The sequence below is a fragment of the Kribbella sp. NPDC026611 genome (genome assembly GCF_040638345.1).
Lineage (GTDB): Bacteria > Actinomycetota > Actinomycetes > Propionibacteriales > Kribbellaceae > Kribbella.
In genome coordinates this window covers 1-55,844 of the sequence record NZ_JBEZYC010000001.1, presented here as the reverse complement: position 1 = coordinate 55,844, position 55,844 = coordinate 1, and the positions used below count along the sequence as shown (strand labels likewise).

Below are 55,844 nucleotides of genomic sequence, written 5' to 3'. Positions count from 1 at the left end.
CCGCAGGTACTGAAGGCCGCCCAACGTCAACACCTCAGCTGCAAGGAGCTGCAGGTGCACGGGGTGTTCGACTGCGTCGGGACGCGCGGCACCGAGGTCTACTCGATGATGGCGAACAGCACCTGCGGAACGGCCAACGAGAACAAGGCATTCTGCGCGGGTGTCGGTGCGAACGCGCTCTGGGTGTGGGGGTACGTCGCCTTCGGCAAGACGGTCACGCGCGACGTGTACAACCGGATCAAGGCCCATCTCGTCCTGGTCGCCGACCTCGCCTACGGCAAGCCGGACCCGGAGGTCGACGACTGGATCGGGACGAATCTGGACGGCAAACGCCACACCGCCGACGTCAGCGGTCTGCAGATCTCCATCCAGCCCGGCGAGAGCGGCGGCATCGCCCACATCGGCGAGAACCCGAACGTCGTCGCCATCACGATCCAGGGCATCACGCCGTACTGACCCCTACTGAGCCGGGTCAGGGCTCGAAACGGTAGCCCATGCCTGGTTCGGTCAGCAGGTGTTTCGGGCGGGCCGGGTCCTGCTCCAGTTTGCGGCGGAGCTGGCCCATGTAGAAGCGCAGGTTTCCGCTGGCGGACTCGTAGCCCGGACCCCAGACCTCGGTCAGGAGCTGGCGTTGGGACATGAGTTTCCCGGGGTGGCGGACCAGGACTTCGAGCAGGTGCCACTCGGTGGGGGTGAGGCGGATGTCCTCGCCGGTTTCGAGCGTGACGCGCTTCGCGGCCAGGTCGACGGTCGCGCCGCCGACGGTGACGACCGGTTCGTCGGGGGCGACGCTGCTGCGGCGCAGTACGGCGCGCATCCGCGCCAGCAGCTCGTCGATCCCGAACGGCTTGGTCACGTAGTCGTCCGCGCCGGCGTCCAGCGCCTCGACCTTGTCGGTCTGGTCGGTCCGCCCGGACAGCACCAGAATCGGCGCCTCGGTCCACCCGCGCAGCCCGCGGATCACCTCGACCCCGTCGAAGTCCGGCAGCCCGAGGTCGAGAATGACCAGGTCAGGTGGGTACTGCGCAGCCACCCGGAGCGCCGATGCACCGGTGCCGGCGAGATGTACTTCGTACCCGCGCGCCTTCAGGTTGATCTGCAACGCCCGTACGAGCTGCGGCTCGTCGTCGATCACCAAAACCCTGGTCACGAACCCTCCAGCTCAGAACGTTCGCGTGCTCCCGGTACCGGGGTGTCGGTCGGGCGCAGGCTGGCGGTGGGGATCGAGACCACCATGGTCAGACCGCCACCGGGAGTGTCCTCCGGCAGCAACGTACCGTGCATCGCCTCGGCGAGACCGCGGGCGAGGGCCAGCCCGAGCCCGACCCCGACCGTGTTGTCGGTGTCACCGAGTCGCTGGAACGGCGCGAACACGCGGTCCCGGTCCTCGCGCGGGATCCCCGGCCCGCGGTCGATCACGCGGATCTCGACGGTGTCGCCCAAAGCGCTCCCGGTGATCAGCGGTGGCCGGTCCGGCGGCGAGTAGCGGACCGCGTTCGCCAGCAGGTTCGCCACTACTCGCTCCAGCAGCGCCGGGTCGGCCTCGACGAGCGGCAGCGTGTGCGGGATGTCCACGGTCACCTTGTCCGCGTCGTCGCCTACCTCCGCCAGCACGCTCGGCACGACCTCGTCCAGCGCCATCGGCCGGGTGAACACCGGCAGTACGCCGGCCTGCAGCCGGCTCAGGTCCAGCAGGTTGTCCACCAAGCGCGACAACCGGTCCAGCGACTCGTCCGCCGTCTCCAGCAGCTCGGCGCGCTCGTCCTCGGTCCAGTCGACGTCGTCGCTGCGCAGGCTCGTCACGGAGGCCTTCGCCGACGCCAACGGCGACCGCAGATCATGCCCGACGGCCCGGAGCAACGCCGTACGGAGCTTGTCCGCCTCGGCCAACGGCTTCGCCTCCGCGGCCGCCTCGCTCAACCGGCCGCGGTCCACCAGCGCGGCGGCGTGCGCGGCAAACGCGCCCACGAGCCGACGCTCGTCCGCCTCCAACTGGTGACCCTGCAACACCAGCACGAGGTCCTCGCGCGCCGGGATCTCCGCGTCGGCTTCCTCCGGGCGAGTACACGTAAGCGAGCCGGCCGAGGCCAGCGGTCGCCATACCTCGGTCAGCTCGTCGTCGTCCACGCGTTCCATCAGGCACGCGCCCGTCATCCCGAACGCCTCCCGCACGCGCTCCAGCAGAGCGGGCAACGCCGTCTCACCCCGCAGTACCGAACCAGCCAGCGTCGCCAGCGTCTCGGACTCGGCCGCCGCACGCGCGGCCTGTCTGGTACGGCGGGCCGCCCGGTCGACGACCGAGCTGACCATCGCCGCGACCATGACGAAGATCGCCAGCGCGAGGGCGTTGTTCACGTCCGCGATCGTGAAGGTCCGCTTCGGCGGCGTGAAGAACCAGTTGAGCACCAGCGTCCCGCCGACCGCGGTGACCATCGCCGGCCACCAGCCACCGACCAGCGACACCACGACCACAGCTAGGAGGAAGGCCAGCACGTTGCTGGTCAGGTTGAGCGTGTCGCCACCCAGCCCGAGGACCAGCGCCAGCACCGGCGGCAGAGCGATCGACAGGACGAAGCCCTGGACCTTCCGGCGCCGCGACAGACTCCCGCGCAGCCGCGGCAGCCGGCCGCGACCCATCTGTGAGTGGGTGACCAGGTGGACGTCAATATCGCCCGAGTCCCGGATCGTCGACGACCCGATCCCCGGCCCGCTGAACAGGGAGCTCAGCCGGGACCTCCGGCTGCCGCCAAGGACCAGCTGCGTCGCGTTCTCCGCCCGGGCGAACGTGAGCAGCGCGGTCGGTACGTCGTCACCGACGACCTGGTGGTACGTGCCGCCCAGCTTCTCCACCAGATTGCGCTGCTCCGCCAACCGGGTCGGGTTCGCGCCGGTCAACCCGTCCGACCGGGCCACGTGCACGGCGAGCAGATCCCCGCCCGACGACCGGGCCGCGATCCGGGCCGCACGCCTGATCAGCGTCTCGCCCTCGCGACCCCCGGTCAGCGCGACCACGACCCGCTCGCGAGCCTCCCAGGTCGAGTCGATGTCGTGCTGAGCGCGGTACTGCTGCAGGCCCGCATCCACCCGGTCCGCCAGCCAGAGCAGAGCGAGCTCGCGGAGCGCGGACAGGTTGCCGACCCGGAAATAGTTGCCCAGGGCAGCATCGATCTTGTCCGCGGCGTACACGTTGCCGTGGGCCATCCGCCGCCGCAGCGCCTCCGGCGTCATGTCCACCAGCTCGATCTGGTCCGCCGCCCGGACCACCCGGTCCGGGACCGTCTCCTGCTGCGGTACGCCGGTGATCTTCTCGACCACGTCGTTGATCGACTCCAGGTGCTGGATGTTGACCGCCGAGATCACGTCGATCCCCGCGGCCAGCAGCTCCTCGATGTCCTGCCAGCGCTTCTCGTTCCGGCTGCCCGGCACGTTCGTGTGCGCGAGCTCGTCGACCAGCGCCACCTCCGGCCGCCGGGCCAGCACCGCGTCGATGTCCATCTCGGTGAAGCTCGCGCCGCGGTAGTCGAGGATCCGCCGCGGGACCACCTCGAGCGGCTCGAGCATCTCGGCCGTGTGCTGTCGCCCGTGGGTCTCCACGAAACCGACCACCACGTCAGTGCCCCGGGCCAGCCGCCGCTGCCCCTCGCCCAGCATCTTGTACGTCTTCCCGACACCGGGCGCGGCACCGAGGTAGACCCGGAGGTACCCGCGCTTCATACCGTCATGCTCTCAGGTGCCGGCCGGCCTCTCACACCCGCCGGTCGAGCTCTCACGGCTCTCTCACATACTTACGCTGGCTTACGCTGGCACCTGCCGTCGACAGACAAGGGAAGTACAAGCACGTGACTGAACTGGACACCACCGCCCCCGCCGAGCAGTTCTTCTCCGCGGAGTCCCGGGCCGCGCTCGCCGAGGCCAGCCGGCTGCTGGCCGAGCGGCTGGCCGCCCACACCGAGGCGCTGCTGGCGATGACCGGCGACGAGGACGCCGCCACCCTGTACGAACACAACGCGGCGCTCGAAGGGCTGGTCGAGGACTGGAACGACGCGGTCTTCGAACACACCGGTACGTCGCCGCTGCTGCTGGACGACGCGGTCGACGACGAGGACGAGGACGAGACCGAGCCGGAGCACCTGATCAGTGTGGTCTCCCGGTTCGACCTGAAGGTGGTCGACCTGAACGCGCTGCTGGAGGCGGGCCGCGCGGCGCAGGAGCGGCACCCGGCCGAGCTGGACGAGAGCGAGCAGGAGCCGGTCGAGACGGCCGAGCAGGCGATCTACGAGATCAGCCGCGAGGTCGGCGAGGCGTGGTTCGAGCTGCCCGGCATCGAGATGGTGGCCGGCGCGCGGGCGTACGTCGTACCCGAGCCGCCGTTCGAGTCGCTGGACGCCGACGCCGAGGACGTCGTCACCGAACTGATCGCCCCGAACGGCGTGGCGACCCACGCGGAGACCTGGGCCTAGACGAGCAGTTCTCCGTCTAGCGTCGTGATCGCCTGACCCTTCAGGTGGACGCGGTCGCCGGCCGAGCTGACCCGCACGACGCCGCCTCGGGCGGACGCCTGGTAACCGACCAGTTCGTCCCGCCCGAGGCGTTCGGCCCAGTACGGCGCGAGCGCGGTGTGGGCGCTGCCGGTCACCGGATCCTCCGGAATGCCGCTGGCCGGGGCGAAGAAGCGGGACACGAAGTCGTACGGCGTACTCGCGTCGGCGACCGCGGTGACGATCGTGCCGCGACGGTCGATCGTCTTCAGCCGGCCGAGATCGGGTGTCAGCGCACGGACCGCGGCCTCGTCGGCCAGCACGACGAAGAGATCGTTGAGTCCGCCCGCCTCGAGGACCTCGGCATCACCCACGCCCAACGCGTCCGTCAGACCGTCCGGCGTGGTGGTTGGAGCCGGCCGGTTCGCCGGGAAGTCGAGCGTGATCCAGTGGTCGTCGAGCGTCGCCGTGAGTACGCCGCTCCGGGTCTCGAAGGTTGCCTTGCCGGTGACGAGTCCGTCGGACCGCAGTACGTGCGCGGTCGCCAAGGTGGCGTGACCGCAGAGGTCGACCTCGAGCACGGGCGTGAACCACCGCAACGCCCACTCCGCGCCGGCGCCCGGCTTCACGAACGCGGTCTCGGCATGCTGCATCTCCGCCGCGACGGACTGCATCCACGCATCCTCGGGCCAGACCGCGTCCGGCAGCACACAGACTCCGGCCGGATTCCCCGCAAACGGACGATCGGCGAACGCGTCCACCACCCGGATCCTCATGCTGGTGACTCTAGGTCGCCGCAGGACGCCGTTCCATAGCCATTTCCCGGTGATTGGACCGCTGTTGAACCGGTCCTGCGAATCGGTCGTATCGGGAGGTGTTCAGCTTCCGACCGACAGGAAAGTGACATGTCGCTTCGCTCGAAGAGCCGCCCGCTCGCGGTCGCGACCGCACTCGTCAGCGGCCTCGCACTCGTCACGCCGACGACAGCCGGCGCGCACGGCTACCGCCACGGCTCGTCGCACGACCTCGCCGTACAGCAGGTGAACCTGGTGTCCGACCAGGCCGGAAAGGCTCCGCTGCAGGACCCGGACCTCGTCAACGCGTGGGGGTTGTCGCTCGGCGCGACCACGCCGCTGTGGGTGTCCGACACCAACATGTCGGCGTCCACGCTGTACTCCGCCGCTCCCGGCGCGACGGCCGCGACCAAGTCGTCGATGGTCCGCGTGGACGTGCCGCTGCCGACCGGGCAGGTCAACAACCCGGGCACCAACTTCGTCCTCAGCAACGGTACGGCGAGCGCGCCGGCCCGCTTCATCTTCGCCACGCTGACCGGGCAGATCGCCGCCTGGGGTCCGCCGGTCACGCCGCTGATCGGTGCGGCCCAGATCAAGGCGACCACGCCGGGTGCGGCGTACACCGGTCTGGCCATCTCGCCGATGGCCGACCGCTTGTTCGCGGCGAACTTCGCGCAGGGGCGGATCGATGTCTTCGACAGCATGTTCGCGCCGGTGAAGCTGCCGCGGTGGGCGTTCCGGGACTTCACGCTGCCGCGTGGGTATGCGCCGTTCAACGTGCAGACGCTGGGCGGCCGGATCTTCGTGACGTACGCCAAGCCGGACCCGAAGACCGGCCGTAGCCTCGCCGGCCGCGGCCTTGGCTTCGTCGACGAGTACACCGTCGACGGCAAGCTCGTCACCCGCGTCGCTTCCCACGGCCCGCTCAACGCACCCTGGGGCCTGGCACTCGCCCCGACCGCGTGGGGCCAGCCCGCCGGCACCCTCCTCGTCGGCAACTTCGGCGACGGCCACATCAACATCCTCGAGCCCAGGCCCCACGGCCGCTTCAAGCTCACCGGCCAGGTCCACACCCCCGACGGCAAGACCCTGACCATCGACGGCCTCTGGGCCCTCCTCCAAGGCACCCCCACCACCGGCGGCACCGACGCCCTCTGGTTCTCAGCCGGCCCCGACCAAGAAACCCACGGCCTACTAGGCCTCCTCCGCAAGTAGCTGAACCCGCCCGGCGGACCGTGTCAGGTGGCACGGCCCGCCGGACCCCCAACCCCGCCGTACGCCCAACCCGCCGTGCGCAACACGAGGGGATAACCGCTCGAAGTGAGCCTTCTCCCCTCGCATACCAAGGGCGAACCCTCAACTCCAACGGATAACCCCTCGAACGCACGGGGCTGCTGCGTTGGCGGCCGGTGCGGCTGGGGTCAGTCCAGGGGGCGGAGTTCGTCGGCGTAGGAGACTGAGACTCGTTTGAGGACGCCGTTCTTGACTGAGTACTGGCCCATGCGCCACAGGGGTGGGCTGTAGGCGTGGACGGTGACGCTGCCTTTGTCGAGGCCGGTGAGGCGGTGGATGTGGTCGGGGCCGAAGCCGTAGACGTCGCCGGCGGTGACCTCGGTTTCGATGGACTCGGTGCCGATGGCGAGGTTGTGCTCGACGAGCTTGCCGCGGGCGACCGCGACCGCGCCGGAGGAGACGTCGTGGTCGTGCCAGCCGGTGTCGTTGACCGGGGTCCAGCAGATCAGCCAGACGTCGACGTTCGCATCGCGGTGCAGCGACGCAAACACCCGCTCCTCGTCGCTGTAGGCGACCTGGTCCTCCCACAAGTGCGGCTGAGCTGCCACCGACGCGGCGAGCTCGGACAGCTCCTCCGGCGTCAGGTCCCGGCCGGGAAGGTTGTCCAGCGACAGACAGGTGTTGAGCTCCACGAGCCGGCTGGCCGCGCGCGCCGGTACGACAGGGTCGATGATTGGCTGGGCAGTCACTGCACTCCCCTCTCAGGAGTCCTACCGGCGCCGTACAGCAGCCGGTACGGGTTGTCGTGGCGGATCACCGCGGTCGCGGCGTCGCCCTGGCGGAGGTCGGTGATCCCGGCGTACGGCCGGTCGGTGCCGTGCACGACCTGGTCGATGCCGAGGACCCGCGCGACCGCGTCGATTCCCTGCGGGCCGTAGCTCGAGGTGTCGACGTACAGGTTGGGGTCGATGGTCCCGAGCCGGCCCCCGCGAGCGGCCAGTCGCTCGTGGTGCACCGGCGCGAGCCCGGCGGCGGCCGCGAAGCACAGCCGCAGGGTTGGATAGGTACGCCGTCCGCCGAAGCAGTGCCACGCCCACCAAGCCGCCTGCAGCTGACTGGTGTAGTCGACCACCGGCGCCCACCACCCCGCAGTCTCGCCGGCGGCCGTGGCAACGCCGGGGTGAACGAGGATCGGCTTGTTGGCGCGCTCGACGATCGCGAGCAGCTCACCGAGGCGCTCCCACCCGGCCGGAGTGCCGAGCACATGCGCCGGAAGCTGCACACCCACAAAACCCTTGTCCAGAAGGGATTCCAGCTCAGCTTCGGGAGTCCGCAGATCGACGGAAGCCCACGCCTTGAAGGGCTCGGGCAGCGTCGCCGCACCCGAGTGCCAGGCGTCGAGGAGCGCACCGTCCCCGAGCTCCTCGATCCCCAGCGGGCTCGACAGCGACACCAGCGCGAGCGACGTACCGGCATCGCGTTCCAGAGCGGCGCGTTTGTCCGCCTCGTGCGCCGCCGGATCAACGGCGTACGGCGCCTCGCAGGCGGTGTGCAACGTCCAGCCGTCGAGGTACGGCGGCTCGCGGCGCGCCCGCAGCCGGTCGACGAACTCCTCCGGCCAGAGGTGCTGGTGGACGTCGATCATCGCCCTCTCCCCTCGCCGATTTGATCAGATTGAAGCGCTTCAGTAGTTATAGAGTGAAGCGCTTCAAAGAGCCCTTTGTCAAGTTTCTGTCCATGGATCCGGCTAGGGTCGGGCACATGTCCGGAACTAGCCGGAGGCCGACCCTCAAGGACATCGCCGCCGAGACGGGTCTCTCGATGGCCGCGGTGTCGTACGCGTTGCGCGGCCTGCACGGGACGCCCGAGACCCGCCAACGCGTCCAGGACGCCGCCGACCGGCTCGGCTACCAGGCCGATCCGGTCGCCCGCGCGCTCGCCTCGGGCCGCAGCGGCTCGATCGGCGTGCTCTGCGCGTCCCTCGAGGACCTCTGGCAGCAACGCCTCGCCGCCGCGCTCGGCCGGGAGTTGCTCGCCCCGGACCGCAACGCCTGGATCATCGACTCCGCCGGCGACGCCGACCGCCAGCTCGAGCTCGCCCAGCACCTGGTCGACCACCGCGCCGACGCGATCGTCGTGATCCCGATCGACCCGGCCGCGAAGGCCTGGGCCGAGATCGCCAAGCAGGCGCCGGTGATCGCGATCGGCGACGCGCTGCCCGGCGCGAAGGCGAAGTCCGAGGTGGTGTTCGACAACGAGACCGGCGTGAGTACGGCGCTGCACCGGCTCGCGGACGCCGGCCACCGGCAGGTCGCCGTGCTCAGCCCGACCCGTCGCTTCGAGGTCGAGCGCCCCGCCGAGGAGATCGCCCAGCGGATCGGCGTCAGCCTCAAGCTGAAGATCCGCCTGCTGCAGTGCCCGCACGACCTGCCCGGCGCCACCGAGGTCGCGCGCAACTTGCTCTCCGGCAGCAACCGCCCGACCGGCATCCTCGCGCTCGCCGACTCGATGGCCTTCGGTGTGTACGCCGCCAGCCGCGAGCTCGGCCTCCGCGTACCGGACGACCTCTCCCTGCTCGGCTACGACGACCAGCCGATGTCCCAGCTGCTCACGCCACCACTGTCGACGTTCCACTGGCCGCTCGACGACGTGGTCAACGACGTCGTCACCCGCGTCACGTCCGCGGTCGACACCAACCGCCGCGTCCGCCGTACGACGATCACGCCGACCCTGATCGAACGCGCCTCGGTAGCCGCCCCACCCATCCGCTGAGTGGGACGACGGCGTTCGATCCGCAGCATCCACACCCGCGAAACTAGACTAATTCACTGCACTTACTGTCCGTTGTCCAGCATGCGGTCACGGCTTCAAACTGCTGAGACCGAGGACGTTGCTGAGCACGCGGTCGCGGAGGCCGGCCGGGAGGCGGATCAGTACCGCGCCCAGCGTGCGCGCGTCGCCGACGGTGTAGCGGCGCTTCGGACGGGACGCCTCCACCGCTCGAACGATGACTTCGGCAACTTTCTCCACCGGTCCGGGCTTGAACCGCGCGCTCGCCTTGGCGTACGCATCGAGGTGACCGCGGTACAGCTCGAGGCGGTCGGCGTCGATGCGCCCGTGCGCGGCCTGTTCCGCCTCGCCGGCCTTGGTGAAGATCGCGGTCTGTGTCGAGCCCGGCTCGACCACGACGACCGGGATCTTCCACACCGCGAGCTCGAGCCGGAGTGCGTTCGAGAGCGACTCGAGCCCGGCCTTGCTGGCCGAGAGGGCGCCGAGCAACGGCAACGCGATCCACCCGGTCGACGCGCTCACATTGACGATCCGCCCGCGCCCGGCGCGGATCAGCGGCAGAAACTCGCGGACGACCGAAGCCGGCCCGAGGGTGTTGACGTCGAGCTGCCGCCGCCACTCCTCGGCCGGCACCAACTCCAACGGACCCTGCACGATCACGCCGGCGTTGTTGATCACCGCCCAGAGTCCCTCGACCTCGGTCCCCACCTGCTTGGCCGCGGCGGCGACACTCTCCGGATCCGCGACGTCGAGCGGTACGACCCGCACCTCCGGCCCGAAGCCGGCCGGCCCGCGCGCTCCGGCGTACACGGTGAACCCGCGCCGTCGCAGCAGCTCGACCGCCGCGGCCCCGATCCCACCCGTCGCACCGGTGATGAACACTGCTCGATTCATATTCGCACTCCTCAGATGGCCTCTAGGACATGTCCCAAGGGACATAACAGAGCGTGCACCTGTCCCGAGGGACATGTCAAGATGGGTGCCGACAGAAGGAGACGGCATGTCACTCCGGCACGGCCTGCTGGGCATCCTGGCCGAAGGCCCGGCCAGCGGCTACGACCTCGCGCGACGCTTCACCGAGGTCCTGGGCTCGATCTGGCCCGCCCAGCACCCCAAGATCTACGCCGAACTCGGCAAACTCGCGGGCGAAGGCCTGGTCGAGGTCGAGAGCGAGGGCCCGCGCCGCCGGAAGGCCTACCGGATCACGGACGCCGGCGTGGCGGAGGTGAAACGCTGGCTCACCGACGTCGAGGTCGACCACACCATGCGGCTGCAGCCGATGCTGCGATCCCTCTTCTTCTGGCTGATGGAGACCGACGAACTCCGACGTCATCTGGAAGCCGAAGCCAGGTACTACCGCGAGCTCGCGGACCGGTACCGCGACTACGCGGCCCGCAAGGACCGCGGTGAGTTCGGCTACAGCGTCCAGACCCAGTCGATGCGCGTGACGATCGAGGCCGCCGTCCGGCTGTACACCTCGCTCGCGGACTGGGCCGACTGGGCCCAGACCGTTCCGCCCGCCCAACCGGCGCCGGAGCAGTGACCGGCAGAACCAGAGCGGCCGCTCTCAATTCCGTCAGCAGGTGACGAAATTGCATCAACCTGCAGGCCGATCCGTCCTTTTACGCCTTGTGGGCGTCTGACCACCGTACGTACCTTCACCCTGGCCGCCCGCATCGGTGGTCCGGATTGGGCTCCGCCCGCCCAACAAGTGAGGGGAAACAGATGCGCAATTCCAGAAATCGCCTACTGGCAGGGGGCCTCGGCGTGATGCTGCTGGGAGCCGTTGGCGTGCCACCGGCGACGGCTCACGTAGCCGCCGAACCGGCCGGGCAACCGGCCGCCGTCGCGAAGTCCGACCAGGACCAGCTGCTCGCGCTCGCCAAGACCTACCTCCAGTCCCGCACCGCCGCGCTACTCTCCGACAGCCAGGGCCGACCGTTGTCCAAGGCATCGATCGCCGCAGTCCCGCTGTCGGCCCCGCAGCAACGCGTTGCCCAGGCCGTGGACCTGTTCCTGGCCAAGGATCGGCAGAACCTCGAGGCCCACAAGCAGCGCTGGACGTCCGCCGAGACCACCGTTGTACCCACAACCATCCAGCGCCAGCCGGACGGATCGGTGCAGGCCACTGTCACCGAGAAGACCCGGCTGCTCTTCGACCGCAAGCTCGATCCGGAGGCGCCGGTCGACACCGCCCAGTCGGTGGACCGGGTCTTCACCTTCGTCCAGCAGAACGGGACCTGGACGATCGCCTCGATGCGCGCGGCGAGCGCGGACCAGACCGTCGCCCTGAACGACGCTCCCCGCGCCGTGGTCGACGCCGCCGCCTTCGGCGCGAGCCCGATGATCGACGTGCCGGAGTACAACTACGGCATCCCCGGCCCGCTGTCGGCCGGCGACCAGGCCGAGGACCAGCAGCCGGAGCCCGATCCCGACCTCCCACTGGCCGACGCCCCGGAGGACGGGACGCCGACCGCCGGCGACAAGGACGACGGCGCCGCGGCAGCCCGGCTGATGTCCGGCTACTGCTACAGCTGCATGGTCAGCTACGCGAACACCTACTGGGACATCTACAACACGAGCTACCGCGCGTTCTCCAACGACTGCACGAACTTCATCTCGCAGGCGCTGAAGTACGGCGGCTGGGCGTACGACTACGGTTGGTACCGGAGCGGCTCGAACTGGTGGTACAACCGGCTCAACCAGACCTACACGTGGTCCGGAGCGGAGAACTGGTCGCACTTCGCACCGAAGCGGACCTCCTGGCTGTCGAGCGTCTGGTATCTGCTCAGGGCCGACGTGCTGCTGGCCGACTGGGACCACAACGGCGCGATCAACCACGCGATGATCGTGACTCAGAAAACCTCGAGCATGGTCTACTTGTCGTACCACACCAACGACTCCCACAACACGCCGTTGTCGATCATCATCTCGCACAACCCGGGGACGACTTACTATGCGGCACGTACCTAGTCAGCAGGTGGACGGCGAGCCTTCGACGCGGCCCGCGCGCAGGTGGTGGATCGGTGCGGGGCTCGTGCTGGCGGCCGCCGCGACGACTGGCGTGATCCTGGTGCAGCAGCACCAGAGCAGCGGCGGTGCGCCTACGGCCGACGCGGTCGCGCACGACGCGCTCAACGCGTTGGCCAAGAAGGACCAGGACGCGTTGGTGCAAACGTCCAACGCGCAGCTGTCCGGTCGTGAGGCGGCCGCGCAGCAGCTCGTCGATCGTTGCCGTACGTCGGACTTCGCGGCGGCGAGCGTCGCCGTCCGCGGTGGCTTCGGTGACGACGTCGCCTGGGCCGACGTGACGGTACCGAAGGGTGCGGGCAACTGCAGGTCGCTCACGCTCACGCTGAGCCGAGTGGACGGCGGCTGGTACGTCGCGCTGGGAGCGGCGAACGTGCCCAGCACCCGGCCGACGGCGTCCACCGAGCGCTGATTCTCCGCAGTACCGACAAAGAACCGCGGTGACCGACGAGCGTCGGTCACCGCGGTTCCGTTGTTCAGCAGGTTACTTCGCGCCGAAGACCTGGATCTCCGACATGTCGGTGAACTGGCAGCCGCCGTATCCACCGTTGGGGCAGTTGTTGGCGAAGTCCGGCACCTGCGGGCTCAGCATCCAGAAGCGGACGTAGCGCACGCCGGTGGTGTTGCCGGACGGGGTGAGCGGGTTGTACTTGCCGCGGTTGGCCGCGGTGAACTCGCCCTCCTGAGCGGTCGCCCAGGTGGTGCCGTCGGCCGACGTCTCGATCCGGTACTTGCCGGTCGAGGAGCTGCCCGGGTCGCCACAGGTGTTCGACGGGTCGACGTTGAAGCCGTTCACGGTGATGGCCGCCGGCAGCTTGATGTCCACGTGCTTGGCGATCATCGTGTTGGTCGGCGTGCCGTTGTCGTCGCCGGTGGTGCTGCCCCAGCCGGTGCCCTGGGCGTTGTCGATCGCGCGCGCCGGGCCACAGTTGAAGGAGCTCAGGTCCGGCCCGTTGAAGCCGGACACCGCACCGCCGCCGGACGAGGCCGCCCAGTCCCGGCGCGGGGCGAAGTTCGCCGTCGTACCGCCGGCCTTGACTGTCTGCGCGGTGCTCAGGAGCTCGTAGCCGGTGCCGGCCACGACGAACTTGCCGTACGTGCCCGGGGCGACGCCGGTGATCTTGTACTTGCCGGCCGCGTCGGTCACGGCGGAGTAGTCACCCGCGTAGCCGGAGGCGTGCCCACCGATGTAGACCAGGGCGCCGGGCAGCGGGGCGCCGGTGTCCTTGTCCGTCACGGTGCCGGAGATGGTCGTGGTCGCACCCGTCGGCGGCTTGTGGAAGTCCTCGACCGGGCGCGAGTCGCCGCCGTCCAGGACACCGGCGAACCAGCCCATGCCACGGTTGGCGAACACGGTCCAGATGATGCCGGCGTTCTTGCCGCCGCTGGCGACCAGGTCGGCCTGGACGATCGCGTTGCGCATGTCGAGCATCGTCGGGTCGGCCGGCGACAGCTCCATGGCGCGGGTGATGATGCTCATCGCGTATGCGCGTCCGAACCGCTCGCGCAGGTCCCACAGCGTCTGCGCCCAGACCTCACCGGAGGAGTGCACCTCCGGCGAGCCGCCGATGGTCGGGAAGTCGCCGTACGTGTAGCCGCCCTTGCTGCCGTCGATGCCGACGCAGTACGGGCTGATGGACTTCACCCGGCAGTCGATGGCCTCGGTGCGGATGGTGCCGCCGTCGGTCAGGTACTTGCCTTCGCGGATCTCGCCCGGAGCGGTGGTGTCCTTCTCCAGGCCGTGCGAGACCAGGTAGTCGAGCGCGTAGAAGTCGCTCCACGCCTCACCCATCGAGCCGGCCTGGATGCTGTTCAGCGTCGAGTTGCCGGTGGCGTCGACGACCAGGCGGTTGGACAGGCCGTGGGTGTACTCGTGGTAGAGCACGTCCGCCGCGTTGCCACCGCTGGAGGGGACGTAGCCGCTCTGCGCGTCGGTCTCGCCCGGCGCGTGGAACAGGTACATCTGCATCGTCGGCGGCGTACCGTCCGGCGGGGTGTTCATGTTCGCGTTGTCGATGTGGTTGGCGTCCGGACCACCGTTGGCGGCGGTAGCGGCGCCGTCCAGCGCGTTCAGCAGGACCGGGTCGCCGCCGGAGGTGTCGAACGATCCGGCCGCCTTGGTGAAGCTGATCGGCGGCTTGGCCAGCCAGTCGTGGAAGTTGCTGGCCAGGTAGAAGGCGTTGGTCACGTCCTGGTTCATGTTCGTCTTCCAGGAGTCCGGCTTCGCCGGGTCCCAGAGGCAGACGAACGTGGCCGAGCAGAAGCTGCTCGACTGGAACGGGACGATCTTGTACTCGCCGCCGGTCTTGGTGCCCGGCACCTTGACGGTCTCACCGGCGTTCGGCTGGTTGTCGTCGTTGACGTCCGCCCAGGCCGCCACCGACGTACCGTCGAGCAGCGTCTTCGCGTTCTTCGGCAGCCACTTGTTGTAGATCAGGTTCTCGACCCGCTGGGTGCCGCCGGCCGGGGCGCCCGGGTAGTTGTCCTGCACGAGGGCGTCGCCGACCCCGCTGCTGGACAGGTCCCGCCGGTACAGCAGATCGCCGGTCTGCGCGTCGATGACGTGCGAGTAGACCTTGGTGCCGCCGGCGTTGACGTAGGTCTGCCAGCCCTTGCGGAGACCGTCGGCGGTGTGAAACCAGACCTGCTTCGCGGTGTCGCCGTTGCTGAACTTGGTGCTGACACCGGTGGTCTTCGCGGTCACGGACTTCGCCGTCCCGCCGATGTCCCCGATCGCAGTACTGCGGGCCGCGGCCGCGGACACCTTCGGCGCCGCCTCGGCCGAGCGCGCCTGGGCCTGGGAGGTGAGACCGGCCACCGGAGCACCCATCAGCGAGATCAGCTCGCCGTGCTTGGTGACGTTGGCCTTCAGGCCGTTGCTGAACACCTCGACGCCGTCGACCTGCTGGACCCACGAGATGTGGTGGGTGCCGAGGTCGTCGACGTAGTCCTGGCGCAGCTTCAGCGTGCCCAGGTCGGCGGCGGTCAGGTGGAAGACCTCCGGGTGCGCCTTGACGTAGCCGAGCGCGACGTCGGTCGCCTTCTTGGCGCTCTTGCCGGTCAGGAAGCCGTTCAGCTTGGTGACCTGCGCCGGCGTACCGGTGTTGGGGTCGACCTCGACAACACCCTGGGTGCCGAGCGACTGGCGGAACTTCTCCGAGGCCGCGGTCTCCTTGCGCTCGACCTTGGCCGCGCGCTCATAAGTGGTCTTTGCGTTCGGCGTCCGGGCGTCGTAGTTGCCCTTCCGCTCCTTGCTCGCGATGCCCTTGCCGGTCGCCTTCGCCGCCTTGCCCTCACCGGGTCCGGCGGACTGTGCGGCCGTGGCGGCGCCGCCGGCGGTCATCGCCAGCACCGTCGCGGCCGCGGAGACGGCGGAGACTGCGAGGAGCCCCCGCCCTCTGCGTGATGTTGTCACAGCAAATCTCCATCGAGTTCGTGTCTGCGGATCGCCCTCCACGACCCGTCCCGGGGGCTGACACTAAGCCTGTGCGGGCGCCCGCGGAAGACATTTCCCGGAATGCCGTGGAGTCGAGGGTTGTCCTTCGTGCTCGGAACAGTACTAGCTGCGACCGGACGGTGGTTGCAGGCAGCCACCGTCCGGTCGCAGGGTGTCGCTCAGAAGGCTCCGGCGCCGTTCGGCGTACCGAGGCCGGTCGGGCCGTCCCAGCCGGTGCGGGCGTTGCACCACTGGGTGGTCGGGCACGATCCGTTGCTGCCGCTGGTCACGTCGAACAGCGAACCCGGGTTGGCGTAGGGCAACGCGTTCGCGTACCCGGAGGTGTTGCCGGACAGCGCGTAGACCGCGGCGATGATCGGCGCCGCCTCGCTGGTGCCACCGAACTGCGCCCAGGTCGAGGCGGATTTGCTGGTCGGGTAATAGATCGCCATCCCGCCCTTGGCCGGGTCGGACGCGGCGGAGACGTCCGCCATCGCGCGCTTCGAGCACCCGGTGCCGAAGGACGCGGCCGCACTCAGCGCCGTGTTGTACGTCGAGCAGCCGGATCCCGCGCCGCTCCACACGGTCTCGCTCCAGCCGCGCGAGTTGCTCGCGGCAACCAGCGACGTACCACCGACGGCCGTGGTGTACGACGACGACGCCGGGTAGCTGCCGCCCTGGTAGCCGTTGTCACCGGTGGACGCGGTCACGGCGATACCCGGGTGGTTGTAGTAGCTGCCGTACGTCGCGTCGGAAGCGTCGCCGCCGCCGTAGCTGTTCGAGATCGCGACCACGCCGGGCTGCTTCGACGCCGTGACCACGGCCGTGCCGAGGTCCGCGAAGCTCGCCGAGTTCGCCTGGACGACGACGATCTTGGCGTCCGGTGCCGCGGCCGAGACCGCGTCGACGTCGAGCGCCTGCTCGCCCGCCCAGCCGGCGTTGAACCGCGGCAGCGACGTCCCGCCGCTCTGGTTGATCACCCGCAGGCAGCCGTTGGCCGTCGTACACGCGGACAGGCCGAACTGGGAGCGGTAGACGCCGAGGTCGCGCTCGAGGTTCGGGTAGCCGTAGGCATCGACGATCGCGACCGTCCGGCCGTTCGCGGCCAGGCCATTCAGCTTGTACGCGTCCCGCAGACCAGCCGGCGTCAGCCCGGTGGACGGCGGCGTGGTGGCGGCCGGGACGACGCCCTTGTCGTTCACCAGCTTGATCGCGTTGCAGGCTGCGGTGTGCGCGGCCGTGGTCGCCGAGCACACCCTGGTGGCGTGCTTTCCGGCGGTGTAGGGGGTCGGGGCTGCAGCAGCCCCTTGGGCGGTCAGTCCGACGACGGCAAGAGCGCCGGCGCCCAGGGCGGACACGAGAATCCGTTGCCTCAACTGGACTCCTCGAGTTGGGCAGGCCTCCGCTCACCGTCCCGTACGGCCGGGGCGGAGGCCGGCGTTGAGTTGGGGGTGCCCGAAATCGTCCGTCCACCGGGCGCCCCTCAGCCAGCGATCCGACCCACGACAAATGTCATGGGTTTGAACCCGCCCCCACTCACTTTTCCCCGCCCTGACGCCGATTCGCCCCTCCGACTCCCCTCGAAGGATTCCCCCTGCGTTTCCCACCCCACCCTCGACACGGGACTACCGCTACCGTCGACAGCATGACCCTCGTCGAGCAAGCCAAGGCGTTGCAGACCGAGGCCCGACACCTCTTCTCCCACCTGGACTTCCCCGCGGCGTTCCCGTGGCAGCCGGTGCTGATCGGCAGCGCGCTCTCCGGTCTGATGGTCGACCGCGACCTCGACGTCATGTTCGACGCCCCCGACGCGAACACCCCGACGATCCTCCACGGCCTGACGACCCTGTCACGCCAGGTCGACCTACGCACCGCCGACTTCCGAGACGAGCGAGCCGACAGACGTCCAACCCCGGCAATAACAGACGAGCGCTTCTACGTCGTCCTACACACGCCCACCTGGAAAATCGACCTCACCTTCTGGCTCCACATCACCGACCGCCCACACGTGCCAGACGCCTTGAGACTGCGCAACGCCAGCGATGAGCAACGCCTACGGATCCTGCAACTGAAGACGAACACAGCAGACCGCGACAGCTCCGCGATCTACCGCGACGTGCTCGGCGATCGGTAACCAGGCGGCCGCTCGCCGCTAGTGTCGGGGAATGAGCCACGTCGACGCAGAGGGACCTGATTCGAACGATGGGGTACGGCGCGGACTGCTGACGCACACCATCTACAAGGTCCTGGCGTCGAGCTCCGGCCCGATGCGCGCCCCGGACATCCTCTCGCGAGTCGCCGAGCTGATCGACCTCAACGAGCGCGAAATGAGTACCAACGCGGGTGGACAGGTCCGCTGGCGTACCGCCGCCACGGTGGCGATGTCCCGATCCACCTTTGCCGGCTGGCTGACACGGGACGAAAGCCAAGCCTATGCGCTGACGGACAGCGGAGCGGAAGCGTTCGACGAGTTGTCACCCGACGAACTGTGGCTCGAGGCCACCCGCCGGTACCGCGCGTCGAAACGCGAAGGTGAGGCCCAGGGCGTCGGCTGGGAACCGTTTCTCCGGTGGGCCCGTGAGCTCACCGAGCACATCGATCTCGACAAAGAAGAGCGCCACTACAAACTGAAGGCGGCGGAGAAGTGGGCCGCCGCCGGCGCAGCCTGTGAGACCGGCAGCGCCGACTGGGCGGAGCGGCTCCGACAGGCGGTCGGCGCAGGGAATCTGATCGACCAGTTCTCCGGGACCTGGCTGCGCAACCGGATCCAGGATCATCCCGATCAGGTCCGGGCCGCGTTCGGACAGCTGCATGCCTCAGCGGGAGTCGAAGGTATCGACGCCTTCGCCGAGCAGCTCGGCAGCTGGGGTGAGTACGTCAGCCCAGGCGACCGAACGGTCTTCGCGTCGTGTCTTCTCCTCGGTGTCGATGCCGCCTCGTTCCCGCCGTACCGCCCGGCGCTTGGAAAGGGCTGGGCAGTCCGGGTCGGCGAGCGTCCCGGCGACACCCCACGCGAGCGCTACGAGGCCCTACTGTCGCTCTGCGACGACCTGCGCGAGAGGTGGGGCGACGAGACTCCGGTGCTCCGGGACCGACTGGATGCCCAAGGCCTCAGCTGGCTTGTCCTGAAGTGGGACGCGCCCGATACCTGGCCGCCGATCAAAAGTGCCGAGCTGCAGCACTGGCGCGACGGACGCACCGACGAGGTCCAGGTCGATCGCGGCGCGGGCGTCTGCCCCACCATGGAGCGCGCGGCGTGGCAAGTGCTGAGCGCCGGCCTACGCGGTGAAACCTCGGCGCTCGTCAGCGGAGTCCGGAGCTGGTCGGTCGAGGCCGCACGCGAGCTGTCCGACCGCTTGACGACGGGCCAAGGTGGCCAGCGATTCGCCGACCGGCTTGCACAGCAGCTCCAGGGCGCGCCGGACGAGGTCCTCTGCCTCGCCGCCGAGTTTCTCTACCTCAGGGACGCGCCGCTGCACGACATGAAGGCCTCGACGAAGATCGAGCGCATCGGCGGCATCCTCGGCTCGATGGCGGGCAAACCCGTCCTGCCGGATGCACAGCTGGCTGGACTGGACGACGGTCACGCGTTCGCAGGTGGGCAGGGTTACCACGTCAAGGCGCCCGAGCACCTGCAGTGGCTCTGCCGGTTCGTGCTCCACTGGCTCGAGCAACCACCGGAGGTCGTCGACGAGGCACTGCGGGACCCGTTCGCCTTCCGCGAGGTAACGGCCGGCGTGCCTGACGACTCACCATCGATTCGGTACGTCGTCGAGTACCTCGCCTGGCCCGGCCTGTTCCCGTCGATCGTCAGCGTCGCCCAGCGCCGGCAGATCCGCAACGGCTTGATCGCTGACATCGGGAAGCCGAGCGGTGACCACGACGACGAGGTCACGCGCGACCTCGTCGCCCTCCACACCTTCTACCGTCGCAAGAACAAGACCATCGAATCGTGGTACAAGCCACCGTATGAAGGCCGATGGCGTCGTACCTCGCAGGGTGGGCGGCGGGCTTGGCTGGTCCGCGCGGATTCGACTGACGACGTGTTCCGGTGGGTCGAGGACGGCTGTGTCGATCTCCGTGACGAGGCGCGGCTGGCGCTGACACCCGACATGGACGCCAAGTCAGTCTCGAATCTCGTGAACGAGGGCTATGCACACTTGCCACCGTCCCAGCGGGAAGAGCTCGCCGTAGCATTCCATTCGTTCCTCGAAGGCGTGCTGCCCGAGGACCTGGTCGTCACGCTGACTGACGAGCGGCTCTTGATTGGCACCGTCGACGATGTCCCGCCGGAGAACGCGCCGTCCCTGCTGACACGGCCGGTCGTCTGGTCTGAGTCGCGGACACCACTGGGGAAGCTTCCGGCCAAACTCAGCGCGGCGCTGGACCAAGAAGGCCACGTCGTCGATCTCACGGCGGTACGCGATCTCCTGTCCGCCCTGCTGGAGGTCGAGACGATCGCGCCGACCGAGCCGGGTGGCCCGAAGCCGCTCGAGCGGGTCGTGCTTCCGGCCGTCACGCAGGACCTGGCCGACTCCCTGTACATGCCGGTCGCACCGCTCCAGGAGCTGGTCGAGCTGCTGAACCGGCGTCGCCAGCTCGTCGTCTACGGACCTCCTGGCACCGGTAAGACCTACGTCGCCAAGAAGCTTGCGGAACGGTTGGCGGGGTCACAGGACCCCAGCAGGGTTCGGCTTGTGCAGTTTCACCCTTCCTATGCCTACGAGGACTTCTTCGAAGGATTCCGGCCTGTCGAGAAGAACGGTCAGGCGCACTTCGCGCTGCAGGACGGTCCGCTCAAGCTGATGGCCGCGGAGGCGGCCAAGGCGGAGAACAGGGACAAGGCCTACGTGCTCATCATCGACGAGCTCAACCGCGCGAACCTGGCCAAGGTCTTCGGCGAGCTGTACTTCCTGCTCGAGTACCGGGAGGAGACCGTCCGGCTCCAGTACCGGCCGGACAAGCCGTTCAGCCTGCCCGACAACATGTTCATCATCGGCACGATGAACACGGCCGACCGCTCGATCGCGCTTGTCGACGCGGCCATCCGGCGTCGGTTTCCGTTCTACGAGATGCACCCGCGGCGGGAGCCGGTGAGTGGAGTGCTCGCCGAGTTCGCGAGACGTCAGCAGCTGACCGACGACCGCGTCGAACTCCTCGAGGAGCTCAACCGGACGATGGGCCAACGCGGTCATGACCTGCACATCGGACCGTCGTACCTGATGCGGGACGGGCTGGACGCACCCGGCGCACTGGACCTGGTCTGGCGCTACGACATCCTGCCGCTGCTCCACGAGCACTTCTACGGCAGCAAATCCCCCGAGCTGATCGACGAGGAGTTCGGACTGGCTGCGCTGCGGAGGCGTATCGAGCAGCGCACCAAGGCAGACGTGCCACCGGACGCCTGATGAGTTTCAGGTACGAGTCGCTCGACGAGCTCGATCCCGTCGGCATCGAGGTCCAGCTGACCGCCATCCAGGCGTCGCTGCTCGAGCAGTCAGCGCTCGTCGACGTACGGCGACTGGACGCCGGGAGTTACCGGCTACTGCCGAACGGCCGAGTCGGGGCCGTGCGCTTCGACGACCTCCAGATCGAGGTGACCCCGAAGCAGAAGCTGGGAGTGGCGCACCTGCTGTTCCTCCTCGGTTACGCCAAGGACCGAGTCTTCCGGCCGGAGACGGTCATGGGTGAAACGTACGACGATCTGTGGCCGGCCATGGCGCAGTCCCTGGTGGCATCGGTCGAGCGAGCGCTGACGACGGGTTTGCTGCAGGGCTATCGCACCGAGCAGGAGGCGCTGCTGACGGTTCGCGGCCGGATCGCGTTCGAGGACCAGCTTCGGCGCCGACCGGGATCCGTCGTACCGATCGAGGTGAGGTACGACGAGTTCAGTCCGGACATCGCCGAGAACCAGATCCTGCTCGCCGCAATCCACCTGATGCTCGGCGTACCGCGCATCCCGTCGGAGACCCGGCGACAGCTGCTCCATCTCGCCGCGCGGTTTGCGGGCGTGACGCGGCTGCTGCCAGGGACGCCGGCGCCGCGCTGGCAGCCCACGCGCCTCAACGATCGCTATCACTCAGCTCTGAGCCTGGCGGAGATCCTGCTCCGCCACAGTTCCACGCGCGTATCGGCACGAGGCGTCGAGATGTCGGCGTTCGTCGTCGTCATGTGGAAGGTGTTCGAAGACTTCGTCACGGTCGCCCTCGCGGACGCCCTCTCGGGCTGCCCTGGGCGGCTCGAGGCGCAACTGCCTGCCTATCTGACCGGAGACGGAGACTGGTCCGCCGGCCGAACTGGAGCTGCCGACGACCCCCATGGCGACATCTCCATGAATGTGGACGTCGTGCATCGTGATGAGGCCGGTGTGCCGGATGTCATCTTCGACGCGAAGTACAAGCTCGCCTCGAGCACCGGCAGTAACGCGAACGCCGACCACTACCAGATGCTCGCCTACTGCACGGCCCTCCAGGTCCGGGTCGCCTGGCTGATCTACGCCGGCGGCGGGAGCGACATCCGCCGCCGGATCAAGAACACGGACGTAGAGATCGTCGCCGCCCCGATCAACCTGCGCCGACCACCGCGGGAGGTCTTGGCGCGGATCAGCCAGATCGCTCTTGCCGCCGTACACAAGAGTGCCGGCCGTCCGGCAACGCCGTCGGACGGTCGGCACTCGCTTAGGGGAGGCCTAGGGTTGCGGTCTCCTGGTCGGTGAAGAGGCGGGAGCGGATCAGGAAGCGGACGCCTTCGGGGGCTTCTACGGAGAAGCCGCTGCCTCGGCCTTTGACGACGTCGACGGTGAGTTGGGTGTGCTTCCAGTACTCGTACTGGTTGGCGGACATCCAGAAGGCGATCGGCTGGTCCAGGCCGTCGACCTTCAGGTCGCCGAGATGCACGTCCGCCGACCCCGTGGTGAATTCCCCGTCCGGGTAGCACATCGGCGAGCTGCCGTCGCAGCAGCCACCGGACTGGTGGAACATCAGCGGGCCGTGCATCTCGGTCAGGCGGCGGAGCCAGTCCGCCGCCAACTCCGTCAGCAACACCTTCTCCACCATCAGAAGAAGCCGAGTTTGTGCGGGCTGTAGGAGACCAGCAGATTCTTCGTCTGCTGGTAGTGCTCGAGCATCATCTTGTGGTTCTCGCGGCCGATGCCGGAGTTCTTGTAGCCGCCGAACGCCGCGTGCGCGGGGTACGCGTGGTAGTTGTTCGTCCACACCCGCCCGGCCTGGATCTCGCGGCCCGCGCGGTACGCCGTGTTGATGTCCCGCGACCACACGCCCGCGCCCAGCCCGTAGAGCGTGTCGTTGGCGATCTTCATCGCGTCGGCGTAGTCGTCGAACCTGGTCACCGAGACGACCGGCCCGAAGATCTCCTCCTGGAAGATCCGCATCTTGTTGTCGCCCTCGAAGATCGTCGGCTGGATGTAGTACCCGCCGGCCAGGTCCCCGTCGAGCTCGGCCGGAGCGCCGCCGGTGACCACCCGGGCACCCTCGGCGCGACCGATCTCGAGGTAGGCCAGGATCTTCTCGTACTGGTCGTTGCTCGCCTGGGCGCCCATCATCGTCTCGGTGTCGAGCGGGTTGCCCATCCTGATCGCCTGCGTGCGCCCGACCGCGTCACCGAGGAACTGGTCGTAGATCGACGACTGGATCAGCGCCCGGGACGGGCAGGTGCAGACCTCGCCCTGGTTCAGCGCGAACAGCGTGAACCCCTCGAGCGCCTTGTCGTAGAAGTCGTCCCGGGCGGCCGCGACGTCGGCGAAGAACACGTTCGGGCTCTTGCCGCCGAGCTCGAGCGTGACCGGGATGATGTTCTCGGACGCGTACTGCATGATCAGCCGGCCGGTCGTGGTCTCACCAGTGAACGCGACCTTGGCCACTCTGTTGCTAGAGGCAAGCGGTTTGCCGGCCTCGACGCCGAACCCGTTGACGATGTTCAGCACGCCCGGCGGGATCAGGTCGGCGATCAGCTCCATCAGCACGTGGATGGAGGCCGGGGTCTGCTCGGCGGGCTTCAGGACGACGGCGTTGCCGGCCGCCAGCGCGGGCGCCAGCTTCCAGGTCGCCATCAGGATCGGGAAGTTCCACGGGATGATCTGGGCGACCACGCCGAGCGGTTCGTGGAAGTGGTACGCGATCGTGTCGTCGTCGATCACCGACACCGAGCCCTCCTGAGCCCGCAGCGCGCCGGCGAAGTACCGGAAGTGGTCGACGGCCAGCGGCAGGTCGGCGGCGAGCGTCTCGCGGACGGCCTTGCCGTTGTCCCAGCTCTCGGCGACCGCGAGCAGCTCGAGGTTGGCCTCGATCCGGTCGGCGATCTTGTTCAGGATGTTCGCCCGCTCGCCCGGCGACGTCCGGCCCCACGCGGGCGCGGCGCCGTGGGCGGCGTCGAGCGCGGCCTCGACGTCCTCCGCGGTACCGCGGGCGATCTCGGTGAAGTTCTCGCCGGTGACCGGCGTCGGGTTCTCGAAGTACTGGCCCTTGACCGGCGGCACCCACTCCCCACCGATGTAGTGCTCGTAGCGCGATTTGTAGGTGACCGGGCTGCCTTCCTGCCCGGGAGCTGCAAAGATCGTCATACGGTCCTCCTTCGCTTGGACCGAACGTAGGCTGGGTGACGTTGCACGGACGTTGCACGTCGTCGTTGCACCGTGGAGTGAGGCGGCATGGACCTACCGGAGCAGGCGCGCCGGCTGAGCGAGCTGTACGACGACGTGCTCAGCGGCAATCCCGAGGCCGCGGACCCGCGCCCGCTGGTCGCCGCGTCGTGGGAGCGTTCTCTCGCCGCTGCGGTCGACCCGGAGCTGGACGCGCCGCCGCTGATCCTGGACCACCAGCTGGTCGAGGACCTGCGTGAGCATCACCCGCTGCGCGCGGTCCTTCCGGTACTGCGCCAGACGCTGACGTCGATCGCCGACGAGGCGTCGCACATCATGATCATCACCGACGCGCAGGGCACGATCCTCTGGCGGGAAGGCGCGGCCGACGTCAAGCGGCAGGCCGACCGGATCGCGTTGTCAGAGGGAGCGGTGTGGTCCGAGGACCAGATCGGCACCAACGGCATGGGTACGACGCTCGCGGTCGGCCAGCCCGTGCAGATCCACTCGGCCGAACACCTGGTCCGGAGGATCCACGAGTGGACCTGTGCGGCGGCGCCGGTGCACGACCCGGACACGGGCAAGTTGCTCGGCGCCGTCGATGTCTCCGGTCCGTTGCGGACCGTCCATCCCGCCATGGTCGCGCTGGTGACGGCGGCGGCTCAGCTCGCCGAGGGTCAGCTGCGGGTGCGGATGGCCGCGGCCGACGAGATGCTGCGGGCGCGCAACATGCGGCACCTGATGGCGTTGGGCGGTGCACCGGGCGCGCTGCTGACGCCGACCGGGCGAGTGCTCGCCGTACAGCCGCTCGAGTGGTTGCCCAACCGGCTCGTCGTACCGGAAGGCGCGGACCGGATCGATCTGGGCGACGGCCGTGAGGGCTTGATCGAGCGGCTCGACGAGGGCTTCCTGCTACGAATGCCCGGTCGGCCCGGACTCAGGACCCGGCCGTCGTTGCGGCTGCGGCTGCTCGGCTCGGACCAGCCGGCCGCGGTTGTCGGCGGTCGCGAGATCGGGTTGACGTTGCGGCGGGCCGAAGTACTCGCACTGTTATTACTGCACCCGTCCGGACTGACGGCCGAGCAGCTGATGCTGCAGCTGTACGGCGACGAGGGCAACCCGACCACCGTCCGCGCCGAGATGCACCGCCTCCGCAACCTGCTCGGTGGCGGCGTCCTCGACACCAAGCCGTACCGGATCATCGCCGACGTGACCGGCGACGCCACCGACGTCCAGACGGCGATCCGCGCCGGCGACCTGCGTACTGCGCTCGACCTGTACGCCGGTCCGCTCCTCGTCCGCTCCGACGCCCCGGCCCTGCGCGCCGAACGCGACGAACTCGACGCCACCCTCCGCCGCGCCGTCCTCGACGCCGACGATCCCGAGCTCCTCTGGCGCTTCGCCCAGACCAGCACCGGCGCCGAGGACCGCGAGATCTTCGAAACCCTCGCCGCCGACCTCCCCACCCACGACCCCCGCCGCCCCGCCGTAGCCGCCCGCCTCACCCGCCTCGCCGACTAGCCGACCCAGGTGTGAGGAAACACGCGGGCGTGATGAGGGCCGCATCGACATGACTGACGAGTAACCAACCAATAACATCGCTGGTATGCAGATCCTCGCCATCGTCGTCTCGCTCGCGGTGACCCTGGTCGGGGTCGCGCTGTTCGGCAAGACGATCGGTCACATCGTGTCCGTCATCAAGCTGGGTCAGCCGGCCGCCCGCACGGACAACCCGGGCAAGCGCACGATCACGCTGGCCAAGGAGTCGCTCGGGCACACGCGCATGCTGCAGTGGAGCCACATCGGGGTGATGCACTGGTTCGTCGCCTTCGGGTTCATCGGGCTGTTCCTGACCCTGGTGACCGCGTTCGGGCAGCTGTTCGACCCGCACTGGGCGCTGCCGGTGATCGGGCACTGGTTCGTGTTCGAGTGGGTTAGCGAAGCGCTCACCTGGACCGGCCTGCTCTCGATCCTCGGCCTGATGGCGATCCGGCTGCGCAACCTGCCGCGCCGGTCGGCCGGCGAGAACGGCCGCTACAGCCGCTTCTACGGCTCGACCTCCTGGCAGGCGTACTACGTCGAGTACACGATCCTCGGCGTACTGATCTGCATCCTCTTGCTCCGCGGTCTCGAGTTCCAGCTCAGCGACGGCGACAAGTTCCACTATCCGAGCACGTTCTTCCTCGGCACCGGACTCTTCGGCGGGCTCAGCGAGCACGGCCTGGAGAACGCGGTCTACCTGGTCGCGATGGTCAAGATCCTGATCTCGTTCGCGTGGATGATCACGATCTCGCTGAACGCGACCATGGGCGTCGCCTGGCACCGCTTCACCGCCTGGCCGAACATCTGGTTCAAGCGCGAGGCCGACGGCGGTACGGCGCTCGGCGCGCTGCAGCCGATCATGGTCAACGGCGCCCCGATCGACTTCGAGAACATCGACGAGCTCGACGAGGACGCGGCGCTCGGCGTCGGCAAGGTCGAGGACTTCACCTGGAAGGGCCTGCTCGACTTCACCACCTGTACCGAGTGCGGCCGCTGCCAGTCGCAGTGCCCGGCGTGGAACACCGACAAGCCGCTGTCGCCGAAGCTGATCATGATGGGCCTGCGCGAGCACGCGTACGCGAAGGCGCCGTACCTGCTCGCGGCCGACGAGGACAGCCGCAAGTCGCTGCCCGAGCTGGTGCTCGCCGAGCAGGAGAAACCGTTGGTCGGACCAGCGGATGTAGCGGTCATCGACGAGGACGCGCTCTGGGCCTGTACGTCGTGCGGCGCCTGCGTGCAGCAGTGCCCGGTCGACATCGAACACGTCGACGCGATCATGGACATGCGCCGGTACCAGGTACTGATCGAGTCGTCGTTCCCGTCCGAGCTCAACGGGCTGTTCAAGGGCCTGGAGAACAAGGGCAACCCGTGGAACATGAACCCGTCCGGCCGGATGGACTGGGCCAAGGACCTGCCGTTCGAGGTCAAGCAGGTCGGCGCCGACGTCGAGTCGCTGGACGAGGTCGACTACCTGTTCTGGGTCGGCTGCGCCGGCGCCTTCGAGGACCGCGCGAAGAAGACCACGCAGGCCGTGGCCGAGCTGCTGAACCTGGCCGGCGTCACGTTCGCCGTGCTGGGTGACGGCGAGACCTGCACGGGCGACCCGGCCCGGCGGTCGGGGAACGAGTTCGTCTTCCAGCAGCTCGCGATGCAGAACGCCGAGGTCTTCAAGGAGACCAAGGTCCGCAAGGTCGTCTCCACCTGCGCGCACTGCTTCAACACGCTGAAGAACGAGTACTCCCAGCTCGGCGTCGAGCTCGACGTCATCCACCACACCCAGCTGCTGAACCGGCTGGTCCGCGACGGCAAGCTCACCCCGGTCGCGCCGGCCGACAGCTCGCTCAACGGCCAGAAGATCACGTACCACGACCCGTGCTACCTGGGCCGCCACAACCAGGTGTACGACGCCCCGCGCGAGCTGCTCGACATCATCCCGGGCGCGGAGTACGCCGAGATGCCGCGGAACCAGACGAAGTCGTTCTGCTGCGGCGCGGGCGGCGCGCGGATGTGGATGGAGGAGAAGCTCGGTTCGCGGATCAACCTGAACCGGACCACCGAGGCAGTCGAGACCGGCGCGGACAAGATCGCCACCGGCTGCCCGTTCTGCCGGGTGATGCTCTCCGACGGCCTCACCGCCAAGCAGGCGGACGGCTCCGCCCGCGAGGAGGTCGAGGTCCAGGACGTCGCCCAGCTCCTGCTCGCGTCGGTCAAGCGTGGCGACTAGGGCGTGGCTGGTGATTCCGCGCCGTAGCGAGGAGGTGCTCGGTGCGGTAGCTCGGCGCGCGGGGGCGAAGGTCTCGATGCGGAGCATCGTGGCCTTTGCCCCCGTGCGGCGAGGTGCCGTGCCGAGTGCCCCGCAGTAGGCGGGGAATCACCAGCCACGCCCTAACTGCCACTAGGTGCAAAAGTCTTCCTCCGCAGGTGGTCCAGACCATATGATCCCTCGTCTGCATCACCTGGGGAGGATCTCTCATATGAAGCTTCGTGCCGCCCTGGCCTCCGTGGCCGCAGTACCACTCGCCCTCGGTCTGGCTGCCTGCGGCGGCGACAAGCCCGCGGCCACCGGCTACAAGCCGTCGACCCCGACCGAGACTCCGGTCGTGGTCAACACCGCGGCGCCACTCAAGGCCAAGCCCACGACCGCTCGCTTGAACCGAGTCACGTTCGTACCGGCGATGAACGCGGCGCTGACCAAGCAGAAGTCGTGGCACATCGTCGGCAAGATGACCGCGAACGGCAGCACCGTGATGACCATGGACGGCTTCCAGACCGCGAATCCGCCGGCGGCGTCGCTGACCATGAGCGGCGGAGACTTCGAAGGCAAGACCTTCAAGGTGCTGGCGATCGGGAACGCCGCCTACCTGTCGATTCCGGGCATGACCCCGGCCGGCAAGTACCTGAAGGTCAAGGGCGCGCAGGCCGGCGACGTCGGCCAGATGCTCGACGGCGGCGACCCGACCAAGATCCTCAAGTCGTTCGGCGCGGGCGTTGGCAGCGTGAAGTTCGTCCGCTCGGAGCGCATCGACGGTCAGCTGCTTGACCGGTACGACGTCGTGCTCAGCACCGCCAAGGCGCTCGGCCTGCAGGGCAAGAAGCTGCCTGCCGGAGCACCCAGAACCATGACGTACTCGCTGTGGATGGACAAGGCGCACCTGGTCCGCCGGATGGCGTTCGACTTCTCCGGCGTGTCGATGCTGATCACCATGTCCGACTACAACAAGCCCGTCCGTATCACCGCCCCACCAGCCTCGAAGATCGTCACCCGCTGAGGCCGGATGCGGTCATTGCACCACCCGATTGTGTGAACTTCTCGTAATCTCGCGTTACGGATGCGCTCACTTCTCGATGATCGGGTGGGGCAATGATCAGTAGTCGTCGGAGTTTCCTGACCGTCGGCGGGGCCGCCGCGGCGCTCGCGCTGGCCGGCAACCTGCCCGAGATCAAGGCCGCGGCAGCCGGGTGGACCGGTCGGCCGGATCGGCGGGATCCGTTCACGCTCGGCGTGGCCTCGGGTGATCCGCTGCCCGATGCGGTCGTGATCTGGACGCGGCTCGCGCCCGAGCCGCTCGCCCCGTTCGGCGGGATGGATCGGCGTCCGGTCGCCGTGTCGTGGGAGGTGGCGGAGGACGAGCGGTTCCGTCACGTCGTACGGCGCGGGACCGTGAAGGCGCGACCCGAGTCGAGCCACTCGGTACATGTCGACGTACGAGGACTGCGGCCGTGGCGGCACTACTGGTACCGCTTCCGCGTGAACGGGCAGCTTAGCCCGATCGGCCGGACCAGGACCGCGCCGGCCGCTGACGCCCAGTTGTCCGAGCTTTCGCTGGCGTTCGCGTCCTGCCAGGCGTGGTGGGAGGGCTGGTACACGGCGTACGCCGACCTCGCGCAGCGGGACCACGATGTCGTGTTCTTCCTCGGCGACTACATCTACGAGTTCGGTATCGACCGCGGTATCCGGCCGCACTCGAACGAGCCGTACATCACCCAGCAGACCGTGACGCTGGACGAGTACCGGCAGCGGTACGCGGCGTACAAGCTGGACGCGGACCTGCAGCGGGCGCACGCCGCCGCACCGTGGATCGTGACGCTCGACGACCACGAGGTGGTCGACAACTGGGCGGACGAGGCGCATCCGAGCGCGCCGCCGGCGCAGTTCCTGGTACGGCGGGCCAACGCGTTCCGCGCGTACTGGGAACACATGCCGCTGCGGCTCGCCCAGCTGCCCAATGGTCCGGACATGCAGCTCTATCGGCGGATCAGCTACGGCCGGCTGGCCGAGTTCAGCGTGCTCGACACCAGGCAGTACCGGTCGGACCAGGCGTACGGCGACGGGACGAAGGCGCCCGGGCCGGAGACCGCGGATCCGTCGCGAACCATCACCGGCGACGCCCAGGAGAAGTGGCTGCTCGACGGCTGGTCGGTGTCGCGGGCGCGGTGGAACGTGATGGCGCACCAGACCGCGATCGCCCGGCTGGACACCAAGGACGGGCCGCAGGTACTGGTACCGATGGACACCTGGGACGGCTACGAAGCTTCGCGCAACCGGGTACTCGGCGGCGCCGCGGCGCGCAGGGTGCGCAACCTGGTCTCGATCGCCGGCGACCTGCACCGGAGCGTGGCGTCGGACCTGAAGCTCGACTTCACCGATCCGGCGTCGGCGACGGTCGGCGCCGAGTTCGTCGGCACGTCGATCACCTCCGGCATGGACGGCGAGGACCTCGATCCGGGCGGCGCGACGCTGCTCCGGGAGAATCCGCACATCAAGTTCGGCAACTTCCAGCGCGGGTACGTCAGCTGCAGCGTCACGCCGGAGCGGTGGATCTCCGACTACCGCGTCGCCGACAAGGTCTCGGTCCCGGACGGCACGGTGAGCACCCGGGCCAAGTTGCTCGTCGAGGACGGCCGGCCGGGGATCGCGGAGGTGCTGTCATGAAGATCTCCCGCGTCGTCGCCGCCACCCTACTGGTGGGCGCCGCGCTCGGCCCGAGCTCGATGCCCAAGGCAACCGATGTAGCGGTCGGTGTCTCCCCGGCCGCGCTGAGTGTGGTCGGGCTGCCGTGCTTCCCGGCCAACCTCACGCTGACGATGACCAACACCGGCCAGAACCCCCGGTACGCCGACCTGACGCTCGACCCACATGGTCCGCTCCAGCTGTCGCGGACGCTGTTCTCGTCCTGGCTGCCCGCGGTCGACCCGGACCAGCCGGTCTCGGCGCCGGTCGAGGTCCGCGTACCGCGCGACGCCAAGCCAGGGACCTACAAGCTCGAGGTCGGGGACTCGCGACTGAACGTTCCAGTGACCGTCGAACCGCTGCCGCCGAAGGGGCCGGGCGAGAACCTCGCGCTCGGCGAGCAGGCCACCGCGTCGTCCACGCATGGCAACTTCACCCTCTGCGGCGCGCTCGACGGCGACAAGGACTCCGAGCACTGGGACACCTTGACCGGCTGGAACGACGGGACCCGGGCGGTCTTCCCCGACACGTACGACGTCGCGCTGTCCGCGCCGGCCACCGTGAACCGGGTAGAGCTGTACACGCTGGACTCGACGAAGTACCCGGCCCGGGTCAACGGGTTGCGGGACTGGGACGTGCAGGTCCGAGTCAGCGGGACCTGGCAGACCGTTGCTCAGGTCCGCGGGAACACCGTGGGACATGTCACGTCGACGTTCGCCCCGGTGTCGGCCGACGCCGTACGTATCCTCTGCCTCGACGGAAACGACCACACCTACTCCCGGATCGTCGAGCTCGAGGTCTACGGGAGCTGAGGTTCTGACTGAGGGAGATGTGCATGAGCAGGCTTGGACGCGTACTGGTCGCGGTTCCGACGGTGGCGGTGGTGATCGCGGCCGGGACGGCGACCGTGGCGTCGGCCACGGAGGGCAAGCCGAGCGGTGCGCCGCCGTCCGGTGTCACCTGCGTCTCGGTGACGGGCGCGAAGGCGTGCTACCAGTCCGGCTCGGACAAGGTCTGGGTGAAGGACACCAAGGCGAACGGCCAGTCCGCGGCCGGCACCATCAAGTCGCTGCCCAGCCACACCCAGTGGGGCCGCGAGTGCTTCAACTACCGCGGCGAGGCCGGCGGCTGGGTGATGTGCGACTTCGACGTCCCGAACTACCAGCCGGGTGACCTCTGGGCCGTGAACAACCCGTTCATCGGCGCCCAGGCGAACGTCTCCATCAACACCGGCCCGATCATCTGATCCGCACCCGGTTGACCCAGGCAACTGTCCGCCTGGGTCAACCGTTTGATCGACGATCAGTGAACATGCGAAAGCCCCAGGTCACCGACCTGGGGCTTGTTTGTGCTGACCAATGGAGCGGGTGACGAGAATCGAACTCGCACTGTCAGCTTGGGAAGCTGATGTTCTGCCATTGAACTACACCCGCGCGTTGCCGGAGTCTGTCCGGCAACGGAGAAGAGCATAACCGATGGGTGGGGGCGCGGGCACGGTGGGTCCGGCGCGCCGGACCTACTTCGGGGGTCCGGTGGACTCCAGTGGCCGGCTCGGAGTTCGTTTGGAGCACCCACGGCGTGAACCGGTCGGGGCGAATCGGGTCGGGGGTTGTTGCGCAATCAGGAGATTGTCCGTCCAGAAGGTGCCGAATGCACCGAAAAGGCGTCTGCGGACGGTTTGCGGCAGGGGTTCTTGGGCAGTTTTCCACAAAGGGCACGCCCAGGACTGGGCAGGTTCGTCATCTTCTGGCAGATTAGAACGCGTTGCCGGGGGCAACATTCGACGCAACGTGAGGATGCGGTCCGGGCACGGACCGGACAAAATGGTTGCGGGGCAACTGGATGAAGGGGTGAACGGTGGCAACAGACACTAGTGACGCGGTGGACAACCTGGAGAAGGAGCTCGTCACGTTGGCACGGCGGCTGCGTGGTCTGCAGCGGACGCTGTCCGACGAGGCGCACCCGGACCTGGAGCCGGCACAGTACGCGTTGCTGAACCACGTGGAGGAGCTGGCACCGGTTCGGATGGCCGACCTGGTGGCAGCGCTCGAGGTGGACAAGGGTCCGGTCAGCCGGGCCTGCGCGCGACTCGAGGAGGAGGGCCTGCTGAAGCGGGCGGCCGACAAGTCGGACGCGCGCGCGACCCTGCTGACGCTGACCGCGGCCGGCAAGCGCAAGCTGACGGCGGCCCGGAAGAAGCGGCACAAGGTGATCGAGGACCTGCTCAAGGACTGGTCGCCGGCCCAGGTGAAGACCTTCGCCGGCCAGGTGTCGAAGTTCAACAAGCTCTCCGACTGAGGTAGTTGCCTCGGGCCCTGGTCTGGCGCGCCGCAACGGCCCCGGAACCACCGCCCGTGGATGGTCTGGTGGTGTGCTCCCGCCGGAGAGCTGAGGGCTCCGGACGACGCACCACCAGCCCGCGGGCTGGGCCCACGCCCCGGACGCTGCTATTTTGCGTTCGTGCTGCTCTCCGACCGCGACATCCTGTCCGAGCTCGACGCGAAGCGGGTCCAGCTGGATCCGTTCGATGCTGCGATGGTGCAGCCGTCGAGTGTCGACGTACGGCTGGACCGGTTCTTCCGGGTCTTCGAGAACCACCGGTACCCGCACATCGACCCGGCCGAGGAACAGCCCGACCTGACCCGTCAGGTCGAGCCCGAGGGGGACGAGCCGTTCATCCTGCATCCCGGTGAGTTCGTCCTGGGATCGACGTACGAGCTGGTCACGCTCCCCGACGACGTCGCCGCCCGGCTCGAGGGCAAGTCGTCGCTGGGCCGCCTGGGCCTGCTCACCCACTCCACCGCCGGGTTCATCGACCCCGGTTTCTCGGGCCACGTCACGCTGGAGCTGTCCAACGTCGCGACCCTCCCGATCAAGCTCTGGCCCGGGATGAAGATCGGCCAGCTCTGTTTCTTCCGGCTGTCCTCCCCGGCGGCGCATCCGTACGGGTCGAGCAAGTACGGCTCGCGCTACCAGAACCAGCGCGGCCCGACGCCGTCCCGCTCGTACCTGAATTTCCACCGCACGGACGTGTAAAGCGAAAAGGGCCCCGCTCCGGCGGGGCCCTTTTCGATCGTCAGGCGGTCGGTTTGAGGAAGATGCCGACCGATTCGGTGTCGTAGTCGTCGCCGTTCGGCTCCTGCCGGTAGATGCCGCCGTACGGCGACACGGCGGACGGCGATTCCAGCCGGCCGTTGAAGAGGCTCAGGTCACTGGTGCCGGGCGATTCGCCGTCCGAGGGCGTGGCACCGGGCGTCGGGCTGTCACCAGAGGAGGGCGTGCTGCCGGTCGAGGGCGTGTCGCCGGCGGACGGGCTGTCGCTCGAGCTCGAGCTCGGGCTTGTCGACGGAGCGGCGCTCGGCAGGTCCTGGCCGGTCTTCGCGTCCAGGAGCACCGGCTGCGCCTCGGTCTTCGCGTACACGACGCCGTGGTACGCCGCGGTGACCCTGGGGACGACGCGGGCGCCGGACTTGCTCGTGAAGCCCCAGACCTTCTTGCCGGTCGCGTCGTCGAGGCCGAGGATCTCCTGCGGGCCGCCGGTAAGCGTCGCGCTGGTGCAGACGACCGAGGTCGCCTCGTCCGCGAAGCAGTCGAGGGAGCTGTCGGACTCCTGTGGGATCGCGGGCACCGTCTGCACCACCGCAGCGGTCGACAGGTCGACCGCGAAGATCGCCTGGGCCTTGGTCCCCGCGCCGTAGTCCGTGTACCTCATGCCGTAGAAGTACGCGTGCTTCGAGGCGCCGGCGAGCGGCTTCAGGTAGGCCTGCTTCAACGGGACCTGCTTCGTGACCTTGCCGCTCGCGCCGTCGGCCAGCACGATCGTGCCGTCCGTGGCGCTGTCGGCCTGCTGGCCCTTCGCGCCCGCGATCACGCCGTTGTGCACGGCGGCCGGGTTGATGCCCGGCACCATGGTGGCCTTCTGGGTCTTGGGGTCCGCGTACACCGTCTTCACGCTGGCGCTTCCGGTGGTGGTCACGCCGACGGCGATCTGTCCGGTCTCCGGGTCGTAGGCCGTGTCGTTGAGGTTCGGCGTGCCGACCGGGTCGGTGCCGGTCCCTTCGACCGTGCTCACCGGGGTGGAGATCTCGGCGAGCTTCTTGCCGGTCATGACGTCGATCCATTGGATGACGACCAGGCCCTGCGGCTTCTGCGTGCCGTTGCCCTTGTCGGTCTCGGCGTACGCGACCAGCGCGACGTCCTTGCCGTCGACCTTGACGGCCATCGGCTTGGTCGCTCCGCTGACGACGGTGGTGTCGGCCGACTTGGACGGGACCACCCAGCGGTTCGTCGGAGTACCGACGTCGTACCCGTTGAGACTCACCCAGCTGCCGACCAGGGCCACCTGCCCGGCGATACCCATCTGGGACTTGTCGAGCGTCGACCGGGTCCGATGACCCATCGACGGGTACGCCGCCGCGACGCTGAACGCCTTGGGTGGATCGAAGTTCGGGATGCTCGGCGCGGACGGTGTCGTCGACGCGGTCGACGTGGCACCACCGTCGCCAGTGCCGGAGCTGGATTTCTTGTCGTCGCCACCGCATCCGGCCAGCAAGACGATGGCGGCGGTGACAGCTGTCGTTGCGACCAGCGGACGCAGCATGGTTGGTTACTCTCCCCAGTCGACCGTGAAATGACCGCTCGAACGCTAGCAGTGTGAGTAGGTCGGATCTGGGTTATCCACAGGCGTTGCAGGAAGCTGCAGGTGCCTGGGGGTTTACCGCTGGGACGGTGCCTTCTCGGTCAGGAGACCCAGGCGCTGCAGCAGGCTGTAGAGAGCGGCTGCAGCGCCGGTCAGTGGTACGCCGTTCATCGCACGATCGAGAGGCCGGTTCCGCGGTGCCGGCCGACCGGCTCGACCGTCCGCGGCGCGGACATCGGCTCCAGCCGGTCGGCCATCCGGCGCAGTGCGGCGGCCAGTCCCTTCCGCGGACCCGCGGCCGGTTTGCTGCCGACCCGGCGGTCGTGACGCTGGGCCCGGTCCTCGGCAGCGCGCAGCTGCTCGGCGACGCGGTAGCGGGCAACCTCTTGGTGTTCGGTGATCATGATCCTGCTCCCTCGCGTAGTCCCCGTGCTGTGGTTGGTTTTCGGCAATGCTTCGCCCAGGTCCCGCCGTACCGATGACAGACGGGACCGAGTGCGGTGGTGGGTCAGACCTTGAGGACGGTGATGTCGCCGGAGACCGTGCGGGCTCGCAGGGTCAGCGAACGCTCGCCCTCGGCCGGCTTCTTGCTCGGCTCCAGGTCGCACCGGATCCGTCCGGTGACCGTCTTCAGGTCGAGGTACGTCGGGACGCCGTCGGGAACCCCGATCTCGACGTCGCCGTTGGCCGTCTCGGCCTGGACGCTCGGTCCGTCGGCGACCTCGACCCGGACGTCGCCGGAGCCGGAGGTGGCGACCGAGTGGTCGCGGATCCGCTCGATGGTGATGTCACCCGAGCCGACCTTGACGGTGGTGGGGCCGCTCGCGTCGCCGACCCGGACGTCGCCGGAGCCGGTGCTCAGCCCGAGGGCGTCGGCGGCCTCGTCGATCGTGATCGACCCCGAGCCGGTGGTCGCCCGGACCACGTCGGCGGTGCGGTCGACCTTGACGTCACCGCTGCCGGTGCTGACGGCCAGAGCGCCCTCGACCCGGGTCAGCGTGACGTCGCCCGAACCGGTCGCCAACCGGGCCGCGTTCAGCGGCACCTCGGAGCTGATGTCGCCCGAACCGGTCTTGATCCGGGCGTCCAGCACCTCCGACGTGGCGATCCGGACCTCGATCTCGGGACCGCGGCGGACGTTGCGCGGGCCTTCGACGATCAGCTCGCCGTCGACGACCTCGATGATCACGTCCTCCTCGGAGCCGTCCTCGACCTCGATCGAGACCGCCGTACCCTCGCCGTCCAGGTTGCCGGTGATGGCGACCAGGCCGGAGCCGATCTCGATCCGGATCCGCTCGATCCGCTCGTTCTCGTCGTCGATGATCTGCTGCTTGAAGCCGCTCATTCTGCCCACCCCTGTACGCGGTTGCCCGGGCCGTCGTTTCCGCGGCGGCGGTCCTTGTCCTCCCGGCGGCGCTCCTTCTCGTCGCGCCGGCGGTCCCGCTCGTCCCGGCGCCAGTCGCGCTCGCCGCGGCGGCCGCGGTCGGAGCCGAAGACGCCCTCCTCGCCGAACGGTCCACCCGGGCCGAACACACCATTCGGTCCGAAGACGCCGTCGGGTCCGAGCGGGCCGTTCGGACCCAGCGGTCCGTCCGGGCCGAACACCGGACCGCGCGGCGGGCGCGGCGGCCGGGGCGGACGGTGGCCACGGCGGCCGCGGTCGCTCAGCTCGGTCATCACGGTGCGCATCAGCCACGCGTTCGAGGAGATGCCCTCGGCGTTGGCGGCTTCGTCCACCTTGTTCTTGATCGACATCGGCAGCCGCAGCGTGATCCGCGCGGTCGGCTCGTCGGCGTCGAGCACGAGCTGCTCGGCGGTCTCGTCGTCGACCTCGTCGTCGATGTCGTCGGTCTCGTCCGGACCGGTGAGCTGGCTGGGGGCCGGCGTCACCACGAACTCGGGACGGCCACCGGCCATCCGGAGCTCGACCGAGCCCGGGGACAGCTCGCGGCTGATCTCCCCGGCGGCGTCGGACAGGGCTGAGATGAGGGCCAGGCGGCCCGCGTCATCCAGCGTTGCCCCGAGGCGTTGGGCCACAGAGCGAGTTTGGTCGTCGGCCAGCGCGGTGGCGTTCTCGACGCTCCGCCGGACCGACTCGAGGTAGTGGTCAAGTTCCATGGGAAGATCATGACGTCATCGTGACGTCACTGTCAACCCCCCTGATGTCATTGCTGATGTCATTGCGTCGTCAGGATGGCGGCACAGGCACAATGAGGTGCCGTCAACCACAGGAGGATGCATGTCCAGAGGAGTACTCGTCACCGGTGCCTCGCGGGGCGTCGGCGCAGCCGCCGCCCGTGCGTTCGCAGAGGCCGGCGACCGGGTCGTGCTGCACTGCCGCGGAGCGGTCACCCGGGCCGAGGAGATCCGGTCCGCGCTGCCCGGCGACGGCCATGCGGTGGTCGCCGCGGACCTCGGGGATCCGGCCGCAATCCCTGCCCTGGTTGCGGAATCGGCCCGTACGCTCGGGCGGATCGATGTCCTGGTCAACAACGCGGCGATGTTCGTCGACGAGCCGGTCGCGGGCTCCCGCCGGGTGGGTCACGCGCTCGCGGAGACGTCGTACGAGGAGTGGGTCGAGGCGTGGCGCCGTACCTTGTCCGTCAACCTCGAGGGCGCGGCGCACGTGACCTGGTGCGTGGCGCGGCAGATGCTCGACACCGAGCCGGCCGAGGGGGTACGGCGGGGTGCGATCGTCAACGTGGGGTCGCGCGGGGCGTACCGCGGCGAGCCCGACGTACCGGCGTACGGCGCCTCGAAGGCGGGGCTGCACTCGCTCGGGCAGTCGTTGGCGGCGTCATTGGCGCCACACGACATCACGGTGACGTCAATTGCGCCGGGATTCATCGCTACCGATATGACCGAGAGCTTCCTGGCCGGTCCGGACGGTGACGGGATCCGCGCGCAGAGCCCGTTCAACCGCGTCGCCACCGCCGAAGAGGTGGGCGACGCGATCTACTGGCTCGCGTCACCGCAGGCGAGCTGGTCGAGCGGCGCGGTCCTCGACTTCAACGGCGCCTCGTACCTGCACTGATCGAGCGCGTGAGTGGACGACTGAGTGGACGACGATGGCGGTCATGGTCCAGACCACGGCCAGGACCGCCATCGGGAAGAGGGCACCGTCCTCCTCGGCGAACAGGAGGATGAGCGCCAGGTTGACCGCGGCGTGCGCGGCGGTGGCGACGACCAGGTTGGTCCGCCGGGCGTCCCGCAGTACGGCGCCCATCACCACCGAGAGCGCGGTCGCCATCACCACGAACAGGCCCATGTACGCGATTCCGTGTGCGAAGCCGCCAACGTGCCAGAAGCCCCAGAGCAGGCCGACGACGAGGGACGAACGCAGTACCGAGAACCGCGTCTGCAGGTAGGGCTGGAGGTATGCGCGCCAGCCGAGCTCCTCACCGGCCGCGCCGATCACCATCGTGATCACCAACGCCCAGAACGGGAACGGCAGGCTCTCCGCCCGCCACGACCGGCCCGCGATCAGGTGGACCAGCACCGACGCGAGCATCGCCGCGACCACGATGCCGACGATCAGCGCGCTCCGGCTCGCTGCCACCGATGCGGGCGTGAATCGCGCGTCGACGCGAGTGGTACGACGGAACAGCAGGAACATCACGCCGACGGCGAGCGCCGGTGCGAACTGCACCAGCTGGATCAGGTCCGGACTCGGCCCGGTCGCAGCCTGCAGCGCGTTGAGCAGGCCGCTGAAGACCATCGTGGCCATGTAGAAGACCGCCACCCGCAAGAACATCGTTACTCCTGGACGAGGTAGGGGGCGAGCATCAGGTCGAGCTGCTCGGTCAGGAACTCGGTCAGCGAGCCCCAGCCGTTCACCGCCCAGACCTGCAGCGCGCCGTTGAAACAGACGAGGGTGTGGCGAGCGAGCGCCGGTACGTCGGTGTCCGCGCGGAGCTCGCCGGCTGCGACAGCCGCGCCGTACAGCCGGTCGCAGCTGTCGACGATCGCTGCCGAGTGGGCGAGCGCATGCCGCCGGAAGTCGGGGTCCGCGACGTCGAGCTGGACGAACCCGAGACCGTTGCCGAGCTCCTCGCGATGCTTGATGTGGGCAACGGCCGTGAGCGCGAAGTCCCGGAGGGTGGCCAGCGGGGAAGTGTTCCGCGCCTCGGCTTCCTCGACCGCGCGGACCACCATCAGCGGCGAGCGGGCGGCGGACGCGAGCAACAGGCCGCGTTTGTTGCCGAAGCGCTGCATCAGCGTCGGCGGCGCCAGACCGACGCGGGCGCCGACCGCGGCCAGGGTCAGTTTCACCGGGCCGAGCTCGGCGAGCACCTGGCGGGTCGCGTCCAGGATGACGTCGTCGCTGATCAGCCGCGGACGGGCCACCGGACGCCTCCTAATTAACGAATAGCCGTTCACTAATTGACGGGATCGTAACAGATCCTTGTTGGATCAGTTAGTCAGTGACAGCGGGTGAGCTTTCGGATACCTGAAGAGGGGCCGGTGGCGTTCTCGCCGCCTGGTCCGCCCGTCCGCGACCGGGCTCGTTTTACCAACGGGAGCCTCTTCATGCGTTTCGCCCGCATCACCTTGGGCCTGCTGCTGACGCTGGCAGGTTTGGCGGCCACCATCGCCGGAGCCCTCGCGGCCTTCTGGCTGATCGGCCCGGACAACACGATCTCGACGCCCGCCCGGCACCTCACCAGCCCGGGCCTGGCCGTGGTCTCCGCACCCGACCTGCTCGACCGGCACGGCCCGACGCTGCACCTCACCGCGTCCGGCTCGAAGCCGCTGTTCGTCGGGGTCGCTCAGGACCTGGATGTGCGCAACTACCTGGCCGGTACGGCGCACACCCGGCTGATCCGGTTCGACCCGCCGGGCACGTTCGGCACCCAGGAGATGCGTGGCAAGAGCAACAAACTGACGCCGCCGGGCGACCTCGACTGGTGGGTCGCGAAGTCCGCGCCCGGGTCGCAGGCCGTCGCGTGGCCGATCGCCGACGGGCGGTACGACGTCGTCGTGATGAACGCGGACGGGACACCGGCCGTCGGCGCACAGGTCACCTTCGGCATCCAGCTCCACCGCTCGTTCGGCATCTCCCTGCTCGTCCTCGGAGCCGGCGTGGCAATCTTCGCCCTGGGGCTGACGCTGACGATCCGCCGCCGCCCGGTCGCTACGCCCGACGCAGTCGCGAGCCCGATCCCAGCCACCGCCCGAATCCCGGTCCTGGTATCAACCGCACCAACGGCCGTCATCCACACCCCCGACGAGCAAACCACCGCCCCTGTCACCCTCCCACCCCACCGCCTCTCCCCCTTCGCCCCCGACCGCATCAGCCCTTTCGCCCCACTCGAGCCCACCCCCACCGACCGCCCAATAACCCCCCGCCCCACCCCGCTCGAGGCGGCAGCGGCCGACCGCCCGATGACCCGCCGCCCCGCCACGATCGCCGCCACGACGGCCACCGCAGCCACCAGCTCCACGACCAGCAGTTCCACAGGAGCCGGCTCCGCGACCGGCACCTCCGCGGCAGTCGACTCCACGACCAGCTCCACGGCAGTTGGCTCCGCGACCCGCAACTCCGCGGGAGTCGGCTCCACGACAGTCGGCTCCGCGAGCCACAGCTCCGCGGCAGTTGGCTCCACGCCCAGTAGCTCCACGGGGGTCGGCTCCGCGACCAGCACCTCCACGGGAGTCGGCTCACCGACAAGCAGCTCCACGACCGGCCAGTCCGCGGCAGTCGGCTCCGCGTACGGCCAGTCCACGGCCGGTCGCTCCACGGCCGCGAGTAGCCCGGCCGTCTCTCCGGTGCGTTCGGCGCCGTTGTTCATGTCCCCCGCCGCGGTGGCCCGGGCGAAGTCGCCCGCGCTGATCGGCGCCGGTTCAAGCGGCCGGCACGACGAGCCGTCCTACAAGCGCCCGACCTACGACCACGCCGCCGACCGGGCAGGATCCGCCGACGCGGTCGGCGCCGGCGCGGGGGCTGGGGCTGACCAACGGACTGGGTACGACACCCGGGCCGGCGCAGGCGCCGGTGCCGGCGCTGACCGACCGGCTGACCAACGGGCTGGGTCCGGCGCGGAGGGCGGATCCGGCGACCGGGCAGGGTACGAGAACCGGGACGGCGCAGACGCAGGCGCCGGTGCCGGGGCTGGCCGACCGGCCGACCAGCGGGCTGGGTCCGGCGCGGAGGGCGGATCCGGCGACCAGGCACGGTCCGACAACCGGATCGACGCAAGCGTCGGTGCCAGGGCTGACCAACCGGCCGGGTCCGGCGCGGAGGCCCGAGCCGGCGACCAGGCTGGATCCGGCGAGCGGGTTGGCTCTTCCGGCCAGGACGAGTCGGCTGAGGCTGTGGAGCCGGACGTCGTGCCGTTGGCGGATTCGCCTGAGTTTGTGAAGAGTGATGAGGCTGTGCGGCGGACTGCGGCGTTGTTGGCTAGTGGGGCTTTGTTGCTGACGACCACGAGCTGCGGGCTGATGCCGCCGAAGAACTCGTTGGCCGGGCCGGAGTCTCGCCCGGCCGTCACGCTCGCCGATGCGCAGGCGGTTGTGGTCCGCTACAACCAGATCAACAACCAGGCCAACCAGTCCCGCGACCCGAAGCTGTCCGAGACGATCGAGGCGGACCCGACGCTCGCGCAGACCCGTGCCGGCTTCGTCATCGGGCGCAAGCTCGACGCGGCCGGCAAGGACAAATCGAAGCCGTTCACCTACACCGACCCGGAGATCGGCGCGCCGCAGTTCACGTCGTACCCAATGCGGTTCGTGGTCAGCTCCGGCGTCTCCGACTCCGCCGACAGCCGCCAGCTCGGCGTCTGGCAGCGGGCAAGCGCGGGCAGCCCGTGGCTGCTGACGCACTCGGTCTACCCGTCGAAGTCGGTCGACGTGCCGTCGGTCGACGGCCTCCGCACCCCGGACAGCTCAGACCTGGAGAAGCTCCAGGCCCAGCCGAAGACGGTCGCCAAGGACCTCGCGGCGTACCTGACCGGCGGTGCCCAGGCCCCGCAGGCGAAGCTGTTCGTGCCATCGCCCGGCACGGCCAAGCTGCTCGAGCTGCGCGCCAAGTCGAAGCTGACCGACACCGCGGAGACCTACATCGCGAGCGTCACCGACACCTTCCAGCCGTCCGGCGACCCGCTCACCTTCATCACCTCGTCCGGCGACGCGCTGGTGTTCCTCTCGTTCACCGAGCAGTACCTGCAGCGCGTCGAGCCGGGGTCGAACGCGTACTGGACCAGCGGCGAGGCGACCGCGTTCAGCAGCATGGTCAAGTACACGCAGAGCCTGCACCAGGACTACCTGCACCAGGTCGCTCTGGTGATCCCGTCCAAGGCGACCGGCGGCGCAACCCGCGTCCTCTCCATCGACGCCCAACTGGTCGGAGCAGGCGGAGCTTAGCGACGGCAACCGCTTGCCGAAAGTTAGTGACGGCTGATTGACTCCCGGGAGTAGGTATTTCCCACCGCCCGGGAGCTTTCAGTGGACCTCACCCGCCGCCGCTTGCTGTCCTTCGTCCCCGCCACCGCGCTCCTGACCGCAGTCGCCCCCGCCGCCCGCGCAACCTCGGCGAGCGCCCCCAGCCAGCTGCTCACCAACGCGCTGGTGATCTACGCCGGTACGCCGGAGTCGAACGCCCGCCCCGAGGTCGCCGCCAAGCTCACCGCGATGGACAACACCGCCCGCACCTGGCTGTCCGCGATGGACCGTGCCGGTGCGGGCGAACTGTTCGCCGGGCTCCCCCTCGGCACCAGCGATCCGAATCTGAGCGCGTCGTACCAGCACCTCTACGAGATCGCGCTCGCGTACCGCCGACCGGGTCCGGCGTCGGACCTGCAGGGCAACGGGCAGATCCGCGCCCGCGTCGCCGAGAAGCTCGCCTGGCTGCGCGACAACTACTACGGCGACCAGTCGAAGGGGTACTACGGCAACTGGTTCACCTGGGAGATCGGCATCTCGACGTACGTCTCCAAGACGCTCGCGCTGATCGACGCCCCGGTGGAGCTGATCACGCCGTACGTCGCTTCGATGGACGCGTACCTGCGGAACGGGAAGGACGGCGACGTCGACCTCGACTCGCGCTTCCACACCGGCGCGAACCTGGTCGACATCACCGCGAACCGCGTCCTGCAGGGCGCGCTGCTCGGTGACGACGCGCGGATCCGGAAGGCGCTGCAGGACCAGTTCACGGTGTTCGCGACGGTCGATCCGTACAACCTCCAGCACGGGGTCACCGACGGGTACTACGCGGACGGCTCGTTCATCCAGCACGCGTCGGTGGCCTACACCGGCTCTTATGGGAAGGCCCTGCTCAGCCGGGTCGTGCAGACGATCAAGGTCCTCGCGGGGACGGAGTACGCGCAGAGCGATGACCTGGTGAGGGTCGTGCAGGGCTGGGTCGAGGACGGCTTCGCGCCGCTGATCTTCGAGGGTTGGATGATGGAGATCGTCAAGGGGCGCGCGGCGTCGCGGACGGCGACCGGGTACGACGACGTCGCGGTGATCGTGGAGGCGGTCGTCGATCTGGCCTACTACGCCGTCGGTGCTGACGCGACACGGTTGAAGGCGTTCGCGAAGTTCACCGCGCGGCCGACGATCAACGTGAACAGCTTCGTGTCGCCGGTGAGCATCGCGCGGTTCGCCGATCTCAAGGCGGATGCCTCGGTGGTGCCGGCGGATCTCAATCCGGACGCTTCGTCGACGGCGTTCAACGCGATGGACCGGAGCGTGCACCGGCGGCCGGGGTACGCGTTCGCGCTGGCGCGGAACTCTCGGCGGATCAGCAAGTACGAGTACATGAGCGGCGAGAACCTGATGCCGTGGTTCCAGGGGGACGGCGCGCACTATCTCTACCTGGCCGGGCAGGATCAGACGTCGGCGTACGGCGTGGACTACTTCACGACGGTGTCGCCGTACGCGCTCGGTGGGGTGACCGCGCCGGTGGAGGCGCGGAAGACGGTGCCGGAGCTTTACGGGCGGCAGTGGTACGAGAATCCGGCATTGGGCTTCACGTCGTCGTCGGAGTCGCAGAACACGTACGTGTACTTCCCGACCGGGACCCAGGAGTACTCCGGCGGTGCGACGCTGGATGCTTTCGGTGCGGTCGGATGGGTGCAGTCGGACGACTTCGCCTACGAGTCACGCGATCAACTGCCGGACGACTTTGTGGTTTACAAGAACGCGTCGGCGACCAAATCTTGGTTCTTGCTGGACGACGAAATCGTCGTGCTCGCCGCGGGTGTCGGTGACTCGACCCGCGCGGTCACCACGACTTTGGACACGCGGATCTCCTCCAATCCGGCCACGGTCACCGGCGTACGACGCGACGGCCGCGCGTGGAGCGGTTCCGGCAGCGTCGACCCGCGCTGGCTCCGCTACACCGACGGGAACATCGCGGTCGGCTACCACTTCCTACAGCCGACTCCGCTGTCGGTCGATCTCCAGGAAGCACGCGGAGCCGCCGGGTCGTGCGCGCCTCCAACCCGGACACCCCGGTCACCAAACAGGTGTTCGGCCTCACGGTGACCCAACCACCAGGGACGACCCGTTCGCTGGCCTACGCATTGGTGCCCAACGCAACAGAATCCACCCTGCGTTCCTATCAGCACGGCCGCCTGACGTTACTCGCGAACACCCCGCATCTGCAGGCTGTCCACCACCAGGGCCTCCGCCTCACGGGGGTGAACACCTTCACGCTGGGCAGCCACAGCATTCCTGGGATCACCGTCGACGGTCTGGCTTCGCTGCTGATTCGTCGTCAGGGCAGTGCGGTCACCGTCGCAGCGGCAGATCCGACGACGCACCGGGACACGATCACGGTCAACCTCTGGGCGCAGTACCTCCGCGCGGCTGCCGACGTACCGGGAGTGCAGGTCACTCGCACGGTCACCGGCACCCGGCTGACCTTCACCACCCGCCACCGCTACGGCGCGAGCCTGACCGTCAGCCTTCTTCCAGCTTGGTGATCAGCGCCCGCATCGTGTCGAGCGTCGTCCGCAGGTCATCGAGGTCGACCGCCTTGCTGAGCTCGGACGACCACGGGTGCTGGGCGACCGAGATCTGGCGGATCGCCCAGTAGCCGGCCTCGGTGCAGGCGAGGAGCTTGGCGCGGCGGTGCGCCGGGTTCGGCCGGTACTCCGCCAGTCCGCGCTCGACGAGCAGGTCCGCGATCCGCTGCACGCCTTGCCGGGTCACGCCCATGATCCGGCCGACGTCGGCGACCGACCGCGGCTCGTCCAGTACGCCGCCGAGGACCTGCCACCAGGCCGCGGTCAGGCCGCCGTGCGCGGCGAGGTCCTGCGCGGCCTCCATCAGACGGGCGTTCAGCCGGAAGGTGGCGAGCGCGATGTCGGTCAACAGCGCACCACCTTCCGACTGCTTGGCCGGCGTCGGCCAGTCTTCGCGAGCGGGAACCGTCATCCGACCAGCATCGAGTACGCCGCCGGGTCGGCGCGATGGAACACGCCTTCGTACGCCTCGCCCTTCTTCTCGTCGACCAGCCCGAGCCGCGTCAACGCCGCCCGCGCGAACTGCACCGGCGAGTCCGGCCCGGCCGTGATCAGGTCGCCGTCAACGACCGCACGCTCGTCAAGGTAGTTGGCGCCACCGGCGTACCCCGTGTACTCCAGGTACTCCTTCGCGGCGCTCGTGTGCTTCCTGTTGTCCAGCAGCCCCGCCCGAGCCAGCCCTGCCGTCGCACCACAAATCGCCGCGACCGGCACCCCCGCCTCGAGAAACCGCCCAGCGAGCTCAGCGAATGCACCCCCACCACCCGCGTCCCACTCCCCCGACCCCGCCAGCACCAGCAGGTCCCCCTCCGCCGGCACCACGTCCCCGATCACCACATCCGGCAGCACCCGCATCCCACCCATGGTCACCACCGGCTCGTCGGACTCCCCAACAGTCACCACAGTCCACGGCTCCCCGGTAAACCGCCCGGTCCGCAGTTCCACCACCAGATGCCCGATCTCCCAGTCCGCCAACGTCTCGTACACCGCCACATAAGCTGTCCTCATAGACAACATACTGTCATCACGACAACATGCTGTCAAGATGGCATGTCGACCGGGAGGCCGGCGGATCGGGCGGCGTCGGCGAGCCGCTTGTCGTAAGTGAGGAACGAGGTCAGCGGCTGAACCCGGAGCGCCGTGGCCAGGTGGATCGCGTCCAGGCTGCGGACGGTCGCGGGACGCACGGTCTGGGCGAGGATCCGGATCCCGGCGTCGAGCTCGACCAGCTCGATCAGGTCGAGGACGAGATGCAGCCGCGAAACCGCCTTCGGCACGTGGCGCGCGAGCGCGCGGAACGACTCGATCTCCGCGAGCACCGAGCTCACCCAGCCGACCTCGGCCCGTTCGTCGAGCCACTCCCGCAGGGCCGGCGATTCCGCCTCGGCGTGCACGAGTTTCACGATCGCCGCCGAATCAAGGTACATCATCAGCGATCGCCGTCCCGGTCCCGCGAGATCTCGGCGGCGAGGTCGATGCCGTCGGGTTCGTCGAGCGGCATCCGCAGTACCGCACGACGCATCGCGGCCGCACGCTCCTTCCGCTCGGCAGCCTCCAACACCGCCTGCCGAATCGCCGCCGACCGGGAGCTCCCGTCATGCGTCAGCACGTCGAGCGCCCGCTCGGTCTCCGCATCGGTCCGAATCGTGATGGTGTCAGCCATGCGCCGAGTGTAAGACGCTTTGCCTTACATACACCAGATAACCAGCTGCGGACGAGTCGGTTCGATGGGACGGTCGGGGGATGGTGCGTGAGCTGGGGTTGGCAGATTGGGGTGGGGTGTGGCCGTTGGTGCGGGGGTTTGGGACTGAGTTTTCGGAGGAGGTGTCTCGGGGGTACTTCGAGGAATTGGTGGGCGATCCGCGGTGGGTGGCGTTGGGGTTCGAGGTGGGTGGGGAGTTGGTGGGGTACGCCGTGGTGCAGGACTACGGGACGCACCTTCGGGGTGGGCGGAGGTTTCACGGGCGGTTGCACGATCTGTACGTCGTACCGGATCGGCGGCGGGGTGGGGTTGGGCGGGGGTTGATGGCGGCTGTGGTCGAGTGGGCCGCTCCGCGTGTCAGGTACTTGGAGTGGCAGGCGCATGCCGAGCGGGCTGCGCCGTTCTACGAGGCGTTGGGGTATCGGGGCGAGCCGTGTCCGCAGTCGGACTATCCGACGTTTGGGGTCGAGTTCTCGACGTAGGACTTGATCTCGGTGGCGACCTCAGCCGCTGAGTTGGTGGTGGTGTCGATGGTCAGGTTGGCGGCCTTCGTGAGCCAGGGGCGGGCGGTGGCGTATTCGTCCACGTGGTCGTGGCGCCAGGGGCGGATGTCGTGGCCTTCGGGGTCGGCGTCGATTCGGGTGTGGAGGGTGGCGGCGTCGGCGTCGAGTACGACGTGGACGAGGTCGTGGTCGCGGGCGCGGAGTCCCGCCGCCAGCTCGTGCCAGTAGGACTCGGTCAGGACGGTTTGTACGGCGATCACGTGGTGGCCCGTGAAGCGGATGAGCTCGTCCATCACGATCGGCACGAGGGTCCGCCACGGTGGGAGCTGCTGGAAGTCGGTGACCTGATAGTCCTGGAGGTTCGCCCTGAGCAGGTAGCCGACATGCTCCGGGTCGAACAGTCGCGATCCCTCGATCAGCTCGACCAGCTTCCCCGCGGTCGTTGTCTTGCCGACGCCGAACGTGCCGTTGATCCAGATGATCGTCATGCCGGGGTACGACGCTCCGCGGCGATGACTGGTTCGAGGCGGAGGAGGACCAGGCCGGCGAAGGTGGTTGCGGTGGCGCAGAGGGTGAGTGCGCGCGGGAGGTCGAGGGTGGCGAGCAGGTTCGTCGAGCCGATCAGGGGGACTGTTTGCACCAAGGACAGCAGCGATTGCAGGCGGGTGAGCGCGGCGTACTGCGAACGAACACCGGCGCGAGGTGTGACGTGAAGAGGCCGACGCCGAGGCCCTGCACGACCGTGGCACCGACAGCCGCCGAAGGCACGAACGCAAGTCCAGCGATCCCGGTTGCCGCGAGCAAACACCCAACCCCGGCTGCCAATCCGGCCCGCTCAAACGTTCCGAACCGCGCGACCACGACCGTCACGATCAAACTCCCGGCGACACTCCCGCCAACAACAAGCCCGGTATGCCCAGCCGTCCATCCATGAGCGCGGCCCAGCAACGGCACACACAGCGACGTCACCGGCAACACGAACGCAGCCACCAACCCCACCACAACCAACACCAACCGCAACACCGGATCCCGCCAAGCCAGTCGCACCCCGTCCAGCACCTCCCGCACCACCTGCGACGTGAGCTGGCGGGAGGCAACCTGCCGCACCACGCGAGCGCCGGCGCCCACGAGCGATCCGCCGACGACGTCCCGCGGGTGTACGTCGTACGGCGGTTTCAGGGTCAGTAGGACCAGGAACTGGATGGCGAAGGTCAGGCCGTCGATGGCGAGGGTGCCGACCAGGCCGACTGTGGCGACCAGCAGGCCGCTCAGAGGCCCGCCGGCGAGCGTGATGACCTGGGTGGCGGACGTGCGGAGGGCCATCGCGCGCGGGAGTTCGTCGTCCGGCACGAACAGGCGTGGAAGAACTCCCGCGGCTGGTAGAGCGAAGGCGTCTACGGTGCCGACAACAGCTGCGGTGGTGAGTAGCAGGCCGGCTGAGGTGCCGTGGATGCCTACCGCGGTAGCGAGCAGGAAGCACGACGTACCGACGACGGCCGAGCAGGTGAGTAGCAGGCGGCGGGGACCTACGCGATCACCCAGGACACCGCCGAGCAGGAGGAGTACGGCACGCGGCAAGGTGAATCCGGTCAGCACCAGTCCGGCGACGCGCGGTCCGATGCCCGTCGCGGCCCAGCCGAGCGCGAAGAACAGGGCCGTGTCGCCGAAGACGGAGAGGGTGGATCCTGCCAGCCAGCCGTAGTACGCCCGGTTCACTCGTCCAGCCGGACCGGCATGACGAGCGTGGTGAACGTGCCTTGATCGGCAGACCGTACGACGACCGGCCGGTCCTGCGCGCAGATCTCGAGCAGTACGTCGGGCCCCACGCTCGCCTCGAGCGCCCCCGCCAGCAACCGCGCGGTGAACCCGATCCGCGCCGAGCCGCTCCCGATCACGTCCAGCTTCACATCCCCATCGATCCGAAGCTCGGAGGGATCGATGTCAAAGGCAACAACCTCCTTCGCCCGCAGGGCCCCCAGCAACCGCACCCGCTCCACCACCACCCGGCAAACCGGCGGCATCAAACCCTCCAGAATCCCCTGGTACGCCGGATACTCCCCGGGCACCGCGGGCAACTCCCGCACATCCTCCCCAGCAACCAGCCGCACCAGCTCGCCCGGCTCCACCTCGACCCGCACGCGATCGGCAGCAGCAGCCCACCTGATCAGTCCCGCCAGCTCATCCGCCCGCACGAGTACCCGCCCGCCGACCCCCTCGAACTCCACCGGCCGCACTCCTCGAATCGCCAGCCGATACCTGTCAGTGGCAACAAACGTCACCTCGTCAGGCGAGAGCTCGATCAACACACACCCCAGAACCACCTTCAGCTCGCCGGGGTTTGCCACCGGGCTGGGTGGAGTCGCCGGTTCATCCGTCCTGCGTGCGGCCGGGGTGACTTGGCGGAGCGCGCTGGACAGTTCCGGGCCGCCGAGGACTGTGGTGGTTCGGGGTGTGAGGAGTTGGGTGAGCAGTCGCGTGGCCGCGGATCTGGTGGCGGTGGACTTGGCTTCGAGCGTGCGGAGGTGGGAGCGGACCAGCTCGGCAACGTCGGCGGGCGGAGCGTCCAGCGCGGTGCGGACGTCCGGCAGGGGTAGATCCAGTTCGCGGAGGTCGCGCAGGAGGCGGGCTCGGGGTTGCTGGTCGGGTGAGTAATAGCGGTAGCCGTTCGACGCGTCGACGGCGGCGGGTGGGAGGACCCCGCAGTCGTCGTAGAAACGGAGGGCGCTCGGCGCCAGACCCACCAACTGTGCGAACTCGCTGATCGTCAGCCTCATGGGTCCGACCCTCCCCCTTGAACCAGCTCGAAGGTCAACTGGGCCGGAGGCGGGTCCACAGCGAGAGCGTCTTGCCGAAGCGTTCGCCCCGGATCCAGTCCAGGATTCCCTTCGCGGACCGCTCCGGCGGCACGTCACCCCGGACCGACCGCGGTACCAGCTTCCGGATCTCCGCGGCGTCCGCGAGCGCCTCCTCGATCTCCGCGTCCGGCCAGCCACGCCCGGCCAGCCGTTTCCGCCGTACCGCGTCCGGGCAGTCCAGGTGCAGCCACCGCCCCTCCGGCAGCTCCGTCGGCAGCAACGGCGACAGCAGCAGCACGGGGATCCCGGACCGCCGGATCAGCTCGGTGATCCGCAGCCACAGCGCGTTGTACGCCGGCCAGATCGGCGCCGCGGTCGGGCTCGCGATGTCGATCCCGAGCAGCCGGCCGTTGTCGTCCAGCAGCTCGTCCATGTCCATCACCACCAGGTTCCCCGGGTTGAGCCGCACCAGCTCCGGCACCACCGTCGTCTTCCCTGAACCGGCCGCCCCGGTCACCACGAACAACCTCGTCACAGTCCTAGTGTGCGGTCAGCCCACGACGAGTCGCACCGGAGGTTGCCCCGGAGCCTCGACCACGGGGAATCCAGCCGCACCCGGAGTCACCGAGCCGAGCACCGACGAGTGCGCAGCGCCCGTGCACGAAGGCACCGTCCCGCCCAGACCGTGCACGGTCAGAAATCCCAGTACGGCGAACGCGTACGCCTCCTTCGCTGCCGACGGCAACCCCAGCTCGTCCGTCGTTCGCACCGGCACCCCGAGCTCCGCGGCCAGCTGATGCATCAGCACCGGGTTCCGGATCCCGCCACCCGACGCGATCACCTCGGTCCCGCCGTACCGCCGTACGGCGTCCGCCACCGTCCGAGCCGTCAACGTTGTCACGGTCGCCACCAGGTCCTCCACCGGCAGCGAAGGGAACTCACCCAGCATCCGGGCCAGATATGCGAGGTTGAACAGCTCCTTCCCCGTCGACTTGGGCGCCGGCCGCGCGTAGTACGGCTCCGCCAGCAACCGCTCGAGCAACCCTGGGTGCACCTGCCCGCGAGCCGCCAGCACCCCGTCCGCATCGAACGGCCGCCCGGCCAGCTCGGCCACCACCGCATCGATCAGCGCGTTCGCCGGACCGGTGTCGAAGGCAACCGGTTCACCGTGTACGACGGTGATGTTCGCAATCCCACCCAGATTCAAAGCAACCGGTACGCCGGGCCGCCCGCGTAACCACAGCACGTCGATGATGCTCACCAACGGCGCCCCCTGCCCGCCGGCAGCCACATCCCGCGCCCGTAGATCCGACGCCACCGGTACTCCGGTCGCTTCAGCGATCCACGCCGGCTGCCCCAGCTGCAACGTGCCGTGCACCGACCCATCTGAGACCCAGTGGAACACTGTCTGCCCGTGCGACACGATCAGATCGGCGTGCCCACCGCACAGCTGCTCGACCGCCTGCCGCGCCACGTCCGCGAACGCCTGCCCGATCCCGGTGTCCAGGCGGCACACCTGCTCCACCGTCGTGCTTGCCGGCGGCAACGATCCGGCGAGTGCCGCGCGCAGCTCGGCCGGGTACGGCTGGCTGAGCATCCCGAGCGGCGTCAGTACCAGCGTGTCCCCGTCCAGCTGCAGGTCCGCCGCGGCCGCGTCGACCGCGTCGTACGACGTACCGGACATCAGCCCGATCACGCGCACCCGATCACCTCCTTCGGCAGACACGCATGCAACCTTCTCCGGCACCCCGGTGTCTACCTGGATACCAGAATGATCACCGAGGAGGGGTGAATGGTCACGCGCGGTGATGACTTCGACGACTTCGTGCGCGCCAGCTCGACCCGGTTGCTGCGGACCGCGGTCCTGCTGGTCGGCGACCGGGTGGCGGCCGAGGACCTGCTGCAGGAGGCGTACGAGCGGATGTACGTGCACTGGCGCCGGATCCACAGCGCCCCCGAGGCGTACGCCCGGAAGACGCTCGCCAACCTCGCCGCCAACCGCTGGCGGAGCAAGGGCCGCAAGCCCGAGGTGGCCCTGGACGAGCACGACCGGCCGACGCCCGACGGCGCCGAGAGCCACGCCGTCCGCGACCAACTCGTCGCCGCACTCCAGACCCTCCCGCCGAGGCAGCGCGCGGTGATCGTCCTCCGGTACTACGAGGACCTCACCGAACTGCAGACAGCGCAAGCCCTCGGCTGCTCCCTCGGCACGGTCAAGAGCCAGGCATCCCGGGCCCTCGACCGCCTCCGCCTGATCACCGAACCCACCATCCTGGAAGGACTCCGATGACCGAGACCGAACTGAAGCAGCGCATGACCGCCGGCGTCGCCGAGGTCGAGGCGTCGGACGACCTCCTCGATCGGGTCCGCGCCGGTGGCGCCCGCCGGGTCCGTCGCCGCCAGTTCATCGGCGTGACCGCGGCTGCGTTCGCTGTCGTCGTCGGCGGTGGCGCCGCGATCGCCGTACCCGCGGCCCTCGAGCACCGCGGCGAACCGCCGGTCGGCGCGAAACCCGGCGCCGACGATCCGTACGCCAGCCTCATGATCGGACCGGCCAAGGGCGATCTCGCCCACGACAAGACCTACCTCGGCCAGGTGCTGCAGGCCTGGCGGAGCTCGCACCGCAAGTCGGTCAACGCCGACCGTGGCATCTTCGACCACATGCAGGGCGACGCGCAGGTCGCCTGGGCCGGAAACACCCCTGGCGGCCGCGCCGCGATCGTGGTCGAGAACGCCGACCTCCGCGTGCACTCGAACGTTCAGCTGTATCGCGAGGGCATCGCCACGCTGATCGGCTACGTCGGAGACAGCACGGACGGCAAGCCGGTCGTGGTCGGCGACGACTACCCGGTCCCGGGAGCGTCCCAGTCGATCGGCTTCGTGGTCGAGAAGTCCGGCACCAAGGCGCTCGTCGTGATGAACCTCAACGGTCAGAAGCTGGGCTGGTCGGCCGGCCGGAGCTACCTCGCGGACGGTTCGGTCAAGCGGATCTACCTTCCGCTGACGTTCCGGGACCGGATCGCGGTGGTGACTCTTCCGCCCGGCCAGGACCTGAGCAAGCTCCGGCTCAGCGTCCTGCCGGGCACCGAGTTCTCCGAGCTCTCGATCGTGAACGGCGATGCCAACCGGCCGAGCGAGATCGGGGGGACCCGGCTGTGGGGTGACGACGTCGCCGCCTGGCCGATGACCGACGGCGCAGACAAGCTGCGCGCCCGCGCCAACGACGAGTTCAACAACGCCGTCGCCGCGGTCAGCGACCCGAACGCCTATGGGGTCGCGATGTCGCTGTGGACGGGGTACGGCGTCACCGCGAACGGGACCGCGGTGTACCTCGGCGAGCAGGCGCTCGACGCCGATCCGACCCACGTGTACGCCGTACTCAAACCCAGAACCGGCAACGTCCGGATCGCGCATGGCGGCGTACCGGACAAGGACGCCGTACTCCCCGTGCAGGTCAAGTTGCCCGATGGCCAGGGCTGGGCCGTCGCACAGAAGGACGCGCAGCTGTCCTACCGGCTCGACGGCGGCGCGTGGAGCCCGGCCCGCTCGAACGCACTACTGGTACCGGCAGGCGACGACGCCGAGGTCAAGGTGGAGCACCACGACCGAACCGACGTCGTCACCCTCCGGTGATCCCTACAGCTGAACGCCGGCGCTCGCTGACGAGCGACCCACCTGCGATCCCTCGCTCGTCGAGTTCCGGGCGGCAGCGACGTCAGCGGAACGAATGACGTCCATCCGCGTCACACCACCCAGCGCGACGTCCTCCGGCGACTTGCGCGGCTCCGGAATGTCGACGTCGGGCTCCTGCTCCTCGTCGGGCTCGTTCTCCGGCGACTTGCGGGGCTCGGGGATCTTCGCCGCTCGTACGCCGGCGGCCGGCCGGCCGCGCTCACCCTCCTGGGCGCGAACGATGGTCATCGGATCGAACACGGCGTCTCCTGGAAGCTTGGATTCCATCGTTCTCCTTCGATCGTTGGTGTGTCTCCGGCTCTCGCCGCGCGGATCCGACGCCGCGCGTGGGCAGCGGGTTCCGGACCTTGACAGCGGGACGGCGCCGATCGATGATCGGGGACGCTGTACCGGTTTAGCTGTGGTTGCCTTCCGGCCGAATGCTCAGGCGGCGAGGGCTGCTTAACCGATATAGCGGTACCGCCCACATCGTGACGAGGAGTCGACCGGATGACTGCACCGCTCATGAAACGAAGGACCCTGCTGTCCGCGCTGGCTGTCGGGTCCGCCGCGGCCGTGACCGGCGCGGCCACTCTGCCCGCCGCGGCCGCGGGGAAGTGCCGGGCCCGGAAGACCGGACCGATCACCGTCGCCTACATCGAGGTGAACGACCACAGCATGCTGAACGCCGGCAAGTACGTGTTGGCGAACGGCGGCGCGCAGGTGATCGACATCGCGGTGATCTTCGCGGCGAACATCAACTACGACACCGCGCAGCAGAAGGCGTACCTGTCCTTCAACCCGCAGGTGACCAACGTGCTGGACAACGTCGCCACCCAGGTCCGCCCGCTGCAGCAGAAGGGCATCAAGGTCCTGCTCTCGGTGCTCGGCAACCACCAGGGCGCCGGGTTCGCGAACTTCCCGACCAAGGCCGCCGCCGACGCGTTCGCGCAGCAGCTCGCGGACGCGGTCACCACCTACGGCCTGGACGGTATCGACTTCGACGACGAGTACGTCGAGTACGGCAACAACGGCACCGGCCAGCCGAACGACTTCTCGTTCGTCTACCTGGTCCAGGCGCTGCGCCGGAAGCTGCCGAACAAGCTGATCACGCTCTACGACATCGGCCCGTCGGCGGACCGCCTGAGCTACAACGGCGAGAGCATCGCCAACACCTTCAACTACGCCTGGAACCCGTACTACGGCACCTGGGGCGTCCCGGCGGGCCCGAGCGCGAAGTCGAAGCTCTCCCCCGCTGCCGTCTCGTACACCGACACCAGCTCCGCGACCGCCGCCAGCCTGGCGCAGCGGACGGTCTCCGAGGGGTACGGCGTTTTCCTCACCTACAACCTCACCGAGTCCGACACGTCGGCGTACATGTCCGCGTTCACGCAGAAGCTCTACGGCAGCGCGACGGTCTACAAGCCGTAGGTCCACCCCGGCTGCCAGTTGAACGGGGACTCGATGAGCTCTTCCATCGACTTCCCGCTCCCCAGCAGGTGGTCGAGCGCCCACCGGTTCGCCGAGTGGGCGACGACCAGCACCACCGCATCGTCGTACCAGCGCTTCACATCCGCCAGGAACGACCGGGTCAACTCGACGACCTCGATGTAGGACTGGCCGTTGGGAAACGGCGTCCGGCGCGACCTGTCGTGAGCCGCCGGACCAGGAGGGCCACCGCGAGCAGCGCGGCGGCCACGACCGCGGACGTCCAC

53 protein-coding genes, 1 tRNA gene and 1 pseudogene (1 of these 55 running past the window's edge) are annotated in these 55,844 nt (G+C 68.9%); 25 read left to right on the top strand and 30 right to left on the bottom strand.

Annotated elements, in window-relative coordinates; translation table 11 throughout:
• On the top strand, positions 1–456 hold the final stretch of the coding sequence (locus AB0E69_RS00275; RefSeq protein ID WP_360137060.1) for a hypothetical protein. 726 nt of this gene lie to the left of the window's left edge; 456 of the gene's 1,182 nt are visible here — the last part of the coding sequence; its start codon lies beyond the left edge, outside the window; it ends in the stop codon at positions 454–456.
• A 16-nt stretch (positions 457–472) separates the two neighbouring features.
• On the opposite strand, the gene AB0E69_RS00270 is transcribed toward AB0E69_RS00275, so the two are convergent.
• Together AB0E69_RS00270 and AB0E69_RS00265 are read right to left on the bottom strand one after the other, a co-directional pair.
• Positions 473–1,150, bottom strand: coding sequence for a response regulator (locus AB0E69_RS00270; protein WP_360137057.1), 678 nt, complete (start codon positions 1,148–1,150; stop codon positions 473–475).
• Entirely contained in the window at positions 1,147–3,714 is a 2,568-nt protein-coding gene (locus tag AB0E69_RS00265; protein WP_360137054.1) for a DUF4118 domain-containing protein, read from the bottom strand. The genes AB0E69_RS00270 and AB0E69_RS00265 overlap by 4 nt, the downstream gene beginning before the upstream one ends.
• Before the next feature lie 125 nt (positions 3,715–3,839).
• On the opposite strand from AB0E69_RS00265, the gene AB0E69_RS00260 reads away from it, so the two are divergent.
• Positions 3,840–4,460 carry a hypothetical protein gene (locus AB0E69_RS00260; RefSeq protein WP_360137051.1) on the top strand — a complete coding sequence of 207 codons (621 nt, stop codon included), beginning with the start codon at positions 3,840–3,842 and terminating at the stop codon, positions 4,458–4,460.
• Here the strand turns inward: AB0E69_RS00260 and AB0E69_RS00255 are convergent.
• On the bottom strand, positions 4,457–5,254 hold the full coding sequence (locus tag AB0E69_RS00255) for a PhzF family phenazine biosynthesis protein (RefSeq protein WP_360137048.1): 798 nt from the start codon (positions 5,252–5,254) through the stop codon (positions 4,457–4,459). The two genes, AB0E69_RS00260 and AB0E69_RS00255, sit on opposite strands and share 4 nt — an antisense overlap.
• Positions 5,255–5,383: 129 nt before the next feature.
• On the opposite strand from AB0E69_RS00255, the gene AB0E69_RS00250 reads away from it, so the two are divergent.
• Positions 5,384–6,487 (top strand): TIGR03118 family protein, encoded by a 1,104-nt coding sequence (locus AB0E69_RS00250; protein ID WP_360137046.1) that lies wholly within the window; start codon positions 5,384–5,386, stop codon positions 6,485–6,487.
• A gap of 206 nt (positions 6,488–6,693) precedes the next feature.
• On the opposite strand, the gene AB0E69_RS00245 is transcribed toward AB0E69_RS00250, so the two are convergent.
• Both AB0E69_RS00245 and AB0E69_RS00240 read right to left on the bottom strand, forming a co-directional pair.
• On the bottom strand, positions 6,694–7,254 hold the full coding sequence (locus AB0E69_RS00245) for a cysteine dioxygenase family protein (RefSeq protein WP_360137043.1): 561 nt from the start codon (positions 7,252–7,254) through the stop codon (positions 6,694–6,696).
• Entirely contained in the window at positions 7,251–8,150 is a 900-nt protein-coding gene (locus AB0E69_RS00240) for an amidohydrolase family protein (protein ID WP_360137040.1), read from the bottom strand. The genes AB0E69_RS00245 and AB0E69_RS00240 overlap by 4 nt, the downstream gene beginning before the upstream one ends.
• Before the next feature lie 116 nt (positions 8,151–8,266).
• Here AB0E69_RS00240 and AB0E69_RS00235 point away from each other — a divergent pair, with 116 nt between their 5' ends.
• Positions 8,267–9,277, top strand: a complete 1,011-nt coding sequence (locus tag AB0E69_RS00235) for a LacI family DNA-binding transcriptional regulator (RefSeq protein ID WP_360137037.1) — start codon at positions 8,267–8,269, stop codon at positions 9,275–9,277.
• A gap of 87 nt (positions 9,278–9,364) precedes the next feature.
• On the opposite strand, the gene AB0E69_RS00230 is transcribed toward AB0E69_RS00235, so the two are convergent.
• Positions 9,365–10,189 carry an SDR family NAD(P)-dependent oxidoreductase gene (locus AB0E69_RS00230; protein ID WP_360137034.1) on the bottom strand — a complete coding sequence of 275 codons (825 nt, stop codon included), beginning with the start codon at positions 10,187–10,189 and terminating at the stop codon, positions 9,365–9,367.
• Positions 10,190–10,295: 106 nt separating this feature from the next.
• Between AB0E69_RS00230 and AB0E69_RS00225 the strand changes: the two genes are divergently transcribed.
• The 3 genes from AB0E69_RS00225 to AB0E69_RS00215 all read left to right on the top strand — a co-directional run bounded on the left by AB0E69_RS00225 (position 10,296) and on the right by AB0E69_RS00215 (position 12,737).
• Positions 10,296–10,838 (top strand): helix-turn-helix transcriptional regulator, encoded by a 543-nt coding sequence (locus AB0E69_RS00225; RefSeq protein WP_360137031.1) that lies wholly within the window; start codon positions 10,296–10,298, stop codon positions 10,836–10,838.
• A 182-nt stretch (positions 10,839–11,020) separates the two neighbouring features.
• Positions 11,021–12,268, top strand: a complete 1,248-nt coding sequence (locus AB0E69_RS00220) for an amidase domain-containing protein (RefSeq protein ID WP_360137028.1) — start codon at positions 11,021–11,023, stop codon at positions 12,266–12,268.
• The gene (locus AB0E69_RS00215) at positions 12,252–12,737 is read left to right on the top strand and encodes a hypothetical protein (RefSeq protein ID WP_360137025.1); all 486 of its coding nucleotides are present in this window, start codon (positions 12,252–12,254) and stop codon (positions 12,735–12,737) included. The genes AB0E69_RS00220 and AB0E69_RS00215 overlap by 17 nt, the downstream gene beginning before the upstream one ends.
• A 72-nt stretch (positions 12,738–12,809) precedes the next feature.
• Here the strand turns inward: AB0E69_RS00215 and AB0E69_RS00210 are convergent, their stop codons facing one another.
• Positions 12,810–15,740: a M36 family metallopeptidase gene (locus AB0E69_RS00210; RefSeq protein WP_360137022.1), complete on the bottom strand. Its 2,931-nt coding sequence runs from the start codon at positions 15,738–15,740 to the stop codon at positions 12,810–12,812.
• Between the two features lie 200 nt (positions 15,741–15,940).
• Positions 15,941–17,137 carry a hypothetical protein gene (locus AB0E69_RS00205; protein WP_360137019.1) on the bottom strand — a complete coding sequence of 399 codons (1,197 nt, stop codon included), beginning with the start codon at positions 17,135–17,137 and terminating at the stop codon, positions 15,941–15,943.
• A 269-nt stretch (positions 17,138–17,406) separates the two neighbouring features.
• On the opposite strand from AB0E69_RS00205, the gene AB0E69_RS00200 reads away from it, so the two are divergent.
• From AB0E69_RS00200 to AB0E69_RS00190, 3 genes are read left to right on the top strand one after another with little or no spacing between them, the layout of a single operon-like run.
• On the top strand, positions 17,407–17,895 hold the full coding sequence (locus AB0E69_RS00200; RefSeq protein ID WP_360137016.1) for a hypothetical protein: 489 nt from the start codon (positions 17,407–17,409) through the stop codon (positions 17,893–17,895).
• 31 nt (positions 17,896–17,926) lie between these two features.
• Positions 17,927–21,169 carry an AAA family ATPase gene (locus AB0E69_RS00195; protein WP_360137013.1) on the top strand — a complete coding sequence of 1,081 codons (3,243 nt, stop codon included), beginning with the start codon at positions 17,927–17,929 and terminating at the stop codon, positions 21,167–21,169.
• A complete protein-coding gene (locus tag AB0E69_RS00190; protein WP_360137010.1) occupies positions 21,169–22,476 on the top strand; it encodes a hypothetical protein in 1,308 nt (435 codons plus the stop codon). The genes AB0E69_RS00195 and AB0E69_RS00190 overlap by 1 nt, the downstream gene beginning before the upstream one ends.
• On the opposite strand, the gene AB0E69_RS00185 is transcribed toward AB0E69_RS00190, so the two are convergent.
• Both AB0E69_RS00185 and adh read right to left on the bottom strand, forming a co-directional pair.
• Positions 22,439–22,816: a DUF779 domain-containing protein gene (locus AB0E69_RS00185; RefSeq protein ID WP_360137007.1), complete on the bottom strand. Its 378-nt coding sequence runs from the start codon at positions 22,814–22,816 to the stop codon at positions 22,439–22,441. The genes AB0E69_RS00190 and AB0E69_RS00185 overlap by 38 nt on opposite strands.
• Positions 22,816–24,339 (bottom strand): aldehyde dehydrogenase, encoded by a 1,524-nt coding sequence (adh, locus tag AB0E69_RS00180; protein ID WP_360137004.1) that lies wholly within the window; start codon positions 24,337–24,339, stop codon positions 22,816–22,818. The genes AB0E69_RS00185 and adh overlap by 1 nt, the downstream gene beginning before the upstream one ends.
• 87 nt (positions 24,340–24,426) lie before the next feature.
• On the opposite strand from adh, the gene AB0E69_RS00175 reads away from it, so the two are divergent.
• The 6 genes from AB0E69_RS00175 (at position 24,427) to AB0E69_RS00150 (ending at position 32,096) form a co-directional block, all read left to right on the top strand.
• A complete protein-coding gene (locus AB0E69_RS00175; protein ID WP_360137001.1) occupies positions 24,427–25,878 on the top strand; it encodes a GAF domain-containing protein in 1,452 nt (483 codons plus the stop codon).
• An 85-nt stretch (positions 25,879–25,963) separates the two neighbouring features.
• Entirely contained in the window at positions 25,964–28,123 is a 2,160-nt protein-coding gene (locus AB0E69_RS00170; protein ID WP_360136998.1) for a (Fe-S)-binding protein, read from the top strand.
• Between the two features lie 250 nt (positions 28,124–28,373).
• On the top strand, positions 28,374–29,168 hold the full coding sequence (locus AB0E69_RS00165) for a hypothetical protein (protein WP_360136995.1): 795 nt from the start codon (positions 28,374–28,376) through the stop codon (positions 29,166–29,168).
• Between the two features lie 92 nt (positions 29,169–29,260).
• Positions 29,261–30,832, top strand: coding sequence for an alkaline phosphatase D family protein (locus tag AB0E69_RS00160; RefSeq protein ID WP_360136992.1), 1,572 nt, complete (start codon positions 29,261–29,263; stop codon positions 30,830–30,832).
• Entirely contained in the window at positions 30,829–31,662 is an 834-nt protein-coding gene (locus tag AB0E69_RS00155; RefSeq protein ID WP_360136989.1) for a hypothetical protein, read from the top strand. Before AB0E69_RS00160 ends, AB0E69_RS00155 begins: the two co-directional genes overlap by 4 nt.
• Positions 31,663–31,685: 23 nt before the next feature.
• Positions 31,686–32,096, top strand: coding sequence for a hypothetical protein (locus AB0E69_RS00150; RefSeq protein ID WP_360136986.1), 411 nt, complete (start codon positions 31,686–31,688; stop codon positions 32,094–32,096).
• Between the two features lie 113 nt (positions 32,097–32,209).
• Here AB0E69_RS00150 and AB0E69_RS00145 read toward each other — a convergent pair.
• Positions 32,210–32,283: transfer RNA gene (locus tag AB0E69_RS00145), tRNA-Gly, on the bottom strand.
• A 424-nt stretch (positions 32,284–32,707) separates the two neighbouring features.
• Between AB0E69_RS00145 and AB0E69_RS00140 the strand changes: the two genes are divergently transcribed.
• Positions 32,708–33,148, top strand: a complete 441-nt coding sequence (locus AB0E69_RS00140) for a MarR family transcriptional regulator (protein WP_360136983.1) — start codon at positions 32,708–32,710, stop codon at positions 33,146–33,148.
• 162 nt (positions 33,149–33,310) lie between these two features.
• Positions 33,311–33,886, top strand: coding sequence for a dCTP deaminase (dcd, locus tag AB0E69_RS00135; RefSeq protein ID WP_360136980.1), 576 nt, complete (start codon positions 33,311–33,313; stop codon positions 33,884–33,886).
• Positions 33,887–33,926: 40 nt separating this feature from the next.
• Here the strand turns inward: dcd and AB0E69_RS00130 are convergent, their stop codons facing one another.
• The 4 genes from AB0E69_RS00130 to AB0E69_RS00115 form a co-directional block, all read right to left on the bottom strand.
• Positions 33,927–35,450: a hypothetical protein gene (locus AB0E69_RS00130; protein ID WP_360136977.1), complete on the bottom strand. Its 1,524-nt coding sequence runs from the start codon at positions 35,448–35,450 to the stop codon at positions 33,927–33,929.
• Between the two features lie 206 nt (positions 35,451–35,656).
• Positions 35,657–35,893, bottom strand: coding sequence for a hypothetical protein (locus tag AB0E69_RS00125; RefSeq protein WP_360136974.1), 237 nt, complete (start codon positions 35,891–35,893; stop codon positions 35,657–35,659).
• 104 nt (positions 35,894–35,997) lie between these two features.
• Positions 35,998–36,834, bottom strand: coding sequence for a DUF4097 family beta strand repeat-containing protein (locus AB0E69_RS00120; protein ID WP_360136971.1), 837 nt, complete (start codon positions 36,832–36,834; stop codon positions 35,998–36,000).
• Positions 36,831–37,607 carry a hypothetical protein gene (locus tag AB0E69_RS00115; RefSeq protein WP_360136968.1) on the bottom strand — a complete coding sequence of 259 codons (777 nt, stop codon included), beginning with the start codon at positions 37,605–37,607 and terminating at the stop codon, positions 36,831–36,833. Before AB0E69_RS00115 ends, AB0E69_RS00120 begins: the two co-directional genes overlap by 4 nt.
• Positions 37,608–37,728: 121 nt before the next feature.
• Here AB0E69_RS00115 and AB0E69_RS00110 point away from each other — a divergent pair, with 121 nt between their 5' ends.
• Positions 37,729–38,523, top strand: a complete 795-nt coding sequence (locus AB0E69_RS00110; protein WP_360136965.1) for an SDR family oxidoreductase — start codon at positions 37,729–37,731, stop codon at positions 38,521–38,523.
• On the opposite strand, the gene AB0E69_RS00105 is transcribed toward AB0E69_RS00110, so the two are convergent.
• The 3 genes from AB0E69_RS00105 to AB0E69_RS00095 all read right to left on the bottom strand — a co-directional run bounded on the left by AB0E69_RS00105 (position 38,458) and on the right by AB0E69_RS00095 (position 41,072).
• Positions 38,458–39,243: a type II CAAX endopeptidase family protein gene (locus AB0E69_RS00105; protein WP_360136962.1), complete on the bottom strand. Its 786-nt coding sequence runs from the start codon at positions 39,241–39,243 to the stop codon at positions 38,458–38,460. The genes AB0E69_RS00110 and AB0E69_RS00105 overlap by 66 nt on opposite strands.
• A gap of 2 nt (positions 39,244–39,245) precedes the next feature.
• Positions 39,246–39,836: a helix-turn-helix domain-containing protein gene (locus AB0E69_RS00100; protein WP_360136959.1), complete on the bottom strand. Its 591-nt coding sequence runs from the start codon at positions 39,834–39,836 to the stop codon at positions 39,246–39,248.
• 846 nt (positions 39,837–40,682) lie between these two features.
• Positions 40,683–41,072, bottom strand: a complete 390-nt coding sequence (locus AB0E69_RS00095; protein WP_360140336.1) for a hypothetical protein — start codon at positions 41,070–41,072, stop codon at positions 40,683–40,685.
• A gap of 1,860 nt (positions 41,073–42,932) precedes the next feature.
• Between AB0E69_RS00095 and AB0E69_RS00090 the strand changes: the two genes are divergently transcribed.
• Both AB0E69_RS00090 and AB0E69_RS00085 read left to right on the top strand, forming a co-directional pair.
• On the top strand, positions 42,933–44,975 hold the full coding sequence (locus AB0E69_RS00090; RefSeq protein WP_360136956.1) for a polysaccharide lyase family 8 super-sandwich domain-containing protein: 2,043 nt from the start codon (positions 42,933–42,935) through the stop codon (positions 44,973–44,975).
• Positions 44,918–45,415 (top strand): polysaccharide lyase beta-sandwich domain-containing protein, encoded by a 498-nt coding sequence (locus AB0E69_RS00085; RefSeq protein WP_360136953.1) that lies wholly within the window; start codon positions 44,918–44,920, stop codon positions 45,413–45,415. Before AB0E69_RS00090 ends, AB0E69_RS00085 begins: the two co-directional genes overlap by 58 nt.
• Here the strand turns inward: AB0E69_RS00085 and AB0E69_RS00080 are convergent.
• The 4 genes from AB0E69_RS00080 to AB0E69_RS00065 are packed head-to-tail and all read right to left on the bottom strand — an operon-like array spanning position 45,393 to position 47,120.
• Entirely contained in the window at positions 45,393–45,869 is a 477-nt protein-coding gene (locus AB0E69_RS00080; RefSeq protein WP_360136950.1) for a MarR family transcriptional regulator, read from the bottom strand. The genes AB0E69_RS00085 and AB0E69_RS00080 overlap by 23 nt on opposite strands.
• Positions 45,866–46,465 (bottom strand): DJ-1/PfpI family protein, encoded by a 600-nt coding sequence (locus AB0E69_RS00075; RefSeq protein WP_360136947.1) that lies wholly within the window; start codon positions 46,463–46,465, stop codon positions 45,866–45,868. Before AB0E69_RS00075 ends, AB0E69_RS00080 begins: the two co-directional genes overlap by 4 nt.
• Positions 46,466–46,497: 32 nt before the next feature.
• Entirely contained in the window at positions 46,498–46,887 is a 390-nt protein-coding gene (locus AB0E69_RS00070; protein WP_360136944.1) for a type II toxin-antitoxin system VapC family toxin, read from the bottom strand.
• Positions 46,887–47,120, bottom strand: a complete 234-nt coding sequence (locus AB0E69_RS00065; protein ID WP_360136941.1) for a hypothetical protein — start codon at positions 47,118–47,120, stop codon at positions 46,887–46,889. The genes AB0E69_RS00070 and AB0E69_RS00065 overlap by 1 nt, the downstream gene beginning before the upstream one ends.
• Positions 47,121–47,200: 80 nt before the next feature.
• Here AB0E69_RS00065 and AB0E69_RS00060 point away from each other — a divergent pair, with 80 nt between their 5' ends.
• Positions 47,201–47,641, top strand: coding sequence for a GNAT family N-acetyltransferase (locus AB0E69_RS00060; RefSeq protein ID WP_360136938.1), 441 nt, complete (start codon positions 47,201–47,203; stop codon positions 47,639–47,641).
• On the opposite strand, the gene AB0E69_RS00055 is transcribed toward AB0E69_RS00060, so the two are convergent.
• From AB0E69_RS00055 to AB0E69_RS00030, 6 genes are read right to left on the bottom strand one after another with little or no spacing between them, the layout of a single operon-like run.
• Positions 47,608–48,150, bottom strand: a complete 543-nt coding sequence (locus AB0E69_RS00055) for an AAA family ATPase (RefSeq protein WP_360136935.1) — start codon at positions 48,148–48,150, stop codon at positions 47,608–47,610. The genes AB0E69_RS00060 and AB0E69_RS00055 overlap by 34 nt on opposite strands.
• Complete coding sequence (locus AB0E69_RS00050) at positions 48,147–48,302, bottom strand: hypothetical protein (protein ID WP_360136932.1); 156 nt, start codon at positions 48,300–48,302, stop codon at positions 48,147–48,149. The genes AB0E69_RS00055 and AB0E69_RS00050 overlap by 4 nt, the downstream gene beginning before the upstream one ends.
• Entirely contained in the window at positions 48,284–49,378 is a 1,095-nt protein-coding gene (locus tag AB0E69_RS00045) for an MFS transporter (protein WP_360136929.1), read from the bottom strand. The genes AB0E69_RS00050 and AB0E69_RS00045 overlap by 19 nt, the downstream gene beginning before the upstream one ends.
• The gene (locus AB0E69_RS00040) at positions 49,375–50,436 is read right to left on the bottom strand and encodes a MerR family transcriptional regulator (protein WP_360136926.1); all 1,062 of its coding nucleotides are present in this window, start codon (positions 50,434–50,436) and stop codon (positions 49,375–49,377) included. Before AB0E69_RS00040 ends, AB0E69_RS00045 begins: the two co-directional genes overlap by 4 nt.
• 34 nt (positions 50,437–50,470) lie before the next feature.
• Entirely contained in the window at positions 50,471–50,992 is a 522-nt protein-coding gene (locus AB0E69_RS00035; RefSeq protein WP_360136923.1) for an AAA family ATPase, read from the bottom strand.
• Between the two features lie 15 nt (positions 50,993–51,007).
• Positions 51,008–52,183, bottom strand: a complete 1,176-nt coding sequence (locus tag AB0E69_RS00030) for an anhydro-N-acetylmuramic acid kinase (protein WP_360136920.1) — start codon at positions 52,181–52,183, stop codon at positions 51,008–51,010.
• A gap of 66 nt (positions 52,184–52,249) precedes the next feature.
• On the opposite strand from AB0E69_RS00030, the gene AB0E69_RS00025 reads away from it, so the two are divergent.
• Together AB0E69_RS00025 and AB0E69_RS00020 are read left to right on the top strand one after the other, a co-directional pair.
• Positions 52,250–52,747: a SigE family RNA polymerase sigma factor gene (locus AB0E69_RS00025; protein ID WP_360136917.1), complete on the top strand. Its 498-nt coding sequence runs from the start codon at positions 52,250–52,252 to the stop codon at positions 52,745–52,747.
• Positions 52,744–54,090, top strand: a complete 1,347-nt coding sequence (locus tag AB0E69_RS00020; protein WP_360136914.1) for a hypothetical protein — start codon at positions 52,744–52,746, stop codon at positions 54,088–54,090. The genes AB0E69_RS00025 and AB0E69_RS00020 overlap by 4 nt, the downstream gene beginning before the upstream one ends.
• Before the next feature lie 3 nt (positions 54,091–54,093).
• Here AB0E69_RS00020 and AB0E69_RS00015 read toward each other — a convergent pair whose 3' ends face one another.
• Entirely contained in the window at positions 54,094–54,417 is a 324-nt protein-coding gene (locus AB0E69_RS00015) for a hypothetical protein (protein WP_360136911.1), read from the bottom strand.
• A gap of 222 nt (positions 54,418–54,639) precedes the next feature.
• Between AB0E69_RS00015 and AB0E69_RS00010 the strand changes: the two genes are divergently transcribed.
• Positions 54,640–55,560, top strand: a complete 921-nt coding sequence (locus AB0E69_RS00010) for an endo-beta-N-acetylglucosaminidase H (RefSeq protein ID WP_360136908.1) — start codon at positions 54,640–54,642, stop codon at positions 55,558–55,560.
• Here AB0E69_RS00010 and AB0E69_RS00005 read toward each other — a convergent pair.
• Positions 55,548–55,844: pseudogene (locus AB0E69_RS00005) on the bottom strand (hypothetical protein); the annotation flags it as partial. The gene AB0E69_RS00010 and the pseudogene AB0E69_RS00005 overlap by 13 nt on opposite strands.

What these genes read in the sequence shown, in the direction of transcription:
- AB0E69_RS00010 (WP_360136908.1), top strand. Translation starts at nt 54,640, where the DNA reads ATGACTGCACCGCTCATGAAACGAAGGACCCTGCTGTCCGCGCTGGCT.
- AB0E69_RS00175 (WP_360137001.1), top strand. Translation starts at nt 24,427, where the DNA reads ATGGACCTACCGGAGCAGGCGCGCCGGCTGAGCGAGCTGTACGACGAC.
- AB0E69_RS00120 (WP_360136971.1), bottom strand. Translation starts at nt 36,834, where the DNA reads ATGAGCGGCTTCAAGCAGCAGATCATCGACGACGAGAACGAGCGGATC.
- AB0E69_RS00020 (WP_360136914.1), top strand. Translation starts at nt 52,744, where the DNA reads ATGACCGAGACCGAACTGAAGCAGCGCATGACCGCCGGCGTCGCCGAG.
- AB0E69_RS00130 (WP_360136977.1), bottom strand. Translation starts at nt 35,450, where the DNA reads ATGCTGCGTCCGCTGGTCGCAACGACAGCTGTCACCGCCGCCATCGTC.
- AB0E69_RS00125 (WP_360136974.1), bottom strand. Translation starts at nt 35,893, where the DNA reads ATGATCACCGAACACCAAGAGGTTGCCCGCTACCGCGTCGCCGAGCAG.
- AB0E69_RS00025 (WP_360136917.1), top strand. Translation starts at nt 52,250, where the DNA reads ATGGTCACGCGCGGTGATGACTTCGACGACTTCGTGCGCGCCAGCTCG.
- AB0E69_RS00235 (WP_360137037.1), top strand. Translation starts at nt 8,267, where the DNA reads ATGTCCGGAACTAGCCGGAGGCCGACCCTCAAGGACATCGCCGCCGAG.
- AB0E69_RS00015 (WP_360136911.1), bottom strand. Translation starts at nt 54,417, where the DNA reads ATGGAATCCAAGCTTCCAGGAGACGCCGTGTTCGATCCGATGACCATC.
- adh (WP_360137004.1), bottom strand. Translation starts at nt 24,339, where the DNA reads ATGACGATCTTTGCAGCTCCCGGGCAGGAAGGCAGCCCGGTCACCTAC.
- AB0E69_RS00225 (WP_360137031.1), top strand. Translation starts at nt 10,296, where the DNA reads ATGTCACTCCGGCACGGCCTGCTGGGCATCCTGGCCGAAGGCCCGGCC.
- AB0E69_RS00240 (WP_360137040.1), bottom strand. Translation starts at nt 8,150, where the DNA reads ATGATCGACGTCCACCAGCACCTCTGGCCGGAGGAGTTCGTCGACCGG.
- AB0E69_RS00075 (WP_360136947.1), bottom strand. Translation starts at nt 46,465, where the DNA reads ATGAGGACAGCTTATGTGGCGGTGTACGAGACGTTGGCGGACTGGGAG.
- AB0E69_RS00105 (WP_360136962.1), bottom strand. Translation starts at nt 39,243, where the DNA reads ATGTTCTTGCGGGTGGCGGTCTTCTACATGGCCACGATGGTCTTCAGC.
- AB0E69_RS00265 (WP_360137054.1), bottom strand. Translation starts at nt 3,714, where the DNA reads ATGAAGCGCGGGTACCTCCGGGTCTACCTCGGTGCCGCGCCCGGTGTC.
- AB0E69_RS00110 (WP_360136965.1), top strand. Translation starts at nt 37,729, where the DNA reads ATGTCCAGAGGAGTACTCGTCACCGGTGCCTCGCGGGGCGTCGGCGCA.
- AB0E69_RS00230 (WP_360137034.1), bottom strand. Translation starts at nt 10,189, where the DNA reads ATGAATCGAGCAGTGTTCATCACCGGTGCGACGGGTGGGATCGGGGCC.
- AB0E69_RS00160 (WP_360136992.1), top strand. Translation starts at nt 29,261, where the DNA reads ATGATCAGTAGTCGTCGGAGTTTCCTGACCGTCGGCGGGGCCGCCGCG.
- AB0E69_RS00070 (WP_360136944.1), bottom strand. Translation starts at nt 46,887, where the DNA reads ATGATGTACCTTGATTCGGCGGCGATCGTGAAACTCGTGCACGCCGAG.
- AB0E69_RS00255 (WP_360137048.1), bottom strand. Translation starts at nt 5,254, where the DNA reads ATGAGGATCCGGGTGGTGGACGCGTTCGCCGATCGTCCGTTTGCGGGG.
- AB0E69_RS00220 (WP_360137028.1), top strand. Translation starts at nt 11,021, where the DNA reads ATGCGCAATTCCAGAAATCGCCTACTGGCAGGGGGCCTCGGCGTGATG.
- AB0E69_RS00040 (WP_360136926.1), bottom strand. Translation starts at nt 50,436, where the DNA reads ATGAGGCTGACGATCAGCGAGTTCGCACAGTTGGTGGGTCTGGCGCCG.
- AB0E69_RS00190 (WP_360137010.1), top strand. Translation starts at nt 21,169, where the DNA reads ATGAGTTTCAGGTACGAGTCGCTCGACGAGCTCGATCCCGTCGGCATC.
- AB0E69_RS00060 (WP_360136938.1), top strand. Translation starts at nt 47,201, where the DNA reads ATGGTGCGTGAGCTGGGGTTGGCAGATTGGGGTGGGGTGTGGCCGTTG.
- AB0E69_RS00185 (WP_360137007.1), bottom strand. Translation starts at nt 22,816, where the DNA reads ATGGTGGAGAAGGTGTTGCTGACGGAGTTGGCGGCGGACTGGCTCCGC.
- AB0E69_RS00115 (WP_360136968.1), bottom strand. Translation starts at nt 37,607, where the DNA reads ATGGAACTTGACCACTACCTCGAGTCGGTCCGGCGGAGCGTCGAGAAC.
- AB0E69_RS00080 (WP_360136950.1), bottom strand. Translation starts at nt 45,869, where the DNA reads ATGACGGTTCCCGCTCGCGAAGACTGGCCGACGCCGGCCAAGCAGTCG.
- AB0E69_RS00150 (WP_360136986.1), top strand. Translation starts at nt 31,686, where the DNA reads ATGAGCAGGCTTGGACGCGTACTGGTCGCGGTTCCGACGGTGGCGGTG.
- AB0E69_RS00165 (WP_360136995.1), top strand. Translation starts at nt 28,374, where the DNA reads ATGAAGCTTCGTGCCGCCCTGGCCTCCGTGGCCGCAGTACCACTCGCC.
- AB0E69_RS00200 (WP_360137016.1), top strand. Translation starts at nt 17,407, where the DNA reads ATGACCCTCGTCGAGCAAGCCAAGGCGTTGCAGACCGAGGCCCGACAC.
- AB0E69_RS00215 (WP_360137025.1), top strand. Translation starts at nt 12,252, where the DNA reads ATGCGGCACGTACCTAGTCAGCAGGTGGACGGCGAGCCTTCGACGCGG.
- AB0E69_RS00155 (WP_360136989.1), top strand. Translation starts at nt 30,829, where the DNA reads ATGAAGATCTCCCGCGTCGTCGCCGCCACCCTACTGGTGGGCGCCGCG.
- AB0E69_RS00250 (WP_360137046.1), top strand. Translation starts at nt 5,384, where the DNA reads ATGTCGCTTCGCTCGAAGAGCCGCCCGCTCGCGGTCGCGACCGCACTC.
- AB0E69_RS00065 (WP_360136941.1), bottom strand. Translation starts at nt 47,120, where the DNA reads ATGGCTGACACCATCACGATTCGGACCGATGCGGAGACCGAGCGGGCG.
- AB0E69_RS00055 (WP_360136935.1), bottom strand. Translation starts at nt 48,150, where the DNA reads ATGACGATCATCTGGATCAACGGCACGTTCGGCGTCGGCAAGACAACG.
- AB0E69_RS00195 (WP_360137013.1), top strand. Translation starts at nt 17,927, where the DNA reads ATGAGCCACGTCGACGCAGAGGGACCTGATTCGAACGATGGGGTACGG.
- AB0E69_RS00170 (WP_360136998.1), top strand. Translation starts at nt 25,964, where the DNA reads ATGCAGATCCTCGCCATCGTCGTCTCGCTCGCGGTGACCCTGGTCGGG.